This is a genomic window from Herbiconiux liukaitaii (assembly GCF_041927495.1).
Taxonomy (GTDB): Bacteria; Actinomycetota; Actinomycetes; order Actinomycetales; family Microbacteriaceae; genus Herbiconiux; species Herbiconiux liukaitaii.
The window spans coordinates 110,876-164,141 of the sequence record NZ_JBHFHG010000005.1 but is presented as its reverse complement, the minus strand read 5'-3'; the positions used below and the strand labels follow the sequence as shown (position 1 = coordinate 164,141).

Genomic DNA, 53,266 nt, shown 5'->3' with positions numbered 1-53,266 from the left:
GGGCCCGATCGAGAGGATCGGGCCCGGCGCCAGGGGTGGTGCTACTTCAGGAGTTCTGCCTGGTCTTCCGGCGACATCTCGGCCGAGAGGAAGATGTCTCCCGGCAGGTCGTCGCGGCACTCGACCGGGTTGGGGGTGCCGGATACCGAGTCCTCGAACGCCGGAGCCTCGAAGGTGGTGGTGTCGGGCAGCACGCCGCCGGTGGCCTTGGCCACGGCGTACTGCACGGCCAGGCGCACGTTGTCGTTACCGGTGGCGACCGTCATCATCTTGAAGTCGGGGTTCGCCTCCTGGTTCTCCTGCCAGAAGCAGCCGAGCACGTTGCCATCGGAGGCCACGAGAGCCGGGATGGAGCGCCCGCTCTTGGTGAACTCGGGCAGCGCGCCCACGAGCGAGGGCCCGAAGTCGGAGACGATCACGTCGATCTGCGGGTTCTTGGCGATGGCGCTCGTGAGCACCTGCTGCGAGACGGCCGGGTCCCAGTTGGTGGGCTCGAAGGGGGTCTCGCCGATGAACTCGTACTCGCCGCCGTCGCCCAGCACCTCGGTCATGCCGGCGAGCTCGTCCTCGCCCTGGCTGTTGCCCTTGGGGCCGGAGAGGAAGAGGATCTTCGCGCCGTCGGGGAAGTTGGTCTTGATCCACTCGCCCCAGTTCTTGCCGTCGGTGGTGAAGTCGGCGCCGATCCAGGCGTCGTAGTCCACTCCGTCCTCGCCGCCCGGGTTCACGCGGTAGGGCACCGTCACGACGCCGGCCTGGTAGGCGCTGCGGAGCGCGGGCAGCATGGCCTCGCCCGCATCCGGGAACACGACGAGCGCGTTGACACCCTTGGCGACCATGCCCTGGATGTCGGCGATCGACTTCTGCGTGTCGCCCTGGCCGTCTGCGTACTCGTAGCCGGTGACGCTCGGGCACTTGGCCACCTCGTCCGCTCCCGCGGCCGTGGTGATCTTGCGCCAGCTGTTGCCGCCGAAGCCGTCGAGCAGGCCGAGCGTGATCTCGTTGGGGCCGCACCAGTCGGGAGCGCCCTCGACGGGTGCGCCGGTGGTCACGGTGTCGTTGGCCGACGGTGCGCCGCTGCTGCAGGCGGTCAACGCCAATGCTGCGACGCTCAGGACCGCTGCGGTCGTTGCGATGCGGTTGCGAATAGCCATCACTGGATTCCTCTCACTCTTGGCGGCGCCTCTGCCACCTCTGTTTTTCGACGGTGTCGAAGTCGGGTCTTCATCGTGTCGAGCAGGTACGGGGTCACGCAGGTACGGGGGTGGCTCTCTTCGAGGCGAACCGGGCGCGGATGCCTGCCCAGTTGATCGTGTAGAGCGCGACGCCCACGGCGAGCGCCGCCGCCTGGATGATCGAGCGCGCCCCGAACGGCACGCCGGCGGCGAGCACGAACTGGTCGAGCTGGGCCAGGAAGAGCGCGGCGATCACGGTGGCGAGGGGGAACCCGCGGCCACCGAGCAGCGACGTGCCTCCCAGCACCACGACCGCGACGGCGGGGATGAGGTACGAGTTGCCCTGGAAGGCCGTGGGCTGCGCGGTGATGCCCGCGAGCAGGATCCCGGCGAGGCAGTACAGCAGCTGGGCCCAGACGTAGGCGGTGGCCTGGTGGGTGCGCACACGGAGACCGGTGGCCCTCGCGGCCACGGGGTTCGCTCCGACGGCCTCGAAGCGGCGGCCGGCCACGGTCTTCTTCACGAGCAACGTCACGATCGCGAAGGCGATGAGGGCGAAGAACAGCGAGTTCGGGATGCCGAAGGTCAGCCCGCCCACGATGTCGCGGAGTGCCCGGGTGGTCGAGGTGGGGCTGCCGCCGGAGATGCCGAGCACCACGGCGAACAGCAGCGCGTTGGTGCCGAGGGTGGCGATGATGGCGTTGAGCTTGAGCAGGCCGATCAGCACACCGTTGAGCACTCCGGCGAGCGCCGCGATGCCGAAGGCGAGCGCGATGGCCGGGAAGAGCAGCGAGTCGTCGCCGTTCGGGATGCGGCTCACCACCACGATCGCGAGTGAGACCGCGCCGGGGATCGAGAGGTCGATGCCGCCCTGCTGCACCACGAGCATCTGACCGAGGCCCACGCAGGCGAGCACCGCGAAGAAGGGCAGCATGCCGAGGATCGCTCCCTGCGAGACGCTCGACGGGGCGGCCACCGCGCTCACGACGAACAGCACGATCACCGCCGCTCCCACGGTCACGAGCCCACGCGAGATGGTCAGGCGTGAACTCGTCAACCTGGGTCTCGTCCGCTCCGTTGCGCTCATCATCTCTCCGTGATCTCGATTACTCTTCATTGAACTCGTCGTTGAGCATAGCTTTACAGGGGCCGTGAGTGTTCACAACTACGCTCGGTAACTTTTGCATCAAGATCGCTGTCATACCGAGCATCTTGTACTCAGGGCGAGTGCTGATAGTACACACCTGTGTACGTTTACCGTGAACACAATGACGAGAGGGTCGACGATGACAGTACACACTTCCGCACGACGCGCACTGGTGGTCGGTTCCACCGGAATCGCCGGACAGGCGCTCAGCCGCCAGCTCCTGGAGGACGGATTCGAGGTCTACGGGGTCTCCCGCTCCCTCGCGACACCCGTCGAGGGTGTCGTGCCGATCGCCGCGAATCTGCTCGACGCCGACGGGCTCGCCGCGTCGCTCGCCGAGGTGCGCCCCGAGTACGTCTTCATCACCGCGTGGATGCGGCAGGACACCGAGGCGGAGAACATCGCCGTCAACAGCGCGATCGTGCGCAACACGCTCGCGGCGGCCGCAGCAGGCGGTGCCGTGAAGCACGTGGCGCTGCTGACCGGACTCAAGCACTACCTCGGCCCGTTCGACAACTACGCCACCGGCGTGATGGCCGACACGCCCTTCCGCGAGGAGTCGGAGCGCCTCGACTCGCCGAACTTCTACTACGCGCAGGAGGACGAGCTGTTCGCCGCCGCCGCCGAGCACGGCTTCGGCTGGAGCGTGCACCGCGCGCACACCGTCTTCGGCTTCGCCGTGGGCAACGCCATGAACATGGCGCTCACCCTCTCGGTCTACGCGAACCTCTGCAAGCGCACCGGCGAGCCCTTCCGCTTCCCGGGCTCCGAGACGCAGTGGAACGGCGTCACCGACGTCACGGATGCCGATCTGCTCGCCGAGCAGCTCGTGTGGGCGGCCACCGATCCGGCCGGCCGCGACCAGGCGTTCAACATCGCCAACGGCGACGTGTTCCGCTGGCGCTGGCTGTGGCCGCTCATCGCCGAGCACTTCGGTGTCGAGTGGAAGGGTTTCGAGGGCGCTCCCGCCCCGCTCGCCGACCGCATGGGCGACGCGGCCGAGCTGTGGACGAGCATCGCGGAGGAGAACGGGCTCGTCGAGAGCGACGTCAGCCGCCTCGCGAGCTGGTGGCACACCGACGGCGACCTCGGTCGCAACCTGGAGTGCTTCACGAGCATGGACAAGAGCCGTGAGGCCGGGTTCCTGAACTTCCGGTCCACCCCGTCGAGCTTCTTCGACAAGGTGGACCGCTACCGCGAAGCGCGCATCATCCCCTGAGTGGGGACTGATCTCTGAATCAGGCCTGCCCCAGCAGGGGGGCCGTCAGCTCGACGTGAGCCTTGATGACCCCCTGCTGGGCGTGTGCCGTCGCCACCGCGTCGGTCGCTTCGTCGATGCCGAACACCTGGGTGATGAGCGGAGAGAGGTCGATGCCGCTCTTCGCGAGGAAGCGCAGCGTCTCCGGCCACACGCCGGGTGAGCCGATGGAGCCCGAGAGCAGCAGCTCCTTCGACTGGATGAGGCCGAGCTGGGCCGGCGCCGAGCGCCCCACGTCGATGCCGATGAAGGCGACGCGTCCACGGAAGGCGGCGAGCTCGAGGGCGGTCGCCATCACCTCGGGTCGGCCGCTGCACTCGACCACCACGTCGGCTCCGCGGCCTCCGGAGATCCGCTGCAGCACCTCCACGATGTCGTCGGGGTGCACGGCCTCCGCAGCGCCCAGCTGCAGGGCCACGGTGCGGCGCTCCTCGGAGGGCTCGACCACCACGGTCGTGGCCCCGAGGGCGGCCGCGGCCGCGGTCACGGCCAGGCCGATGGGGCCCGCGCCGAGCACCACGAGCACGTCGCTCGCATCCACGTTGCCCACGCGCCGGAGTGCGTAGTAGGCCACACTGAAGGGCTCCACGAGGGCACCGGCGGCGAAGTCGAGCTCGTCGGGCAGGCGGTGCAGCCACGCGGGCTTGGCCACGAAGTACTCCGCCGCGGCTCCGGAGATGGAGAAGCCGAAGTGGTCGTCTCCGATCACGCACTCCCCCACCACGCGGTCGCCCACCGCGAAGTCGGTCACGGCCGAGCCGACGGCCGCCACCTGGCCGGACCACTCGTGGCCCGGGATGATCGGGTACTCGAACGGGATGATGTACCGGCCCTCGAGCAGCTCGATGTCGGAGTGGCACACTCCGACCCGGCGCGAGGCGATGAGCACCTCGTCCGCTGCGATCTGGGGGACCTCGAGCTCGCGCACCTGGGCGTCGTCGCTCTGCACGAACTGCAGTGCCTTCATGAATCCACTTCCTCGTGTGTTCGGTTTCTCTTCTTGACGTATTCGTCTCGTCGACGGATCCGGGGGTCAGACGGCCTGGATGAGGACCTTGACCTGGTCACCACGCGGCGACAGCAGCGTGTCGAATCCGGCCACGACGTCGCCCATGGTGATCTGCGAGGTCACGACCTTCTCGACCGGGTACCGCCCGCGGGCGATGAGGTCGATGATGCGGGGCCAGTCGGTCACGGGGTAGCACCACGTGCCGGCGAGGGTGATGTCGTGCTCCGAGAGCACCATCGGGTCGATCGACGCGGCCTTCGTGTGCAGGCCGGTCTGGGCGATGTGGCCCGCCGAGCGCACCGAGGCGATGGCGGCCTGGAGGGCGCGCTCGTTGCCGGAGCACTCCACCACGGCGTCGACGCCCACGCCACCCGTCGCATCCTTGAGGTAGGCGGGCACGTCGATGCTCGTCGGGTCGAGCACCTCGCCCACGTCGAGGCCACGGGCCAGCTCGGCGCGGAACGGGTTCACCTCGGAGATGAACACGTTCGCGCCGATGGAGGAGGAGTAGAGGGCGGCGAGGGCGCCGATCGGGCCCGCACCGGTGATGAGCACGGTGTCGCCCGGGCGCACCTTCGCGGTGTCGACACCGTACGCGGCGACCGCGCCGGGCTCCACGAGGGCGCCCTGCAGGTCGGTCATCGAGTCGGGCAGCACACTCACGTGGCTGGCCGGAACGACGGCGAGCTCGGCGATGCCGCCCCACGCGTAGCTCAGGCCGATGCAGGCCATGCGCTGGCACAGGTGGTTGAGGCCGCGGCGGCAGAAGTAGCACTCGCCGCACGAGAGCAGGGGCATCACCGAGACGCGGTCGCCCACCTTGACCGAGCGCACTCCGGCGCCGATCTCCAGGACCTCTGCCGAGAACTCGTGGCCGAGGATCTGCGGTGCCGTGGACCCGTTGAGGGGGTGCGGCGTCGAAGGGATGACGATCGGGCCCATGGCGTACTCATGCAGGTCGGTGCCGCAGACTCCGCACCAGAAGGGGCGAAGGAGCACCTCTCCCGGGCCGGGGCCGGTCGGATCGGCGATCTCCTCGACCCTGATGTCGTGTGCGGCGTGGAAGACGGCTGCTCTCATCCCGATGTGCTCCTTTGCATGACTCCGAAAAGTTCATCATCACTGTACACAGTGATGCGCTGCGACGGGGAATCCGCTGGCTTTTGCCGGGTGGAGACTGCATTCTGTTCAGTGAGACTCTTTTCAGTTCCAATCGATCACGAGGAGCAGACAATGTCGTTCGTTCTAGAGGGCGTCCACCACGTGGGCATCACGGTGCGGGATCTCGAGCGTTCGCGCGAGTGGTACACGCGCATGTTCGATCTCACCCCCGGGCCGATCAACCACGGTGAGGGGCCCGAGCTCGCCCAGGGTGTGCAGGTGCCTGCGGCCCGGCTGAGCTTCTCGATGCTCGAGGTCGGGTCGACCCGGATCGAGTTCCTCGAGTACCAGGAGCCCGTGGGTGAGGACTTCGATCGGCGCAACTGCGACGTGGGGGCCGCGCACGTGTGCTTCCAGGTCGACGACATCGACGCCGCCGTGAGCGACCTCCGCTCGAAGGGCGCCGTGTTCAGCAGCGACCCCATCGAGATCGGCGAGGGGCCGCTCGCGGGGTCGCGCTGGGCCTACTTCCGCGACCCTGACGGCGTGCAGCTCGAGATCTGGCAGTCACCGCGCTAGTCGCGTCTGCCAGCCATGCTCGGCACTTTGTATGACAAAAATTTCGACGCTCGTGTAGGGTTACTTCACATCTCGACCGGTCCACCGGCCGCCCAGCGGAATCACCGGGGCGGAGCGGGAGAAGAGGGGGCATCATGACCGAGGACATCGGACCTCGCCTCCGGGCTGCGCGCGTCGCCGAGGGCCTGAGCCTGCGGAGCGTGGCGAGCGCACTCGGGCTCTCCCCGAGCCTCATCTCGCAGGTCGAGACCGGCAAGACCCAGCCCTCCGTCAGCACCCTGTACGCGATCGCGAGCCACCTGGGGCTCTCGTTCGACGACCTGATGTCGGCGCGCGCCGGGGCCCGATCGGGAGCCGGTGCTGGAGTTGGTGCTGGTGCTGGTGCCTCCGGCGCGTCCGGTCTCGGTCTCGCCGATGCGGCCCGCCCGGCCGCCGATCGCGCACCCCGTTCGCTCTCGGAGCACCGGGCGGCGAGCGGCGACCTCGTGCAGCGCGGCATCGACAACCCCGTGCTGGAGATCGAGAACGGCGTGCGCTGGGAGCGCCTCGCCTCGAGCCACGACGGCTTCGTCGATCCCATGATCGTCACCTACCGCCCGGGAGCCTCGAGCTCGATCGAGGGCCGCATGACCCAGCACCGCGGCGTGGAGTACGCCTACCTGCTCTCCGGCGAGCTCACGGTGCAGGTCGACTTCGACACCTTCGTCTTCCGGGCGGGCGACTCCCTCATGCTCGACTCGGTGCGCCCCCACCTCTTCTCCAACCGCGGCGACGTGCCCGCGAAGGGCATCTGGTTCGTGGTCGGCCGCCGCCGCTTCCTCGAGCAGTCCCCGGGCCTCCTCCTGGAGTCCCCCCCGGCAGGCCGCCTCCACAGCGCCGTAGACGTCCTCCAGGCCATGGACCGCCTAGCCTGACCCCATGATGCCCAGCACCATGCGGATGGCCGTGATTCTGGCTCTGGCAGTTACTGCCTCAACATTGTCCGGATGCACGCCGCCTCCTGGGGACGCGGCCCCAGACCCCAGTCCGTCGATCTATCCCGTGGTCGAGCGCTCGCCCGATACATGGCAGCCCGCAGAGTTCACCCCAACACGCGAACGTGCCTGGTGGACGGCCGACGGTCAGCACCTCGTCGTCGCGCTGTCGGGGAGTCCGAACTGCTTCCCTCACCCCGTCGGCTACGAGGTCACAGCCCCGGACGAACTCGAGATCATCACAGAGTCCCCCAGCTCGGGTGGCTGCAATCTCGCAATGCTGAACGCGCAGTTCTCGACGGAGTCTCCGAGCACCCTCAGCCGGACGTCGCCCGTTCGAGTGTGGTCGGAGGGCGCGCTCCTGGGCGAAGTGCAGCCACTCCGCTGACACGCAGACCGACACCACCCACCCCCGGCCGGTATGCGGCTCCGGGTTCTGGAGACGAGCGAAGGGTGCCCCTGGAGGGACTCGAACCCCCAACCCTTTCCTTAGGACGGAACTGCTCTTCCATTGAGCTACAGAGGCTGACCGGGCAAGTTTAGCGGGTGGAGGGGACCGCGGGGCTCACGCCGCCGTGGCGAGGAAGGTCTCCCACTGCGGCTCGGCCTTCTCGGCGCCCTTGATGCTCCACCCCGACTGGTGGGGCATCCGGGGCGAGACGCGGAGCGACCAGCCCATCTCCTCCGGCGTGCGATCGCTCTTGATGTTGTTGCACCGCAGGCAGCACGCCACGAGGTTCTCCCACGTGTCCTTGCCGCCGCGCGAGCGGGGCTGCACGTGGTCGATGGTGGAGGCAGCTCCCCCGCAGTAACCGCAGCGCTGCCCGTCGCGCCGCAGCACTCCGCGACGCGAGACCGGCATCATGCGGTTCATGGGCACACGCACGTAGCGCGTGAGCAGGATGACGGCCGGGCGCTCGAAGGCGCTCGAGATTCCGATGACGGGATGCTCGTCATCGCTCGCCAGCACTCGCGCCTTGCCGTTCAGCACGAGCACGAGTGCTCTCTTGAACGAGACGACACCGAGCGGTTCAAATCCGGCGTTCAGGACCAGTGTTCGCATGCTCTCCCTTTCGAAGAGACCTGGACGGCTTCCAGGTGTTCGACATTGCGCACCGCCTCGGGATCTGGAGACGTCCGGACACAAAAAAAGGCGCCGTCATGATGACAGCGCCTTGCATGCGGAAACGGGTATCCGGTTCCGACTGAGTCCGTTCGAGTGCCGAGGCACGCGCAGGTGGAGACGATCCGTGGTGCGGACGCTCCTGCCGACGCTCATCTGGCTCTCCATGATCTCGGGGACGATCAGAGCTTCAGGCTACGACAGAAACGGCGTGCCACACACCGGTGGCACGCCGTTTCATGGCCTGGTAACGAACTGTTTACACGATCCGTACGAAGTAGTAGCTGCCCCACAGCGGGCGGTGCTCGACGTACCGACCCCAGTCGGGCGAGTCGATGGTGCCGCCGGCGCCGTCGTAGATGCCGATGTGACCGATGGGCCAGACGATGAGGTCGCCGGCCTGCGCATCCTCGGGAGCGATCGGGATGCCCATGGCCGCCTGGTTGCTCACGGTGCGCGGCAGGTAGATGCCGAAAGCGCCGAAGACGTACTGGGTGAGACCATCGCAACCGAAGCTCGTGTCGGGGCTCGCACCGCTGCCGTAGGGCACGACGCCCACGAACTGCTTGGCGAACTCCACGACGGCCTCGCCGCTGTAGGGGCCGGAGGGCGGGTTGACGGTGAAGGCACCACCGGTGGATGCTCCGGCCTTGGCCGAGGCGGACGCGGATGCTGCGGCAGCAGCGGCGGCCTCCGTGGCGGCGACGGCGGCGGCCGCGGCTTCGCGGCTCGCGGCCAGCTCGGCCGAGGTGGGGGCCGTGTAGTTGTCGCGGCTCACGGCGAGCGCGGCGGAGGCGTCGGGCACCACGAGGCTCTGCGAGCCGCTCAGGTCGGCCTCGGCCGTCGCCACGGTGCTGTCGAAGGCTCCGCCGCCACCGAAGGCGTAGGCGGGCAGGGCCATGGTGGCCACGAGAGCCGCCGCGAAGGTCATGACGACCGTGCTCACGACGCCCTTCTTGGTGGGGCGGGCGAACCTCGGACGGGACCGCGGTGCACGACTCGGTGCACGGTTCTCGACCTTGGGCGCCACGGCCACCCGGGCAGGCGGGGCCACGGGTGCACGACGGACGAGCACTCCCGATGACGACGCCGACTCGGCCGCACGCAGTTCGCGACGGGTCAGAGCGGGTGCTGTCTGTGAGGGTGTCTCGGGTCTATTCGGGTTTTCGGGGTTCCGCTCCGACTGGGGCGAGTCTCCATTAAGGGCCAAAATATGTTCCTCCGGCACCTCTCGCAGCTAGGGCAACTGCTCCCGTCCACACCGAGTTGCGTGTGTGTTCTGGGGCCGAGAGACGGGAAAGCGAGGTGTCTCGGCCTGAGTCCGCACCCATTAGGGGGGCAGCGGACTCGTTAGACACTACGGGAGCCCCGGCGGATTGTCACCTCGGCAGAGCCGTTCTTTAACAATTCCGTAACGACCCGGCGATGGATTCTGCTCAGATCCCAACAAATATGTGGCTTGCGACCTCATTGGGCAGTTCGAGGCCCTCCTCGAAACCTTCGACCTCTACCAGAACGTAGGAGCCGACCGCGGTGAAGGCCGCCGAGTTGCCCGGCACCACTCCCGCGAGCTTGAGCTGCAGCAGCAGCTCGGGGTCGACCTGCGCGGGCTCGCCGAGCCGCCGGATGATCTTCGTCTGCGGGCCCACGGCACCGTGCACGAGGGTCACGATGTTCACGACCCCCTTGGTGAAGGGCATGGTCGCCTCGTCACCGAGCACGTCGAGACCCGGGATCGGATTGCCGTACGGCGACTCCGTGGGGTGGTCGAGCAGCTCGAGGATGCGGAGCTCGACCTGCTCGCTCATCACATGCTCCCAGCGGCATGCCTCGTCGTGCACGAGCTCCCAGTCGAGCCCGATCACGTCGCTCAGCAGTCGCTCGGCGAGACGGTGCTTGCGCATGACCGAGATGGCCTTGCGGCGCCCCACCTCGGTGAGCTCGAGGTGCCTGTCCAGCGAGACCACCACGAGTCCGTCGCGCTCCATGCGACCGACGGTCTGCGACACGGTGGGGCCCGAGTGACCGAGACGCTCCGAGATGCGCGCACGCAGCGGGTTGATGTTCTCTTCTTCGAGTTCGAGAATCGTCCGCAGATACATCTCTGTGGTGTCGATCAAATCAGTCACGGCATACTCCTAGGCCCTTGAGGCGTACCTAACCCAGCCTAGTGCGACGCCTCGACACCGCGGCCGTTCCCGCGTCGATACTATGGACGGCATGGCTGAGATCTCGATTCCCACCGACCGCCTCCCCGTCGACGGGCGGTTCGGCTGCGGGCCCTCCAAGGTGCGCCCCGGCCAGCTCGAGGACCTCGTGACCCGAGGCGCCTCCCTCCTCGGCACCAGCCACCGCCAGGCCCCCGTCAAGAACCTCGTGGGGTCGGTGCGCGACGGACTGTCCTCGCTCTTCTCGCTCCCCGAGGGCTACGAGGTCGTGCTCGGCAACGGCGGATCGACCGCGTTCTGGGATGCGGCGTCGTTCGGGCTCATCGAGAAGCGCGCCGAGAACCTCTCGTTCGGCGAGTTCGGCTCGAAGTTCGCCGCCGCCGCCGGAGCCCCCTGGCTCGAGGCACCGCACGTCATCAAGGCCGAGGGCGGATCCCTCGGGCAGATCGAGGTCGTCGAGGGCGTCGACGTCTACGCCTGGCCGCACAACGAGACGAGCACGGGCGTCATGGCCCCCGTGCAGCGTGTGCACGGCGACGAGGGCGCCCTCACCGTGATCGACGCCACGAGCGCCGCGGGCGGCATCGACTTCGACGCCGCCGAGACCGACGTCTACTATTTCGCCCCGCAGAAGAACTTCGCCTCCGACGGCGGCCTCTGGTTCGCCCTCATGTCGCCGGCCGCGATCGAGCGGATCGAGCGCATCGCGGCCTCGGACCGCTACATCCCCGAGTTCCTGAGCCTCAAGAACGCCGTCGACAACTCGCGTCTCAACCAGACGCTCAACACCCCGGCCATCGCCACGCTCGTGCTGCTCGAGAACCAGGTCTCCTGGATCAACGAGAACGGCGGCCTCGCCTGGGCGTCTGCCCGCACGGCGGAGTCGTCGTCGTCGCTCTACACCTGGGCCGAGAGCGTCTCGTACGCGCAGCCGTTCGTGACGAACCCGGAGCACCGCTCGCAGGTCGTCGTCACGATCGACTTCGACGAGTCGATCGACGCCGCCGCCGTGGCGAAGACGCTCCGCGCCAACGGCATCGTCGACACCGAGCCCTACCGCAAGCTCGGCCGCAACCAGCTGCGCGTGGCCACCTTCGTGGCCATCGAGCCCTCCGACGTGAAGCAGCTCATCTCGTCGATCGAGTTCGTGGTGGAGAACCTGGGCTCCTAGCCGCGGGGAGCCGCGGGCAACCGCGGGTCGGGCCTCGGCGAGACGCCGCCGGGCCCGGCCTCGATCAGTCGCGCGGCTCGGCCTCGTCGGCTTCGGCCGCGGCCACCAGCACGTCGTCGTCGGTGATGTGGTCGTCGATGTCGATCACGTCGTCGAGCTCATCCTCGTCGTCGAGCACGTCGTCATCCGACTCGTCGTCGTCGAGCTCGTCCTCGTCGGACAGCTCGTCGTCCGACAGCTCGTCGTCGTCCTCGTCAGCCAGGTCGTCGTCATCCGACTCGTCGTCCGGATGCGCTGCCGTCGCGGCGGCGAGCTCCTGGGCGAGTTCGTACTCGGCGAGGCGCTCCGACCACGGCACCCAGTCGGGAGCCACCATCGAGGTCTCCCCCGGCAGCAGCTCGACCTCGAGCACGGTGGGTGCCGACTCCTCGTCGACTCGCGCGAGCGTGACGGTCCAGCGCCAGTCGGGATAGCCGGGCAGCAGCGACGCGAAGAAGAGGCTGAGCACGTGGTCGGCCTCGGCGAACGACCCCACGAGGTCGCCCACGGTGCCGGCGGGGGCGATGCCCACGAGGGCCTCGCGCGCCAGCTCCTGGCTGCCGAGAAGCACCTCGTCGGTCTGCGCCTCTTCAGGCTGCAGCACCTCGTCACCGAGCGGCGTCGAGTCGACCTCGGCCCCGACCTCGGGCTCGGAGCCCTCCTCCGCCACTACGCGTCCAGCTCGTCTGCGACCTTGCGCAGCAGAGCGGCGATCTTGCGACTGTGCGCGTTGTCGGGGTACCGGCCGCGCTTGAGGTTGCCCCCGATGGAGTCGAGCACCTTCACGAGGTCCTCCACGATCACGGCCATGTCGTCGGCGGGCTTGCGCGCCATCTTGGCGAGGCTCGGGGGTGCTTCGAGCACCCGCACCGAGAGGGCCTGCGCACCGCGCTTGCCGTCGGCGATGCCGAACTCGAGCTTGGCTCCCGCCTTCACCGTGGTGCCTGCGGGCAGGGCGGACGCGTGCAGGAAGACCTCTTGGCCGTCATCGGAGCTGATGAAGCCGAAGCCCTTCTCCTCGTCGTAGAACTTGACCTTGCCGGTGGGCATCGCGAATCTCCTCGTGTAATCGGCCCGAATACCGCTTCGGACCACTGTCCAGCCTACCCGTGCCCGTATCCTTGTCGATGTGAGTGACGCCGACAAGACAGCCAGCAGCCGTGCAGAACGGTCGCTCGCCTTCATGATCGCAGCGGTCCTCGGCCTCTCGATCCTCTCGTTCATCGCCCTGATCGTGGGCACGGCCGTGGGGGTGCGTGACTTCGGCGAGGGCCTCTGGCCCGTCATCATCTTCCTGCCGCTCGTGGGCCTCCCCCTCGGGCTGCTGCTCATGATCGTGCTCCTCATCATCAACATGAGACGCCGCCTCCGCGATGCGCGCGGGAGTCGGTGAGCGATCCACTCACGCTCGCGCGCTCCCTCAGCGCCCGAAGCGACGACCAGCTGATCGCGCTCCTCGCAGCGCGCCCCATCGCCGCGCGCGAGGTGCGTGACTTCTTCGACCTCGCCGACGTGCTGCTCGAGCCGGACTCCGTGCGGGCGGCCCTCAAGTGCCTGGACCGCGACGAGATCGCGCGCCTCGCCGCCGGCGAGCGGGAGACGGGCCGGGTGCCCACCGAGCTCGCGCTCCTCGATCCCGACGGCACGCCGTTCGCCGTCGTGAGCGAGGTGGCGAGGGCGACCGTGGCGGCCGATCCCCTTCCCGCGCCCCCCGCCAAGCAGCACTCGTCGTTGCGAGCGGCCCTCGCCGCGACCCCCGTCGGCGAGCGCGCCTTCACCGCCATCTCCGCCGTGGCCGAGCTCGTGCAGCAGCTGCGCCTCGCTCCCGTGCGCACCCTCGCCCGCGGCGGGGTGCCCGCCGCCGAGAGCAAGCGGCTCTCCGCGCTCCTCGGTCTCGAGCCCGAGTTCGTGGCCCCGCTCGTCGACGTGGCGCGCGCGGCGGGCCTGATCGCCCTCGACGGCGACCTCCTGCTCTCCACCACGGCCGCCGACGACTGGAACCTGCTCGACAACCGCGCCCGCTGGACCGGTCTCGTGACGGGATGGCTCGAGAGCCTCGACCGTCCGTTCCGCTCGATGTTCGAGACCGCCGTCACGGGCGGCCCGTGGCCGAGCGGCGACACCCTGCAGCAGGCGTTCGCCGAGCGGTACCCCGCGGCCGACGAGGCCATGCGCGCCGAGCTCGCGCACGTCGACGATCTGGCGCTGCTGCTCGGGGCCGCTCCGAGCGGGCTCACGGCCGAGCTGCCAGAAGAGGTCGACCGGGTCTACCTCCAGCACGACCTCTCGATCATCGCCCCCGGCCCCCTCCGCCCCGGCGTCGACGCGCGCTTGCGCGCGGTCGCCGACATCGAGAACCGCGGTCTCGCGAGCAGCTACCGCATCACGTCGCAGACCATCGACCGCGCCCTCTCCTCGGGCGAGACGGCCGAGGGCCTCCGCGCGTTCCTCACCGAGATCTCGCTCACGGGAGTGCCCCAGGCCCTCGACTACCTCCTCGGCGAGGGCGAGCGCAGGCACGGCCTCATCCGGGTCGCCCCCGCCTTCGAGGCCAGCACACCCATCGGCAGGGGCTCGGTCACGGGCACTCGCGTGCTCTCCTCCGACTCCCGACTGCTCGGCACCATCGCCGTCGACCAGGCCCTCTCGTCGCTGGGCCTCCGCCGGGAGGCCGACGGAACGCTCTCCAGCCGCATCGACCCCTCGACGGTCTACTGGCTGCTCGTCGACGCCCGCTACCCCGTGCTCGCGCAGGACGGCGCCGGCGAGGTGCTCGTGATGCGGCGAGCCCGCATCCTCTCCACCCGTCCGCGCCCCGACACCGGCACGGGTCTCGCCCCGGATCCGGATGCCCCCGCCGCCCCCGCGCTCAGCCAGGAGCTCCGCCACCTGCTCCCCCGCCTCCGCAGCGCCACGGGAGGCGGCCAGCCCTCGCTCGACGACGACGCGGCCTGGATCTCGCGCCAGCTCGACCGCGCGGTGCGCGGCCGCATCTCGGTCGACATCGAGCTGCGCCTCGCCGACGGCTCCACCTCGGGCATGCGGGTGACCCCCCAGAGCCTCGCGAACGGCCGTCTGCGCTGCGTCGACGTGCGGGCCGGCGTGGAGCGCACGGTGCCGGTAGCGAACATCACTCGCGTCACGACGGTGTGACCCGCTGCCCCACGTAGACTCGAGAGCTATGCCAGACGGCCCTCTCATCGTCCAAAGCGACCGCACCGTACTGCTCGAAGTCGCTCACCCCGCAGCCGACACCGCACGCCACGAGCTCGCGGTGTTCGCCGAGTTGGAGCGCGCGCCCGAGCACGTGCACACCTATCGCATCACCCGGCTCGGCTTGTGGAACGCCCGGGCCGCCGGGCACTCGGCCGACGAGATCCTCGCCACCCTCGAACGGCACTCCAAGTTCGCGGTGCCGCAGTCGGTCTCGCTCGAGATCGTCGAGACCATCGCCCGCTACGGCAAGCTCGTGATCGAGCGCCGTCCCGAGGGTGAGCTCACCCTGCGCTCCACGGATGCTGCGGTGCTCACCGAGATCACGCGCGCCAAGAAGATCGCCCCCCTGCTCACCGTGCGCCGCGACGACGGCAGCTGGGAGATCGAGGCCTGGGCGCGAGGTCAGCTCAAGCAGGAGCTCATCAAGCTGGGCTGGCCGGCCGACGACCTGGCCGGCTTCACGCCCGGCACCCCGCACGACATCGAGCTCGATGAGACCCTCTGGCAGCTCCGCGGGTACCAGCGCGACGCCATCGACAACTTCGCCGAGCACGGCTCCGGCGTGGTGGTGCTCCCCTGCGGAGCGGGCAAGACGCTCGTGGGCGCCGGTGCGATGGCGGCGGTCAAGACCAACACGCTCATCCTCGTCACCAACACCGTCTCGGCCCGCCAGTGGCGTGCAGAGCTACTCAAGCGCACGAGCCTCACCGAGGAGGAGATCGGCGAGTACTCCGGGCTCGTCAAGGAGGTCAAGCCGGTCACGATCGCGACCTACCAGATCCTCACCTCCAAGCGCAGCGGCAAGTACGCGCACCTCGAGCTGCTCGACGCCCTCGACTGGGGCCTCGTGGTCTACGACGAGGTGCACCTGCTGCCCGCCCCCGTGTTCAAGCTCACCGCCGACCTGCAGGCGCGCCGCAGGCTCGGTCTCACGGCCACGCTCGTGCGGGAGGACGGCCGGGAGTCCGACGTGTTCAGCCTCATCGGCCCCAAGCGCTTCGACGCCCCGTGGAAGGAGATCGAGGCGCAGGGCTACATCTCTCCCGCCAACTGCTACGAGGTGCGGGTCGACCTGCCCTTCGACGAGCGGATGATCTACGCCGCGGCCGCCGACGACGAGCGCTACCGCCTGGCCGCGACGGCACCGGCCAAGCTCGACGCCACCAAGCGGCTGATCGAGCAGCACAGCGGCGAGCGCATCCTCGTGATCGGTCAGTACCTCGACCAGCTCGAGGAGCTCTCGCGCTCGCTCGGTGCGCCCCAGATCACGGGCGCCACACCGGTGCCCGAGCGCGAGCGGCTGTTCCAGGCGTTCCGCGACGGCGAGGAGAAGATCCTCGTGGTCTCGAAGGTCGCCAACTTCTCGATCGATCTCCCCGAGGCGAGTGTCGCCATCCAGGTCTCCGGATCGTTCGGCTCGCGCCAGGAGGAGGCCCAGCGTCTCGGCCGACTGCTGCGCCCCAAGGAGTCCGGCCTCCCCGCGAGCTTCTACACGCTCGTGGCCCGTGACACCGTGGATCAGGAGTTCGCCCAGAACCGGCAGCGCTTCCTCGCCGAGCAGGGCTACGCGTACACGATCGTGGATGCGGAGCAGCCGGTCGCGTAGACCGGCCGCTCCACCACGGCGCTACTCCGGAAGGGCGGCGGCCGACTCGTTGCGGTCGCCCGCGATGCCGCGTGCGAGCGTGCTGTTCCTGAAGAAGTCGGGCCGCAGCTTGGCCTGGATGAGCATCACGACGATCCCGGTCACGATGATGACCATGCCGAGGATGAACACCAGACCGACGCCGTTGATGTTCGATCCGCTCCCGTAGTCGGGGTTCGCGCTCTCGACGATCGTGGTGAAGAACAGCACCGTGAGGATGAGACCGCCCACGAGCGGCGAGAAGAACTGGAAGAAGAAGTTGCGCCCGCTCGAGAACCACTGCTTGCGGAAGTACCACACGCACGCGAACGCCGTGAGCCCGTAGTAGAAGCAGATGAGCATGCCGAGGGTCGTGATGGTGTCCCACAGCACGTCCTCCGAGATGAAGCGCATGACCGTGTAGAACACCGAGGCCACGATGCTCGAGACGATCGTGGCGTAGCCCGGCGTGAAGAACCGCGGGTGCACCTTCGAGAACTTCGGCGAGAGCGCTCCGTAGTGGCCCATGGCCAGCAGCGTGCGGGCGGGTGACACGAAGGTCGACTGCAGCGAGGCCGCCGACGACGAGAGCACGGCGATCGACACGAGGATGGCGAGCGGCCCGAGGATGGGCCCGGCCAGCGAGAAGAACACGTTGCCCTGGATGTCGGGGTTGCCGAGACCGAACTCCCCGTCGCCCACTCCCGCGTAGTTGATGAGGGCGACGGCGAGGAAGAGGTAGAGCACCACGATGATCACCACGGTCGCCGTGGCGGCCTTGCCCGGAGTGGAACTGGATCCCTTGGTCTCCTCGCTCATCGTGAGCGTCACGTCCCAGCCCCAGAAGATGAAGATCGAGAGCGACAGCCCCGCCGCGAAGGCGCTGAACGACCCCACGGCGAAGGGGTTGAACCAGTCGAGCGAGACGGGCAGGGCGTCGAACGCGTCACCGGCCCCCACGTGCACGAAGGCCACGATGCCGAACACCACCATGACGATCAGCTGGAAGCCCACGAGCACGTACTGGAGCTTCTGGGTGGTCTGCATGTCGCGGTACGAGATGAGCGTGGCGCCGAGCATGAACGCCAGACAGGTCACCACGTTGATGAACGGGTTCGTGGTGAGATCGGCGATGTCGGGGTTCGAGAAGATCTGCGACAGCATGAGGTAGAAGAAGTCCACGGCGATGCCCGCGAGGTTCGACAGCACCACGATTGTGGCGGCGATGAGCCCCCAGCCCGCCATCCAGCCGATCCACGGGCCGAAGGCTCGGGTGGCCCAGGTGAACGAGGTGCCGGAGTCGGGCATGCGGCTGTTGAGCTCGCGGTAGCCGAAGGCCACGAGCAGCATCGGGATGAAGCCCACCAGGAAGATCGCGGGAACGTGCGTGCCCACCTCGGCCACGGTGGGGCCGAGCGCGCCCGTGAGCGTGTACGCGGGGGCGATGCACGAGATGCCGATCACGATGGCGCCCACGAGCCCCACCGTGCCGGCGCCGAGCCCCTTCTTCGAGAGGGCGGCGGTGGCGGCGGTGGGCGGCGACGACGGATCGGTCTCGGGGGCGGTCATGACGGGTCTCCGTCCACGGTCGCGGAGTCGCGGGGCACGACCACGAGGGGCACGGGCAGTTCGCGGAGCATCTTCGCCGCCGTCGAACCGAGGAAGAGGCGTCGGGGCTGGGCGAGCCTGCTCGATCCGACGAGCACGATCTCGGCCGCATCCCACTCGATCGTGGTCACTGCGTCGTCGATCGCGCTGCCGGTCGCCACCTCGGAGGTGACGGTGAGGTCGGCGGGCAGCTGCGACGCGGCGTGCGCGAGCACCTCCTCAGCGTGATCGCGCGCGCGAGCGAGCGCCTCCGGCCGGTCGGTGCCCGTCGGCTCGTCGAGGGCCACGAGCGAGATCAGCCTGAGCGGCACGCCGCCGCCCCTCGCGAGCCGGATCCCCTCCGCCAGCAGGGCATCGGCGCCCGCGCGCGTGCCGACGGCGCACGTGATCCGGGTCACGGATGCCTCACCGAGGTCGCGCGCGCCGGACGGGGCGAGCGCCACGGGCACGGGAGCCGCGTGCAGCAGCGAGTTGGCGGCGCTGCTGAGGGCGAACCGGCCGAGCAGACCGCCGCGGGCCGCGCCCACCACCACGAGGTGGGCGCCGAGGGTGTCGATGGCGTCGAGCAGTCCGTCGGCGAGCGACTCGGCGTAGACGAGGTGCGAGGTCGCCCGCACGTCGGCCGGCACACGGGCGAGGGCGCCCTCGAGCCAGCCGTCGGCGGTGTCGCGCAGGAACTTCTCGTAGCCCGGGTCGGCGGGCACGATCGTGGGACGCTCCTCGTTCGCGAGCACGAGCACCACGTCGAGGCGGGCGCCGTCGGTGCGGGCCAGCCGCACGCCCAGAGCGAGGGCGTCGTGCCCGGCGGGGGTGTCGGTGTAGCCGACGATGTATCTCATCGGACCATAGTGGCGTACCCGACCACCCGACTGGCTCCCAGGTTTCATCCAGCGAACCCGCAGAGAATATCTCCATGACCGGCCCTCGCATCCTGATCGTCGACGACGAACCCAACATCCGCGACCTCCTCACCACGAGCCTGCGCTTCGCCGGCTTCGCGGTCCGCGCCGTGAGCAACGGCGCCCAGACCATCTCCGCCGTGCTGGAGGAGGAGCCCGACCTCATCATCCTTGACGTGATGCTGCCCGACATGAACGGGTTCGGCGTCACCAAGAGGCTGCGTGCGGCCGGCTACACGGCCCCCATCCTCTTCCTCACGGCGAAGGACGACACGGAGGACAAGATCACGGGCCTCACCGTCGGTGGCGACGACTACGTCACGAAGCCCTTCAGCCTCGACGAGATCGTGGCCCGCATCAAGGCCATCCTGCGCCGCACCATGCAGGCGGACGAAGACGCGATCATCCGCGCCGGCGAGCTCACCATGGATCAGGACACGCACGAGGTCTTCGTGGCCGACACCGCCATCGAGCTCTCCCCCACCGAGTTCAAGCTGCTGCGCTACCTCATGCTCAACCCCAACCGCGTGCTGTCGAAGGCCCAGATCCTCGACCACGTGTGGGAGTACGACTTCAACGGCGACGCCGGCATCGTGGAGAGCTACATCTCGTACCTGCGCCGCAAGCTCGACGCGCACACCGAGGAGTCCCTCATCCAGACCAAGCGCGGCTTCGGCTACATGCTCAAGGTGAGCAAGGTCTAGGCCTGGGTTGAGCTCTCTGCGAGGCCCGGCCCAGCGGCGCGGGGTAGCCTTGCTCTCGCCATGCTGAACGCCATCCTGAAGCAGTGGAGCTCCATTTCCCTGCGCTCGAAGATCACCGGAGTCACGGTGCTGATGCTGACCTTCGGGCTGGTCGTCTCCGGGGTGGGCACCATGATCGTGCTGCGCACCTACCTGCTGCAGCAGGTCGACACGCAGCTCGACTCCGGTGACCGCGATCCGTCGCCGTTCCTCGGCCCCTCCGCCACGCAGGAGCAGTTCGACGTGGCCGACATCACCTCGGCGCCCACCGACTACTTCGTGGGGCTCGTCGACTCCTCGGGCAACCTGCTCGCCAGCAACTGGGGCGAGAGCGATGCCGACGAGCAGCCCAACGTCAAGGTCACGCTCGAGCAGGCGAACGAGCTCGACGGCAAGGTCTTCAGCATCGATTCGCTCGACGGGCGCATGGAGTGGCACGCGGTCGCCGCGCAGGTCTACCTCTTCGGAGGCACGGAGCAGGGCAACGTCGTCATCGCCAAGTCGCTCTTCGAGACCGAGCGCACCACGGCCACCTACCTCTCGATCTTCCTCGCCTTCGGTGTGGGTGTCGTCATCCTCGGCGCCATGCTCACGAGGCTGCTCGTCACCTCGACCTTCGGTCCGCTGCGCGAGGTGGAGCGGACGGCCGCGGCCATCGCCGACGGAGGCGACTTCAGCCAGCGCATGTCGGATGCGACACCCAACACCGAGGTGGGCAGGCTCAACCGCTCGCTCAACACCATGCTTTCGCGCATCGACCGCGCCTTCGCCGACCGCGCCAAGACGATCGACCAGATGCGCCGCTTCGTGGGAGACGCCTCGCACGAGCTGCGCACACCCCTCGTCTCGGTGCGCGGCTACGCCGAGCTGTACCGCATGGGTGCGCTGCAGACCCCGGAGGATGTGGCGCAGGCGATGGACCGCATCGAGAAGGAGGCGATCCGCATGGGCACCCTCGTGGAGGACCTGCTCGAGCTCGCGCGCCTCGACGAGACGAGGCCGCTGCAGCTCGAACCCGTCGACCTCGTGCCGCTCACCCTCGATGCGGCCATGGATGCACGCGCCGCGAGCCCGGGGCGCGTCGTCTCGGTGACCACGCCGTTCGATCCCTCCGCCGTCACCTTCGGGCCGGCCCTCGAGGCCGGGGGCAGCGGCAGCGGTTCGGGTGCCGGGTCCGGGTCCGGCCAGGGCGACGGATCGGCGGACGGCTCGGGATCGGGCGACCCGGATGCGGCCCCCGGTGCGCGCACGCCCTCCACGGCCACCCGCCCCATCGCCTTCGCGAACGCCACCCTCGCCAGGCTCCGCCGCAGGTCGCGCACCGGCACGGGCGCGGCGAAGGGCGACTCGCAGCCCGTGCTCCCCCTCGACGACGACACCGACGCGTCCGGCTCGGGCGTGGGGCTCACCATCGTGCCGATCACCCCGCCGGTGGTGCTCGCCGAGGAGAACAAGATCCGTCAGGTGCTCACCAACCTCATCGGCAACGCGCTCCGCTTCACCGACGCCGACTCCCCCATCGAGCTCGCCGTGCAGGTCGACGAGGAGCGCCAGGTGGCCACGATCGACATCGTCGACCACGGAGCCGGCATCCCCCCGCAGATCCGCGAGAAGATCTTCCAGCGCTTCTACCGCGCCGACTCCTCCCGCACCCGGGAGACCGGCGGCAGCGGTCTGGGCCTCGCGATCGTCTCGTCCATCGTGGCCGCGCACCACGGCCACGTCGAAGCGCTCGAGACTCCTGGCGGCGGAGCGACCTTCCGGGTGACGCTGCCGCTCCTCGCCCACGACGCCGTCATCCCGTCGCCCGTGCGCTGAGAGCCGCTCAGGCGGGCAGCTCGACCGTGAAGGTGGTGCCGACGCCGACCGTGCTGTCGATGTCGATGCGTCCGCCGTGCGCCGTGATGATGGCCTTGGTGATGGTCAACCCGAGCCCCACACCCTTGACCGCGTGCTGAGTGGCGGTGCTGGCACGGAAGAAGCGCTCCGAGAGCCTGTCGAGCTCGTCGGCGGGGATCCCGATGCCGGTGTCCGAGATCACGAGACGGATGACACCCGCGGCGGGGTCGCTCTCGAGCGTCACCGTCACCGATCCCTCCCGGGGTGTGAACTTCACCGCGTTCGAGAGGAGGTTGTCGAGTGCCTGGCCGATCCGCAGCGGATCGACCGTCGCGAGCACGTCATCGGGCGGTGTCACGACGGTCAGTGTCACGTGACCGTTGTCCGCTGACGGCCTCGCGGTGTCGGCCGCAGCGCGGACGAGTGCGGTGAGGTAGGTCGGCACGGGCTCGATGGTGAACCGGCCCGACCCGACCTGAGCGGTGAACAGGAGGTCGCCCACGAGCTGGAGCAGCCTCCGCGCATTGCGGTCGACGACGGCCAGGTACTTGAGCTGGAGGGGGGTCATGGGGTCGTCGAAATCGTCTTCGGGTCGGAGCAGCTCCACGTAGCCGAGGATCGACGACAGCGGCGTGCGGAGCTCGTGCGAGATCAGGCTCGTGAACTCGTCTTTGAGGCGCTGGAGCTCGGTGGCCTCGGTCTCGTCCGTGGCCACGAAGATGAAGCCGGCCGGGTCGCCGACCTCGTCGAACCGCTCGGTCATCACGACGTGCGCCGGGAAGGTCGATCCGTCCTTGCGTTCGAGCACCCACTCGCTCACCTCGGGTGCCTCCGGTCTGCCGCGGGGAGCCGACCCCTCCTCCTCGACGTGGGGGCGGATGTCGAGGATCCCGAGGTGCCCGATCGCCTCGGTGCTCGCGTACCCGAGCAGCGAGACCGCCCCGCGGTTCCAGACGTTCACCGTGCCGTCGAGATCGGTGCCGATGATGGCGTGCCCCGTGATGGACTCCCACACGCTGTCGCGGAGTCGAGCCGCGTCGAGGGTCTGCTGCTGCCGGCGGAGCGCCTCCTGGGTGGACTCCTCCAGCGAGGCCACGAGGCGGTCGTGCTCGCGGGCGAGCCGCTCCATGCGGAGCAGGCGGTCGTTCTGCACACGGGCGATCTGGTTGATGAGCACGGCGGCGATGGCGAAGATGGCTGGGGTGAAGACCAGGCGGGCCACGTCCGACGCCACGGCCACCGACGAGACCCCGACGAGGAACGGCACGGCCACGACCCCGAGCACGCCGGCGAAGGAGATGAACACGTAGCGGAACCCCGGCTGCGACGCGATCCACACCACGGGGAGGATCATGAGAGCCCCGAACGGCGAGACCTGACCGCCCGTCGCTGTCCTCAGCAGCGCGATCGCCACGAAGGTCACGAGCGGGATGAGGATCTCCCAGCGGGCGGACAGCGAGGTGCGAGGGAGGACGATCGCGAACCCGGCCGCCAGCACGACGATGGCGTCCGCGGCGAAGACCGGCCAGAACGCGGCCTCGAAGTCCAGCGGCGACAGGAGGAGGAGGTTCGCCAGCGCGAAGCCGCTGAGGGCCGCACCGTGTTTGAGGAGGGGAGGCCAGGATCCGAATGTCCCCGACGTGGCCCGCACGATCGAGGCCCTCATCGATCCGACGTGGTCCCGAGGTCGCGGAGGGATCGCACCAGCTCACGCACCTGGAACGGCTTCCTGATCAGCGCGTCGGCACCGGCGGCCGTCGCCTCCTCGCCGATGGTCACGGACCCGTCCGCGGTGATGATGAGGATGGTCAGATCGCGGAGGGCCGGATGCTCCCTCGCGAGCCTGGTGACCTCGAGCCCGGTCATCCCCGGCATGGAGATGTCCAGCACCGCGAGGTCGACCTGCGTGCTCTGCAGCACGGCCCAGGCGTCGGTGCCCGTGCCGACCGCGGCCACGACGGCGCCACCGGCCTTCTCGACCGCGATGGTCACGAGCTCGCGCAGATCCGCGTCGTCATCGGCTATCAGTACGTTCATGCTGCTCGCGCCCCCTCGAGTCCTTCACCGCTACCCGGTCGGGAAGATGGTGTCCATCGTGCGTGCGACCTGCCGGAAGGTGAACGGCTTCGGCAGCACCGCATCTGCGGCCGGATAGTCCTCCGCGTCGAGCACCGAGGTCACGACGAGCCGTGAGCCCGCCACCTCGGCCTTCATCGCCTCGACGAGCTGCCAGCCGTTCATTCCCGGGAGGAGCAGATCGACCACGGCGACGGTCGGCTCGATGCGTCGGTAGGAGTCCATGGCGGCCTCGGCCGAGCCGACGACCGAGACGGAGAAGCCCAATCGTTCCAGGTGCACCTGGAGAAGATGCGCCTGATCCTCGGAATCGTCGACGATCAGAGCGGAACGCCCCGCGTGGGGTGCCGGATGCTGTGGCACGACACCCTCTTCCTGCCCACGACGATCCGTTGACCCTCTCCGTGAAGAGTACATCCCACACGCCCGCAGGGCGCGTCGCGCCCGTCGCGCCGGGCGGGGACCGGCGCGGGAACGCGAGAACGCCGTGCCGGCCCCGAAGGGGCCGACACGGCGTTCTCGTGTTCGAACTAACTCAGAAGTCCATGCCACCCGTGGGGTCGCCGGCCGGAGCCGCGTTCTTCTCGGGCTTGTCGGCCACGACGACCTCGGTCGTCAGGAACAGACCGGCGATGGACGCCGCGTTCTGCAGAGCAGAGCGCGTGACCTTCGCGGGGTCGATGATGCCGGCGGCCAGCAGGTCGACGTACTCGCCGGTGGCGGCGTTGAGGCCCCACCCGTAGTCGAGCTCGCGCACCTTGGCGGCGACGACGCCCGGCTCCATGCCGGCGTTGAAGGCGATCTGCTTCAGGGGCGCCTCGATGGCGACCTTGACGATGTTCGCACCGGTGGCCTCGTCACCCTTGAGGTCGAGGTTGGCGAACGCGGTCTTGCCGGCCTGGATGAGGGCGACGCCACCACCGGCGACGATGCCCTCTTCGACGGCGGCCTTGGCGTTGCGCACGGCGTCTTCGATGCGGTGCTTGCGCTCCTTGAGCTCGACCTCCGTGGCGGCACCGGCCTTGATGACCGCGACACCTCCGGCGAGCTTGGCGAGGCGCTCCTGGAGCTTCTCGCGGTCGTAGTCGCTGTCGCTGTTCTCGATCTCGGCACGGATCTGAGCCACGCGACCGGCGATGGCCTCGGCGTCGCCGGCACCCTCGACGATGGTGGTCTCATCCTTCGTGATGACGACCTTGCGGGCCTGACCGAGCAGGTCGAGGGTCACGTTCTCGAGCTTGAGGCCGACCTCTTCCGAGATGACCTGGCCGCCGGTGAGGATCGCGATGTCCTGCAGCTGCGCCTTGCGGCGGTCGCCGAAGCCGGGGGCCTTGACGGCGACCGACTTGAAGATGCCGCGGATCTTGTTCACGACCAGGGTCGCGAGCGCCTCTCCGTCGACGTCCTCAGCGATGATGAGGAGCTGCTTGCCGGTCTGGATGACCTTGTCGACGATCGGCAGCAGGTCCTTGATGTTCGAGACCTTCGAGTTGACGATCAGGATGTAGGGGTCTTCGAAGACCGCTTCCTGGCGCTCGGGGTCGGTCACGAAGTACGCGGAGAGGTAGCCCTTGTCGAAGCGCATGCCCTCGGTGAGCTCGAGCTCGGTGCCGAAGGTGTTCGACTCCTCGACGGTGACGACGCCTTCCTTGCCCACCTTGTCGATGGCCTCGGCGATGATCGCGCCGATCTCGGGGTCGGCGGCAGAGATCGACGCGGTGGCGGCGATCTCTTCCTTGGTCTCGATCTCCTTGGCGTTCTTGATCAGCTCGGCGGAGACGGCGGCGACGGCCTTCTCGATGCCCTTCTTGAGCGAGATCGGGTCGGCGCCGGCGGCCACGTTGCGGAGGCCTTCCTTCACGAGCGCCTGGGCCAGCACGGTGGCGGTGGTGGTGCCGTCGCCCGCGACGTCGTCGGTCTTCTTGGCGACCTCCTTGACGAGCTCGGCGCCGATCTTCTCGTAGGGGTCGTCGAGCTCGATCTCCTTGGCGATGGACACGCCGTCGTTGGTGATCGTGGGAGCGCCCCACTTCTTCTCGAGCACGACGTTGCGGCCGCGCGGGCCGAGCGTGACCTTCACGGCGTCGGCGAGGATGTTCAGGCCGCGCTCGAGACCGCGGCGGGCCTCTTCGTCAAAAGCAATGATCTTTGCCATATGTGTTTCTCGTCCTCCCTGGACGTATTCAAAGATTCGGTGTTTAGCACTCGGTGTTCCTGAGTGCTAAGTCAATATTGGCACTCGGGATGCGCGAGTGCAAGTGAGGCACCGTCGCGTGAGGCGGAGAGCTACGCCGAGGGAGGGAGGAACGTCACACTGCCCTGCTCGTTGGGCACGAGCTCGACCCAGGTGTTGCCGGGAGCCAGCCGGAGGGTGGCGCCCAGATCGTCGGTGAGGCGGATCGGCGAGGTCGCGGCATCCTTCGACCAGGTGGCGTGCACCGTCTTGCCACCGGTGCTCACCCACGCCTCGCCCGAGGCCACCATCACGGCCTGGGGCACCTCGGCGTCGTAGTCGTAGACCTCGTCGACCCGCAGCGTCACGACGTTGACCGCCGAGAGCTGAGCGCCCTCGGAGTCGAGGTCGGGGGCGCCCTCCTGCGAGCGCAGCCACGTCGACGACGCCTCGTCCCAGCTCCAGCTCGGGTAGCGCTCGTCGGAGAAGACCAGCGAGACGCCCGCCGTGGGGTCGCCTTCGAGGGCGGCCGTCGACGACGGCACGTCGTAGGAGTAGGCGAACTGCTGCGAGGGGGCGGCGAGGTCGAGGTGCTCGGAGACGAGCTCCTGGGCCCGCACCACGACGTCGTGCGGGCTCTCCTTGCCGTCGATGCGGTAGAACGTGGCCTCGGTGTCGCTCTCGCCGTGGATGGCGTTGTACACCGGGGTGTCGCGCATCATGTCGACGAACTGCTCCTGGCCGCCGGAGAACGCGATGATGCCCCCGAGGGGAGAGACGATGTCGGGGTCCATCGGGCGGATGGACCGCACCGGGCCGATGAGCTCGGGCACATCCGACTGCCAGATGGCGACGTAGCGCGTGAGCCCGCCCTCGACGAGCTCCTCGAACACGATGTCGGTGCGCTCGAGGCCGAGCTGGGGCCTGGCCTCTTCGTGGTTGTCGACCTTCGCGGCGAGCGACGGCCCCGTGAGGGAACCCTCGGCCACGAGCGTCCCGCGGAGGGGAGCCGGCACGAGAGGTGCAGGCTCCACGTAGTCGGAGGAGAAGGCAGCTGTGGGTGTGACGGTGTTCTCGGGCACGGGCTCCGACTCGCTCGTGCAGCCGGCGAGGGCTGCGGCGAGAGCGACGACCACGCACCCTGCTGCGACGCGCACGGCATCCGATCGACGACTGACCACCAGGTCAGACTAGCGTCGAGCGGCGCGAGGCGAACCGAGCCGGTCGCGGCGCGTCACGCGAGGCGCACGGACTCGGCCTGCGGCCCCTTGGATCCCGTGCCGACCTCGAAGACGACCGCCTGGCCCTCTTCGAGCACCTTGTACCCCGCCATGTCGATCGCGGAGTAGTGGACGAAGACGTCCTGCCCGCCCCCGTCGACGGTGATGAAGCCGTAGCCCTTTTCAGCGTTGAACCACTTCACGGTTCCGTTCGCCATCGTTACTCCCAAGTGCTGTGTTTCTGCAGGAGCGGCACAGTTTGCCACGCCCGTTTTCAGATACTAATCACCGGGGAACGGGCTGCGCGGTGAATTCCCGACATCGTGATCGCAACTCAACACGACCGAAACACGCGCGAAATATTGGGCGACTCAGGCGACGGGCGCCTCGAGGCCGGGGCCCGCGTAGTCGGTGCCGATCACGGCCGTGAGGGCGGCGCCCGGGAAGCTCGAGGAGAGCTCTGTCGCTGCTCCTCCGAGCAGCTGCGCGAGGCCGAGGGCCGCGGCCTCGTTGGCCGGGTCCTCGTAGTAGACCGTGGTGGTGGCGAAGTCGGTCGTGCTCGCGTTGGCCTGCGTGGCCACGTTCCACCCGCCGGCTACAGCGGCCTCGCCCACGCGCCCCGCGAGACCGACGTTCTCCGTGCCGTTGAGGATGGTCACGGCGAGTGTGCCGTCGGTGATCGGGGCCACGGCCTCGGGGGTCGCGGTCTCCTCGGGCGCGGTCGTGGCGGCGGCGCTGTTGGAGTCGGTGAACTGGATATTGTCGTTCACGACGGCGAGGTACACGATGCCGCCGCCCACGAGGAGCACCGTGGCGAGCGCCGCCCAGGCGAGCACCATCCAACCGCGGCCTCGCTGCGCGGGGCCGCGGTGCGCACCCACGCGCTCTCGGTGGGCGGGCAGGCGGTCGAAGCTGTCCTCGGGGAATGACATGGCTGAAGCGGTGTCCTAGTCGTCGCGCGAGAGGAGGCGGGCGGACCGTGCGGCCAAGCGCGCGTCGCGCACCCGCTGGAGCCTCGTGATGAGCATCGGGTCGTGGGCGAGCGCGGCCGGGGAGTCGATCAGCGCGCCCAGCAGCTGATAGTAGCGGGCCGACGAGAGGTCGAACTCCTTGCGGATGGCCTGCTCCTTCGCGCCGGCGTGCCTCCACCAGCTGCGCTCGAAGCGGAGAATGCGCGCATCGCGGTCGCCGAGAGGGGACGAGGTCGCCACGGGCGCCTGGGTGCTGTCTGCAGTCGTCACGGAACGGTCCTCCTCTCGAACGTCAGCCACATCATATTGGCGGAGAGCTTGGGAGGAGCCGATAGCCACGCGAGGCACCGTCAGCCGGCCGTCGCCCGCCGGTACATGGAGAGGTGCGGGATGCCCGCCTCGAGGTACTCCTCGCCGAACGGCTCGAAGCCGACCTCCTGGTAGAGCTGGGCGATGTAGCTCTGCGCGTGCAGCATCATCGCCTCGTTCCCCCAGTCGTCGATCACGCGGGCGAGCAGGAGGCGGGCCAGCCCCCGGCCCCGGTGCTGCGGATGCACGACGACGCGCCCGATCACCCGGCGCGCGTCCGCGTGCTCCGGCTCGGCATCCTCGAGCACCCGGAGGTAGGCGGCGGTCACGCCCTCAGAGGCGATCCAGTAGTGCAGGGTGGCCGGTTCGGCGTCGCGCCAGTCGAGCTCGCTGTCGTCGACCTTCTGCTCCACGTAGAACACGTCGGTGCGCACCTTGATGAACGCGTAGAGCTCGTCGACCGAGAGTTCGCTCCAGCGCTTCCGGATGATGGTGGGAGCGGGCACCCGCCCGAGTTTATCTGGGAAGATGTAAGGTCCCCCAGCGCACGCAGGAGCAGTCATGAACTATCAGGTTTCCAAGTCGAACGATGAGTGGCGCGACGAGCTCTCGCCGGACGAGTTCGCGGTGCTCCGCCAGGCCGCCACCGAGCGCCCGTGGACGGGTGAGCTGCTCGACGAGAAGCGCGAGGGCACCTACAGCTGCCGCGCGTGCGGGCACGAGCTCTTCCGCAGCACCACCAAGTTCGACTCGCACTGCGGCTGGCCGAGCTTCTACGACGCCTCGGACTCGGATGCGGTCGAGCTCATCGAGGACCGCTCGCTCGGCATGCTGCGCACGGAGGTGCGCTGCGCGAACTGCGGCTCGCACCTCGGGCACCTCTTCGACGACGCCCCGCAGACCCCCACGGGCGACCGCTACTGCATGAACTCCGTCTCCCTCACCTTCGCGCCGGAGGGCGGCGCGTGAGCGGCGTCCACGCGGCCATGCTCGCCAGGCGCTCCTCGTCGAAGGTCACCGAGGTGAGCCCCACCCACGCCGAGATCGTGAGCGCGGTCGAGGCGGCCGGCCAGCTCGCCGACCACAGCGGCCTGCGCCCCTGGCGCGTCATCGAGATCCGAGGTGACTCCCGCGACCTCGTGGGCGACGCGTTCGCGAAGGCCGAGGGCAAGAAGGGGAGGGACGCGGAGAAGTACCGTCAGAAGGCGCGCCGCGCTCCCCTGCTGCTGGCGATCGTCGCCTCCCTCGGCTCCCGCAAGGTGCCGCGCTGGGAGCAGGAGGCCGTCGCCTCCGGAGTGGCCCACAACCTCACCCTGCTGCTGGACGACGCCGGCTGGGGTGTGTTCTGGCGCACGGGCGACCAGACTCGCTCGAAGGCCGTGCGCAAGGCCCACCGCCTCGACGAGAACGAGGAGCTGCTCGGCTGGCTCTACGTGGGAGGGCTCCCGGAGCGCGCCAGGCGCCCGCGGGCCAAGGGTCGCATCAAGGCGCACGAGCACCTCTCCAGTCTGTGACGCCGGCTCGCCGCCAGCTCGCGATCCTCGCCCTGGCGCTCGGCGGCTTCGGCATCGGCGTCACCGAGTTCGTCACGATGGGGCTGCTGCCCGACATCGCGGCCGACCTCCTGCCCGCCCAGTACGCCGCCGACGCAGCATCCGCCAACGCTCAAGCTGGCTGGCTGGTCTCGGCCTACGCGCTCGGCGTGGTGGTGGGTGCGCCCACCATCGCCGCTCTCGCCGCGAGGTGGCCGCGAAAGCGCCTGCTGCTCGCGCTCGTGGCCGTCTTCGTGGTGGGCAACCTGCTCTCCGCCGTGCTGCCCTCGTTCGAGCTCGTGCTGGCCGCGCGCTTCCTGAGCGCCCTGCCGCACGGCGCGTACTTCGGCATCGCCTCGCTCGTGGCGGCCTCGCTCATGGGCCCCGACCGCCGGGCCCGCGGTGTGGCCTTCGTGCTCGGCGGGCTGGCCATCGCCAACGTCGTGGGGGTGCCCTTCGGCACGTACCTCGGTCAGACCTTCGGCTGGCGGAGCGCCTACCTCCTGGTCGCCGTGATCTTCGTGGTCACCCTCGCCGCGATCGTCCTGACGGTGCCGTTCAGCCCCGGCGATCCCACCGCCACCCTGCGCAACGAGCTCTCGGCGTTCACCCGCCTGCAGGTGTGGCTCACCCTGCTGCTCGGATCGGTCGGCTTCGCGGGCATCTTCGCCGTCTACACCTACATCGCGCCCGTTGTCACGGATGTCGTGGGTCTCGGGGAGGGCTTCGTGCCATGGACGCTCGTGGCCTTCGGCGTCGGCATGACCGTGGGCACGTTCCTGAGCGGCTGGCTGACCGACAGATCGGTCAAGCTCTCGCTCGTGATCAGCCTCGTGGGTGTGGGGGTCTCGGTGCTGGCGTTCGCGCTCTTCGCGCACACCGCCCTCGGCCTCATCGTGTGCATCACGCTGATCGGCCTGTTCGCGGGCAGCTGCTCACCCGCCGTGCAGACCCGACTCATGGATGTCGCGCACGACGCCCAGTCGATCGCGGCCGCCCTCAACCACTCGGCGCTCAACATCGGCAACAGCCTGGGCGCGTTCCTCGGCGGACTCGTGATCGCCGCCGGCTTCGGCTACCTCTCCCCCGCGGTGGTGGGAGTAGCTCTCGCGGGGCTCGGCCTCGTGGTGCTCGCGCTCTCGTTCACCGTGGAGCGCCGCACGGCATCGGGCCGGCCACGGGACTCGAACCCGTAACCCCCGCTTTACAAGAGCGGTGCGCTACCAATTGCGCCAGGCCGGCTGGGTGGAACACCCCATTGTAGCCACGAGGTGGCCACGAGCCGGGCAGGCCCCGAGGCAGCGCTCGCGAGCGGTCAGCCCGCGGGCGTCGGGGTGGGCGTGGGGGTCGACGTGGAGGTGTCGTAGGCCTCGCCGGCCACCTGCACCACGAACGCCGCGAAGGCATCCGCGTCGGTGAGCGAACCGGTGTACTTCTCGCCGTTCACGAGCACGGTGGGGGTGCCCGTCACGGGCTCGTCGTCTGCAGCACCCGGCAGCGGGTCCTGCAGGGCACGCGACGTGGAGTCGGCCACGAAGCCGCGGAAGGAGGCGTCGTCGATGCAGGTCTCGATGTCGCTCTGCGCGGTGACTCCGGCCTCGGTCGCGAGCTCCTTGAGCGTGGCGTCGTCGAGACCCTCGGAGTTCTCCTCCGGCTGGTTCTCGAACAGCAGGCGGTTGAAGTCCCAGAACTGGTCGGGCGAGTAGTTCGCCACGCACGAGGCGGCGTTCGCGGCCCGGGTGGAGTAGCGCGTGCCGAGCGAGGAGCGGTCGAGGATGGAGAGCGGGTGCACCTCGACGGTCGCAGCGCCCGACTGCAGCCACTCGGTCATCTGCTCGTTGTTGGTGGCCTCGAACTGGCCGCAGTACGGGCACATGTAGTCGATGTAGGTGCGGATGTCGACGACGCCGGAGTCGGGGTCGGTGACCGTGGGCTGCGGCGCCTCGCCCGCAGCGAGCGCGGGAGTCGTGGTGGCCGTCAGGCCCTCGCCGATCTGGATGCCGTCGCTCGCCATGTTGAGCGGTCCGGGGCCCTCGGGGCGGAGCGTTGAGGTGATCACGAGGGTCACACCCACGATGATCGCGATCACCACGACGCTCAGTGAGCTGATGAGGATGACGCGATTGCGCACGTCCTTCTTGCGCTGTTCCTCGCGGAGCTGCTTGGCCTTCTGCTGGGCGGCCTCACGTCGCTCGTTCTTCGACTGGCGTGAATCTCCGGCTCCGCTGATGCTCATGCGTGTAGTACTCCGTGGGTCGTGGGGGATGACTCCAGGATAGTAGGCACGCACTCTGGGAGTTGACCGCGCACACCCTGCGAACAGGGCGACATGTCATACTGAGAGGTGGACCGTCGACGGCGTCGGTCCGGATTCAATCCATCACAACGGATCGTCCGGCACGTACCTGCCGGTGAAGGAGACATTCAATCATGGCATCTGTCACATTCGACAAGGCGTCCCGCATCTACCCGGGCGCCACGCGCGCCTCGGTCGACAAGCTCGACCTCGAGGTCGCCGATGGCGAGTTCCTTGTGCTCGTCGGCCCCTCCGGCTGCGGCAAGTCCACCTCCCTGCGCATGCTCGCGGGCCTCGAAGAGGTCAACGAGGGCCGCATCCTGATCGGCGACCGCGATGTCACCGACATCCCCCCGAAGGATCGCGACATCGCGATGGTCTTCCAGAACTACGCTCTCTACCCCCACATGACCGTGGCGGAGAACATGGGCTTCGCCCTCAAGATCGCCGGCGTCGGCAAGGACGAGCGCGCCACCCGCGTGCTTGAGGCCGCCAAGCTGCTCGACCTCGAGCCCTACCTCGCGCGCAAGCCCAAGGCGCTCTCCGGTGGTCAGCGTCAGCGCGTCGCCATGGGCCGCGCCATCGTGCGCCAGCCGCAGGTGTTCCTCATGGACGAGCCGCTGTCGAACCTCGACGCCAAGCTCCGCGTGCAGACCCGCACCCAGATCGCGTCGCTCCAGCGCCGCCTCGGCGTCACCACGGTCTACGTCACCCACGACCAGACCGAGGCGCTCACCATGGGCGACCGCATCGCCGTGCTGAAGGACGGTCTGCTGCAGCAGGTCGGCACTCCGCGCGACCTGTACGAGAAGCCCAACAACGTGTTCGTCGCCGGCTTCATCGGCTCCCCCGCCATGAACCTCTTCCACGCCGACCTGGCCGACGGCGGCGTGCGCTTCGGCACCTCCGTGGTGCCCGTCGACCGCGCGACCCTCGCGAGCACCAAGGCCACGAGCGCCACCATCGGCGTGCGCCCCGAGGACATCGTGCTCTCCTCCACCCCCGGCGAGGGCCTCGAGGTGACGGTCGACCTGATCGAGGAGCTCGGCGCCGACGGCTACCTCTACGGCCACTCGGAGATCGACGGCAAGCGCACCGACATCGTCACGCGCGTCGACGGCCGCTCGCACCCGTTCGTGGGCGACAAGGTGTACCTCACCGCCGCCCCGAACCACGTGCACCTCTTCGACCTCGAGACCGGCGAGCGTCTGAACAACGCCCCCGTCGGCGCGTAGTCCTTGGCGCTCTCCCTCTCGATCACCTCCGCCACGGCGGATCCGGCCCTGCTGGATCTGCCGTGGCACCTCCCCTTGGACGAGTGGCCCGACGAGTACATCGCGGCGCTGCCCAAGGGCATCTCCCGGCACCTCGTGCGCTTCGCCCATCTCTCCGGCCACATCATCGCCATCAAGGAGACGACGGATGAGATGGCCAAGCGCGAGTACGAGATGCTGCGCAACCTGCAGAAGCTCGACATCCCGTGCGTCGATCCGCTCGCCGTCATCACCAACCGCACGGGTGACGACGGCGAAGAGCTGCGCTCGGTGCTCGTCACCAGGCACCTGAAGTTCTCGCTCCCCTACCGGGCGCTGTTCTCTCAGATGCTGCGGCCCGACACCGCCACACGGCTCGTCGACGCACTCGCCCTGCTGCTCGTGCGCCTGCACATCGCGGGCTTCTTCTGGGGCGACGTCTCGCTCTCGAACACCCTCTTCCGCCGGGATGCCGGTGCCTTCGCCGCCTACCTCGTGGATGCCGAGACGGGTCAGCTCTACGATGGCCTCTCGAACGGGCAGCGCGAGAACGACCTCGAGATCGCGCGCGTCAACATCGCGGGCGAGCTCATGGACCTCGAGGCCGGCGGCCGGGTGGATGAGGATCTCGATCCGATCACCCTGTCGAACGGCATCGTGGCGGCGTACCGCTCGCTCTGGAAGGAGCTCACGGGCTCGGAGTCGTTCAGCTCGTCGGAGCGCTGGCGCATCAACGAGCGCGTCGACCGCCTCAACGACCTCGGTTTCGACATCGAGGAGCTCGCCATCAAGACGACCGAGGGCGGCACCACGGTGCGCATCCAGCCCAAGGTCGTGGATGCCGGCCACCACCAGCGCCGACTGCTGCGGCTCACGGGGCTCGACGCCCAGGAGAACCAGGCGCGCCGACTGCTCAACGATCTCGACTCCTACACCGCGCGCTTCGGCCGCAAGGAGTACGACGAGGAGATGGTGGCGCACGAGTGGCTCGCGAAGGTCTTCGAGCCCGTCATCCGCGCCATCCCGCGAGATCTTCGGGGCAAGCTCGAGCCGGCCGAGATCTTCCACCAGCTGCTCGAGCACCGCTGGTTCATGAGCCAGAAGCAGAACCGCGACGTGCCGCTGGCCGAGGCGCTCACCGACTACGTCGACACCGTGCTGAGGCACCGACGCGACGAGGCGACCGTGATCGACCCGCCCACCGGCGCCTTCACGCTGCCGATCCCGACCGTCGCGGGCGACGACGACACCGACTGGCGTCTGACGGTCTAGCGCCGCCTAGGCCTCCGTCGGTGCCTGAGCCTCGGCGGCGGCCTGGGTCTCTGCGGCGGCCTGGGCGTCTGCGGCCTTCGCGGTCTGGGCGCGCTCGTAGTGAGCCGCCTTGGCCGCGGCCTTCGCCGCCTTCTTGTCGCCGCGCTGGCGAGCGATCTCGTAGAGGGTGACCGAGGCCGCGATGCCCGCGTTGAGCGACTCGGTGCCCGACGAGATGGGGATCGAGACGATCGCGTCGCAGGTCTCGGTGACGAGGCGCGAGAGACCCTTGCCCTCGTTGCCCACCACGACCACGATCGGACCGTCGGCGAAATCGAGCCCGGGGAGGTCGGTGTCGCCTCCACCGTCGAGCCCCACCACGAAGACGCCGGCGGCCTTGAACGACTTGAGGGTCTGCGTGAGGTTGGAGGCCATGGCCACGGGAGTGGTGGCCGCAGCTCCCGCCGAGGTCTTCCACGCCGAGGCGGTGACGCCCACGGAACGACGCTGCGGCACGATCACGCCCTGACCGCCGAACGCGGCCGTCGAGCGGATGATGGCGCCGAGGTTGCGCGGATCCGTGATGCCGTCGAGGGCCACGAAGAGCGGCTTCTGGCCGCGGCGCAACACCTCGTCGAGCAGGGTCTCCGGGTGGGCGTACTCGTAGGGCGGCACCTTGAGGGCGAGGCCCTGGTGCACGGCGTCGTGGCCGGAGAGGCGGTCGAGCTCGGGCCGCATGACCTCCATGATGGGGATGCCGCGCTTTGTGGCGAGCGACAGCGCCTCCTTGACGCGCTCGTCGACCTCCACACGGAACGCCACGTAGAGCGCCGTGGCCGGGATCTTCGCGCGGAGCGCCTCGACCACGGAGTTGCGGCCCGTCACGATCTCGGCGTCGTCGGCCTTCTTGACGCGGCGGGCGGGGGCCTGGCGGGCCGAGCCCTGCTCGGGCGACCGCTCGTTCGACGACCGGGCGCCGGGGCGCCCTCGGCCACCGGCCGCGGCGAAGCGCTCGCGCGCCGCCTTGGCCTTGCCCGCGGGGTGGTAGGGGCGGTCCTCCGCCTTGGGCGTGGGCTTCTTGCCCTCGAGGGCCTGCCTGCCCTGGCCGCCGGAGCCGACGGCCTTGGCGCCCTTCGTTCCTCTGCGGACAGCGCCGGCCCGTGAGGGGCGACCCGTTGTGTTCTTAGCCATCGAGACTCCAGTGCGCGCCGGTGGGCGTGTCTTCTATCGATATTCCGGCCTGTCCGAGTTCGTCCCGGATGCGGTCCGCGGTGGTGAAGTCGCGGTCCTTGCGTGCCGTCTCCCGGTCGGAGACGAGGCTTTCGACCAGCGTAGCGAGTGCTCGCTCGGCCGAGTCGTCGGTGTTCGACGCCCATTCGGGCGCGAGGGGGTTGATGCCGAGCACATCCGTCATGGCGAGGACCTCGCCGAGCAGGGTGGCGGTGAGCGCGAAGTCCTCGTCGTCGAGGGCAGCATTGCCGCGGCGCACGGTCTCGTGGATGACCGCGAGGGCCTGGGGCACACTCAGGTCGTCGTCCATCGCCTCGGCGAACTCGGTGGGCACCGCGAGCTCCGCGGTACCGGCGAAACGGGTGCCGGCCAGTCGGCGCTCGGCGCGCTCGAGGAAGCCCTCGATGCGCGAGACAGCCGCCTCGGCCTCCTCGAGCGCTCCGTCGTGGTACTCGAGCGTGGAGCGGTAGTGCGCGGCTCCGAGGTAGTAGCGCAGCACCACCGGGCGGGCGGAGGCGATGAGCTCGGCGGCGAAGATGGAGTTGCCGAGCGACTTCGACATCTTCTGGCCGGTCACCGAGACGAGGCCGTTGTGCAGCCAGTAGTTGGCGAACGGATCGCCGGCGGCGTGCGACTGGGCGAGCTCGTTCTCGTGGTGCGGGAAGCGCAGGTCGAGGCCGCCGCCGTGGATGTCGAACTGCGGGCCGAGGTACTTCGTGGACATGGCCGAGCACTCTATGTGCCACCCTGGGCGGCCGGCGCCCCACGGGCTCTGCCAGGCGGCGGTGGCCGGCTCGCCCTCCTTGTGCCCCTTCCACAGGGCGAAGTCGCGCACGTCGCGCTTGCCACGCGAGTCGGAGTCGGCCGCGGGCGCCATGTCGTCGAGATCCTGGTGGGTCAGCTCGCCGTAGGAGGGCCAGGAGGCGGTGTCGAAGTAGACGTCGCCCGTGCCGTCGTCGGTGGCGTAGGCGTGACCGGCCTCGATGAGGCGGGAGATGATGGCCTGCATCTCGGGGATGGAGGCGGTGGCCCGCGGCTCGTAGGTGGGCGGCAGCACACCGATGGCGTTGTAGGCCGCCGTGAACTCGAGCTCCACGCGGTAGGCCAGGGCCCACCACTCCTCCGCGCTCCCCGCCTTCGCGCTCTCGGCCGCGTTGACGAGGATCTTGTCGTCGATGTCGGTGACGTTGCGCACGAAGGTCACGGCGAATCCGGTGTGCGCGAGCCAGCGCCGCAGCAGGTCGTAGACGAGGGCCGAGCGCAGGTGGCCGATGTGCGGGGAGGACTGCACGGTGGGGCCGCACACGTAGATGCCCACCCGGCCGTCGACGAGAGGAGTGAAGTCGAGGAGGGCGCGGGCCTTCGAGTCGTGGAGGCGGAGTGTCACCGGAGTAGTTTACGGGGCCAGGACGAGGGCCGTGGCGATGGCCGAGAGGCCCTCCCCGCGACCGGCGAAGCCCAGACCGTCCGTCGTGGTGGCCGAGACCGTGACCGGGGCACCCAGCAGGGAGGTGAGGAGCGACTCCGCCTCGGCCTTGCGGGGAGCGAAACGGGGGCGGTTGCCCACGAGCTGCACGGCCACGTTCACAATCGAGAAGCCGGCGTCGGTGAGGATGTCGAGGGTGCGGCGCAGGAAGACGTCTCCGTGCGCTCCCGCGAGGGCCGGGTCGTCGGTGCCGAAGCGCGTGCCGAGGTCGCCCTGCCCCGACGCCGAGAGCAGGGCGTCGCAGATGGCGTGCACCACAACGTCGCCGTCGCTGTGCCCGTCGAGGCCGCGCTCGCCCGGCCAGTGCAGACCGGCGAGCCACAGCTCGGAGGCGGTGGAATTCGCCGATACCGCGGGCGCCTCGTCGGCGAAGGCGTGGGCGTCGACCCCGAGGCCGGTGCGGATGCGGGTCATGCTGCTCCTGCTGTCTCGGGAGGCACCGGCGAGCTCGTCGGCGCGTTCGAGGTCGTGGGGGGTGGTGATCTTGAAGGAACGCGCGTCGCCCGCCACGACGGTGACCGCACGGCCGAGGGACTGCACGAGGGCCGCATCGTCGGTCACGTCCTCCGTGGCGGAGGCGTAGGCCTCGGCGAGGAGAGCCAGCGGAAAGCCCTGTGGGGTCTGCACGGCGGTGAGCCGCGAACGGTCGACCGTCTCGAGCACCCGACCCCCGCCGTCGACGCCCTTGATGGTGTCGGTCACGGGCATGCCGGGGATGACACCGGCGGCCGACGCCCGCACCTCGGCGATCACCCGCTCGAACACCTCCACCGGGGTGAAGGGCCGCGCGGCGTCGTGCACGAGCACCACGTCGACCGAGGAGCCCAGAGCGGCGAGGCCGGCCTGCACCGACTGCTGCCTGGTGTCACCTCCGGCGACGACCGTGCACGGCAGCCCGAAGGGGTCGACCTGCCGATGGGCATCGGAGGCCAGACCGGCGGGAGCGACCACCACGAGCTCGACGGGTTCGGATATTCCGCACACGGAATCCATCGCCCACGACAGGATGCTGCGCCCGGCGACCTCCACGAACGCCTTGGGGCGAGCGAGCCCCAACCGGGTGCCCGATCCAGCCGCGACGACGACGACCCCGACGGTGGGGGCGAGCGACGACACGAACGGTGCTGCTAGGAGGCCAGCACCTCGTCGAGGACCACGGAGGCCTTCTCCTCGTCGGTCTTCTCGGCGAGAGCGAGCTCGGAGATGAGGATCTGACGCGCCTTCGCGAGCATGCGCTTCTCGCCTGCCGACAGGCCGCGGTCCTGATCGCGGCGCCACAGGTCGCGCACGACCTCGCTCACCTTGATGACATCGCCGGAGGCGAGCTTCTCGAGGTTCGCCTTGTACCGACGGGACCAGTTGGTGGGCTCCTCGGTGAACGGCGCGCGCAGCACCTCGAACACCTTGTCGAGGCCCTCACGGCCGATCACGTCGCGGACACCCACGAGATCGACGTTGTCGGCAGGGACCTCGATGGTGAGATCGCCCTGCGTGACACGGAGTTTGAGGTAGATCTTCTCTTCGCCCTTGATGACCCGGGTCTTCACTTCGGAGATCGTCGCCGCTCCGTGGTGGGGGTAAACGACTGTCTCGCCAACCTCAAAAAGCATGAATGGATGTCCTTCCGTGACCTCTAGGATACCACAGGGGGTATGTGGTAAGGCTGACCTAACCAGACCCTCGAGGCGCGCCCGTTGTAGGCTGAAGCCAAAGCGTCGACGACTCTGGAGGGTCTTGTGAGAGCTCGGTTCGCGGCATCCGTTCTAGTTGGTGCCCTGCTCGTGTTCGGCACCGCGGGGTGCGCGTTCGTGACCCCTCAAGCCACCACGGAGATCGTCGAGGCGTCTGATGGGGTGAACGCCGACACCGGCGACGTCGCCATCCGCAACGCCATCGTCATCAGCGAGGACGGCACGCTCGGCAGCCTGCTGGTCTCGTTCGTCAACAACGGCTCGTCCGCGACCCGCGTGACCGTGCAGTACGAAGACGGCGAGAGCGGCGAGCGCGTCACCCAGACCGTCTCGGTCGAGGGCGGCGGGGCCATCACGAGCTTCGGCGACTCGGATCGGGAGGACATCCTGCTCTCGAACATCTCGGAGCCCGGCAGCCTCGTGCCCATCTACTTCCAGGCCGGCGATGCCGAGGGTGTGCAGGTGCTCGTGCCCGTGCTCAACACCTCGCTGCCGGAGTACACCGGGCTCGCGCCGACGGTCACGCCGACTCCGACGCCGACCCCCACGCCCACTCCGACCCCCACGGTCGAGCCCACCCCGGCTCCCACGGAGGGCGCCCCGGCCGAGGGCACCGAAGGCACCGACCCGGCCGAGTAGCCCTCTCGGCTACCCCTCGAAGCGGTAGCCGAGACCCCGCACGGTCACGAGCAGCACGGGCTCGGAGGGCACCGACTCGATCTTCGAGCGGATGCGCTTGATGTGCACGTCGAGCGTCTTGGTGTCGCCGAAGTAGTCGGATCCCCAGACCCGGTCGATCAGCTGACCGCGCGTCAGCACGCGACCGGCGTTGCGCAGGAGCAGCTCGAGCAGCTCGAACTCCTTGAGCGGCATCGCCACCTCCTTGCCGCCGACCGACACGGTGTGCCGCTCGACGTCCATCGACACGGGGCCGGCCGACAGCAGCGGCTCGGCGGCGTCGATGGCCTCCACCTGGCGGCGGAGCACGGCGCGGATGCGCGCGAGCAGCTCCCTGGTGGAGTACGGCTTGGTGACGTAGTCGTCGGCGCCGAGCTCGAGCCCCACCACGATGTCGATCTCGGAGTCCTTGGCGGTGAGCATGATGATGGGCACCTGCGAGCGGGTGCGGATCTCGCGGCACACCTCGGTGCCGGGGATGCCGGGGATCATGAGGTCGAGCAGGATGATGTCGACTCCCCCGCGCTCGAACTCGCTGAGGGCACTCGGCCCGTCGGGTGCCACGGTCACGCCGTAGCCCTCGCGCCGCAGCAGGTAGCTGAGCGGCTCGCTGAGCGCGGCCTCGTCTTCGACCAGAAGGATGTGGGTCATCGTTGTCTTTCTCCTCGCGACGCGGCCGATTCGGCCGTGGCTTCGGGTAACCGGATGGTGAAGGTGGAGCCCTGCCCGATCTGGGACCAGGCACGGATGTCGCCGCCGTGGTTCTGCACCACGTGCTTGACGATGCTGAGACCGAGGCCCGTTCCGCCGGTGTTGCGCGAGCGCGCCTGATCCACCCGGAAGAACCGCTCGAAGACCCGACGCAGATCGGCCTCGGGGATGCCGATGCCCTGGTCAGTGACCACGAGCTCGACCACGCCGTCGGCGTGGTGCACACCCACGCCGATCCGCGAGCCGTCGGGCGAGTACTGCACGGCGTTGGCGATGAGGTTATTGAGGGCGAGGGTGAGCAGCGTCTCGTCGCCCATGACCTTGACCTTCTTCGACCCGCCGACCGCGATCGTCATGCCGCGCGCATCTGCCACCACGTGGTTCTGGTCCACGGCGGCCGAGACGATCGCGCTGATGTCGACGACCTTAGCCGTGGCGAGCACGTCGGTGGACTGCAGTCGCGAGAGCTCGATGATCTCGCGCGTGATCTGGGTGAGCCTCAGGGCCTCTGTACCCATGCGCTTCGCGAAGCGGCGCACCTGCTCCGGGTCGTCCGAGGCCGGCTCGAGGGCCTCGGCGAGCAGCGAGATCGCACCGATGGGCGTCTTGAGCTCGTGGCTGATGTTCGCGATGAAGTCGCGGCGCATCTCCTCGAGCCGGTAGGCCTCCGTGCGGTCCTCCGCGAGCACGAGCAGGTAGCGGGCACCCAGCCGGGCGACCTGCACGTCGAGGTGGATGAGCGCGTCGCCGAACGGACCGCGGGCGAGGGTGACCTCTCTGCTCCGCGATTCCCCCGTGGTGCGCACCTCGGCCACCATGGCGAGCATCTCCTCGTGCACGAGCAGGCCATTGGAGACGAGTCCGTAGGTATAGGCGATCTCGGAGGCCTTGACCACGTTGTTCGAGGGGTCGAGCACGAGCCCCGCGAAGTCGAGGGCGTCGACCATGTGCCCGATGCCGTCCGGCACTCCGCTCGCCGCGACGGCGACGGCGTCGTTTCCCCGCCGTTCAGCCAGGTGGAGCACGATCACGAAACCTGCGCCGACGAAGAGGCCGAGTGCCAGAGACAACAGCACCAACCAGCCTGTTTCCATACGCACTAGACTAATGAGTCGCCGAGCCCCGGGTTTCCTTCCCGGCCGCGCGAGGCTCCCGCTTCGTCGAGTGTTCAACTGCGCGGCACCCGTCGTTAACCTGGCCCGGCGAGTATGGCCGTACCGAAGAAAGGACCCTGCACGCATGCGTGAGGTATTCCAGCAAGAGCTGCGTGAGGTACAGGAGCGTCTCGTCGAGATCTCCGAGCTCGTCACAGTCGCTATCACCAACGCCACCACGGCATTCAACGAGTCCAACGTGACCCTGGCCGAGACGGTCATCGCGGAGGACCCCAAGATCGACTCGCTCGCCGCGAGCCTCGACGAGCTGGCCATCAACATCCTGGCCCTGCAGCAGCCGGTCGCACGCGACCTGCGCATCGTCGTGACGGCGCTCCGCGTGAGCGCCTCGCTCGAGCGGATGGGCGACATCGCGGAGCACATCGCCCAGCTGGCGCGCTACCGCTACCCCGACAAGGTCGTGAAGAAGAGCCTGCGAGCGACCTTCTCCGAGATGGGCCGGCTCGACGTGGAGATCGCGAAGAAGCTCACGGTGCTCCTCAAGACGGAGGACGTGGCCCTGGCCGACGAGATCCGCAACGACGACGACCAGATCGACGAGCTGCACGTGAGCGTCTTCGACGCCGTGCTGGGCGCGCACTGGAAGGGCGAGGCGGTCGACACGGTCGACGTCACGCTCGCCAGCCGTTACCACGAGCGCTTCGCCGACCACGCGGTCTCGATCGCCAAGAAGGTGCAGTACCTGGCAACGGGCGAGTGGCCGGGCGGCACCTCCAACCCGTAACCGCGCGTTCACCTTCGAAGCCCCCGGCTGCTGCAGAGCACCGGGGGCTTCGTCGTGCGCGGCACCCCTCACATCACGATGATGGCGCGGCCGGTGATCTCACCGCGGTCGAGCAGTGCGAACGCCTCCCCCGCCTCCTCGAGCGGGACGCGGCGGGTCACGGCGTCGCTCACGAGCTCGAAGGTCTCAGAGCGGCCCAGCGCCTCGAAGGCCACGTGAACTCCCTTGCCTCCCGTGGCCTCGCGCACCACGGCGAGCGCATCCTCGGTGCGGGAGTTGACGACCACGTCGGCCCCGAGCTCGCGGGCGGCGGCGAGTGGGGGTGGTCTCCACGCTGAGCGGGAGACCCGTGCCGTTCCAGATCGCGGCCCTCATCGACTCCGTTGTCGACTCGGCCACGGTGCTACTTCTTGCCCTGCGCGGCCACGGCGGCCGCTCCGGCGGCGGCGGCCTCCGGGTCGAGGTACTCGGCGGGGCCGGTCGGCACGAACGAGGCGTCGAGCCGGTAGACGAGCGGGATGCCGGTGGGGATGTTGAGCTCGGCGATGTCGTCGTCGGAGATGCCGTCGAGGTGCTTCACGAGCGCGCGCAGCGAGTTGCCGTGGGCCGTGACGAGCACGCTCTTGCCGAGGGCGAGATCCGCCGTGATGTCCGACTCCCAGTAGGGCAGCATGCGGTCGATGACGTCTTTGAGGCACTCGGTGCGGGGCACGTCGTCGCCGAGGTCGGCATAGCGGGGGTCGCCCACCTGCGAGTACTGGTCGTCGTCGGCGATGGGGGGCGGCGGCACGTCGAACGAGCGGCGCCAGGTCTGGAACTGCTCAGGACCGTACTCGGCGAGGGTCTGCGCCTTGTCCTTGCCCTGCAGGGCGCCGTAGTGGCGCTCGTTGAGGCGCCACGAGCGCTTGACGTCGATCCAGGAGCGGCCGGCCTCGGCGAGCGCGAGCTCCGCCGTGCGGATGGCTCGGGTGAGGCGCGACGTGTACAGCACGTCGGGGAGGATTCCGGAGGCCGCCAGCAGCTCACCCGCACGGGTGGCTTCGCCGACGCCCCGCTCGGAGAGATCGACGTCGACCCACCCGGTGAACAGGTTCTTCTGGTTCCAGTCACTGTTTCCGTGGCGCAGCAGGATGAGGGTGTAAGGCTCTGTGGGCATGGCTCCATACTATGGGGAGCATGCCGATCGGTGCCGTGACCCGTGGGACGACGAACACCAACCGGCTGCGTCGGGTGGACCGGTTCATCACGACCCTCCCCGTGCTCAGCCGCACCGCGGATCCGCTCGTGGTCGACCTCGGCTACGGGGCCAGCGGCGTGACCGCCTTCGAGCTGCAGGCACGCCTCGCGGCCGTGCGGCCCGACGTCGAGGTGCGCGGGCTCGAGATCGCGCCGGAGCGCGTGGCCACCGCCACCGCCCAGCTCGAGGAGGTGCGCGAGGGGCGCTCGACGTTCGCGCCGGATGCGCGGGTCGACTTCGCGCTCGGCGGCTTCGAGGTGCCGTTGCCCGCCGGCCGGAGGGCGGCCGTCATCCGCGCCTTCAACGTGCTGCGGCAGTACGACGAGTCGGAGGTGGCGGGAGCGTGGGACCTCATGGTCTCGCGCCTGCAGCCGGAGGGCGTGCTCGTGGAGGGCACGTGCAACGAGGTGGGGCGCGTGGGCAGCTGGGTGGCGCTCGGCCACGACGGGCCGCGCACGTTCACGATCTCACTGCGGCTGGCGGGGCTCGAGCACCCCTCGATCGTGGCCGAGCGACTGCCGAAGGCGCTCATCCACCGCAACGTGCCCGGCGAACGGGTGCATCGCCTGCTCGTCGATCTCGATCGCTTCTGGCAGCACAACGCCGCCCTGGCGACCTACGGGCCGGTGCAGCGCTGGCTCGCCACCGTCGCCGCTCTCGCCGACGCGGGCTGGCCCGTGCAGACACCCAAGCGCCGGCAGCGGCTCGGCGAGCTCACCCTGCCGTGGTCGGCGGTGGAGCCCGCCTGATCCGCCGCTCGGGCACTCCCCTACTTGATGGGGAGCTCGACCTCCTGGTCGCCGACCCGCACGGTGAGGGGCTCGGTGGTGGTCACGAAGTCGGGGGTCCAGAACACCGAGGTGTGCGGCACGAAGTCCATGGTGCAGATCTGGTCGTCGGCCTGCGGCACGGTCGTGATCTCGACCGTGTTGCCCTCCCCGGCGGGGTCGACCACGATGATCTGCGAGCCGATCACGGGGCACGTGGAGCTGCCGGAGATGGCGATGCCGATCTGGGCGCCCTCGTGCAGCCAGAACGCCTGCAGCGCGGAGTCCTCGCCGGCCTCGCTCTCGGTGACGATCTGCTCCTCGTCGGGCAGACCGGAGAAGTTCTCGGTGGGGCCGGTGACCGTGCAGCCGGCCAGCGCGAAGGCGAAGGCGAGGGTGGTGACCGTGAGGGGAACGAGCTTTCGCATCTTCATGGCACTACGGTACCCAATCCTCGGCCTCGCCGATGCCATCCGGCCGCTTCCACGGCGAGGAATCCGACTACGCGCCGAGGGCGAGCGCGATCTGCGCGCCGAGGGCCACGTTGCCGCGGTAGACCTCCACGTTGACGTCGAGGCTCACACCACCGGTGGTGCGCTGCACGTAGTCGAGCAGGAACGGCGTGGTGTCGTTGCCGGAGATGCCCGCGGCGTCGGCTGCGGCGAGGGCCTCGGCGAGCACGGAGTCGTGCACGGCGGGGTCGAGCTGCTTGTCGGCGGCCACCGGATTCGCAACCAGAAGGGTCGACGCGATCTTGAGGGCGTCGCGCGCTGCGACGATGCGGGCGATCTCCTCGGGGCCGTCGACCGAGTACTCGATGTCGTAGCCGGAGTCGGAGATGTAGAAGCCGGGGTAGTCGGTGGTGCGGTAGCCCACCACGGCGAGGTTGAGCGTCTCGAGGCGCTCGAGGGTGAGCGGGATGTCGAGGATCGACTTGACTCCCGCGCTCACGACCACGAGCGGCAGGGTGGCGAGGGTGCCGAGGTCGGCCGACTCGTCGAACGTGGTCTCGGCGCCGCGGTGCACGCCGCCGAGGCCGCCGGTGGAGAAGACGCGCACGCCGGCGAGGGCGGCGAGGTAGGCGGTGGCGGCCACCGTGGTGCCGCCGTTCCACTTCTTGGCCGAGACGACGGGTACATCGCGCAGGCTGACCTTGGCCACCGCGTCGTCGTTCGAGAGGCGCACGATCTCGTCGGTGCTGAGGCCGACTGTGGGAACGCCGTCGACGAGACCGATCGTGGCGGGAACCACGCCCGCGGCGCGCACGGTCTCCTCGGCCTCGAGCGCGACCTCCACGTTGCGCGGGCGCGGCAGGCCGTGCGTGAAGATGGTCGACTCGAGCGCGAGCACGGGGCGACCCTCGGCCACGGCGGTGCGGACCTCGGGCGAGATGGCGAGGAATTCTGTGGACACGGTGTCTCCTGTTCGAAAGCTTCCCCTGAAGCCTACGAGGCGCGCGTTGATCGCAACAAGCCCACAATCGCGCCGATTGATAGGCTCACGCTATGGAATTCTCGCTGCGGCAGGTGGAGGCCTTCTGCGCCGTCGCCTCGACCCTGCACTTCGGGCGTGCCGCGGAGTCGCTCTTCGTGTCGCAGTCGGTCGTGAGCCAGGAGGTGCGCCGCCTCGAGCAGCGCCTCGACCTGTCGCTGTTCGACCGCTCCACCCGCTCGGTGGCTCTCACGGCCGCGGGTGCCGCCCTTCTGCCGGCCGCGCGCGGGCTCCTCGCCGGGGCCTCGGAGTTCGGTCGCGCCGCCGCAGCGGCAGGGCGCGCGCACTCCGGCCGGGTGGGCGTGGCGGCGAGCCCGAGCGCCATGAACGAGATCGTGCCCCGGCTGCTGCGGGTGGCCGAGGACGAGCTCGCCGGAGTGGCGATCGACGACCTCGCCGTCGAGACGGGCGACGTGGTGCACACCCTCGCCGCCGAGGAGGCCGACATCGGCATCGGCAGGTTCCTCGAGCCGGGCGAGCGACTCGTCATCGAGACCATCCGCCGCGAACCGCTGCTGGTGGCCCTCAGCACCCAGCACCGGTTGGCCGGATCCGCCTCCCTCGCGCTCGAGCAGCTCGGCGACCTGCCGCTGCTGCTGTGGCCCCGCGAGCGGAGCCCCGAGTACTACGACTTCCTGCTCGCCGCGTGCGCTGCGGAGGGGCTCGATCCGTTCGTGGTGGTGAGCCAGCCGCGCATCATCGGCAGCCGCTCGTACCTCATCGCGGAGAACCGCGCCTTCGGGCTCATCCCCGAGTCGTCGGCCGCGGTGACGGCGCCCGGGATCGAGGCGATCCCCGTGGCCTCCGGGGTGACCCTGCCGCTCGAGCTGGCCTGGCGGCGCGGTGAGTCGCGCGCCGACGTGCTGCGCGTGCTCGAGGTCGTGCGCCGACTCGGCCGGCAGTCCGCATCCGCTCTCTGACATCCCCTCGAAAGGCAGCACCATGTTCATCAAGATCTGCGGGCTGAGCACCGCCGACACCGTGCGCACGGCGGTCGACGCCGGGGCCGACGCCGTGGGCTTCGTGTTCGCCGCGGGCAGCCCGCGCACCGTCACCGCCGAGCAGGCCGCCCGCCTCGCCGAGGCGGTACCCGACGCCGTCGAGACCGTCGGCGTCTTCCGCGACCAGCCCCTCCGCGAGGTCGTCGCGATGGCTCGCGCGGCGGGCCTCGGCACCGTGCAGCTGCACGGATCGGAGCCCGACGAGCACCTCGAGGCACTCGCCGACGAGGGGCTGCGGGTCATCCGCGCGCTCTCAGCCGCAGACTACGCGCGCTCCTCGGTCGAGCGCCGGCGCCTCCTCGACTCGCACCGGCTCATCATCGACGCCGCGGAGCCCGGGGCCGGCGTGACCTTCGGCGAGGCCGAGCTCACCGAACGGCCCGAGGGATTCTGGCTGCTCGCCGGCGGTCTGACGCCGGAGAACGCCGGGCGCCTGGTGGGTGTCTTCCGGCCATCCGGCCTCGACGTGTCGAGCGGGGTCGAGAGCAGCAGAGGGGTGAAGGATCCCCGGCTCATCGAGGCGTTCATCGCCTCGGCACGCGCCGCCTCCTGAGCATCACACCGTGATGTCGGGCAGCGCCCGTCTGGCCTCGTCGAGGGGCATGCCGCTCGCCGCGAGCAGGTCCAGCACGAGCGGCCGGATCGACACCACCACCGAGGCCTCGGAGTAGGGCTCACCGGGGATGAGGCTCCGCGGATCGAGCCTGATGGCGATGAGCACGAGGCTCTGCCGCACCACAGGTCGCAGCTCCGGGTGGTCGATGCTCTGCGCGAGCATCGACGAGGCGCTCTGGATGCCCGCGAGCAGCTCGGCGAGTTCCGGGCGCGCCCGGTCGCCCGGCAGCACGCTCACCCGGCGGCTCACCACACGCAGGTTGCGGGTGGCGTGGTCCATGTGCAGCTGCATCACCTGCAGAGCCGCGAGCTCGGCGCGGTGGCGGCGGAGGAACGGCGAGATGCGCGCGACCGCCGCCGCGGAGTCGAGCGAGGCCCTCCACTGCTCGATGAGGCCCTGGGTGTCCCTCGCGCGACCGAGCACCATCTCGGCCGTCGCGCGGTCGCCGATGCGCAGCACCGTGGTGAGGGAGGAGACGATGGCGGTGAACGCACTGAAGAACTTGAGCGCCTCGCGCCTCGCCGCCCTCCGCGGGTCGCGAGGGAGCAGGGCCGTGCAGGCGATCGCCACGGCGCCGCCCACCAGGGCGTCGACGGTGCGGGTGAACGGCCCGCCCTCCGGCAGCGGCATGAGCGCCACGAGCGAGCCCTGCACGGCGGCGAGGATGGGCAGGCCAGGCACCGGTGAGAGCAGCCGTGTCACCAGGAGCGCCGCGAGCACGGTGACGGCGAACTGCCAGAGCCCTTGACCGGTGGCGAGCAGGATGAGCTCGCTCACCGTGATGCCGACGGTGACCGCGATGGCGAGCTCGAGCACCCGCCTGGGCCGGGCGTCGAGCACGAGGCCGAGGCTCGAGAGAGTGACCATGACCGCAGCAATCGGGTACTGGTGACCGATCAGGTATGGGCGACGGAGTAGGCGACCGTGGCCGCGACCACGAGCTGCAGGATGGCGGGCAGACTCGACGCCACCCGGTCGAGGGAGACGCGAGCGCCCGCCACGGCGCGTTGGGAGCGCGACGCCTCGCTCAGCGCGTCTTCCGGGCGCCGAGTCGCGGGAGCCGGGGCACGCGGCCCACCGCCGCACCGGCGTCGGGCGAGACGATCTCGTCGGCGCTCGCGGCTATCTCGCCGTCGGCCGAGCGCACCCGGAGCTCGGCGGCGGGATCGAGCTGCCGCTTGACCACGGCGAGCGCGATGGGCCCCCACTCGTGATGCAGCGCCACCGTCGTGAGCGTGCCGGAGGTCTCCTCGGCACCGGCCACCGCCACCTCGTCGCCTGCCGCGGGCAGTGAGCCGTCGGAGCCGTCGAGGTGCAGCAGCACGAGCCGGCGGGGCGGGTGGCCGAGGTTGTGCACCTTGGCGACCGTCTCCTGACCGCGGTAGCAGCCCTTCGAGAGGTGCACGGCCGAGCGCATCCAGTCGAGCTCGTGCGGAATGCTCTTCTCGTCGACCTCGGTGCTGAGGCGCGGGCGCCACGCGGCCACACGCAGCGCCTCGGCCGCGAGGAGCCCGGCGATCTGCAGGTCGCCACGCAGCACGGCGGTCACGAGACCGCCGAACTCGGAGCGCGGCACGAGCGTCTCGCGCCACCACCAGTCGGCGCCGGGGTGCTCGTCGGTCTGGGCGTACTGCACACCACCCGTCACGACCTCCGGCCAGGGGTCGCGCCAGGTGAGGAGGCGCGTGCCGCCCTCGGCATCCGGCGCGGTGGCGGCCACCTCGGCGAGAGCGGGGGCCGCTTCGCCGTCGGGCCCCGCCGCGAGCCAGCCCACCGTGGCGAACTCGGCGGAGCGGTCGGCGATCTCGACCCGCAGCATGAAGCGCATGCGCTGCAGCCAGGCCTCGAGCGCTTCGGTCTCGCCGGAGTCGACGAGCAGCCACGCCGTCTCGCCGTCGTCGAGCACCCTGATGGCGTGCTCGATGCGGCCGTTGGCCGACAGCAGCAGGGTCTCGGCCGACTCGAACGGGGCGAGCCCGCGGATGCTCTGGCTCGTCACCGAGTCGAGCCAGCTCAGCCTGTCCGGGCCCGTGACCGAGATGACACCACGATCGGAGAGGTCGACGATCACGGGCGGGGCCCCGGCATCGCGTGCCCCCGAGCCCGCACCGGCTGCACTGTCTGCACCGAGACCGGCGGATCGCGCCGCATCGAGCATCCGCTGCTCACCGAGCGGGTTGCCGTAGTGCGCGGCCACGCCGGAGTCGGCGCCGGAGCCGGCCACCGCGCCCGGGAGCGAGAGCAGGGCCGAGGTGGTGAAGGGAGCGGGGAGTGGTGGCACAGGTGCCTCCGGTCGGGTCGAGGCGTCGTTCACGGCGCTCAGTCGGTCTTGGCGAGGCGCGCCGAGGCGTGCGTGCGCAGGTCTTGGCCGAGGGCCGCGATGTCCCACGCCCACAGCAGGTGGTTGTCGACGAGCCCGTAGATGCGGGTCGCCGCGGTGTACTCCTTGGCGGTGCGGCTGCGCACCACGGCATCTGTGGCGAGGTCGATGCGCGGGCCCTTGACCTGGCCGAGGTAGAGCTCGCTCACGCCCGTGGGGTGCACGATCGAGACCTCGATGTCGAAGCCCTCGGCCGAGTTGCGCAGCGTCTCGACCGACTGGGCGGTGTTGAACGGCCGCGCGCCGACTCCGGGGAGCATGCCGGGGCCGACATCCCCTTCGATGTGCAGGCGGCTGAGGCGCCAGTAGCCGGTCTCGGCGGTGAGGGGGGTGGGTGTGCCACCGGTCGCCGCGTCGCCGGCGCCTGCGCCGGTCTCGTTCTCGGTCTCTGTCTCTGTCTCTGTGCCCGCTTCGGAGGGAGCGGCGTCGATGCCGGGTATCTTCTCGGCGGCGTCTGCATCGCCGAGGAGCCACGTGTACGAGCTGTAGTTGAGGTAGGGCAGTCCGTCGTGGCTGAAGCTCACGCGCTGGCCGAACTCACGCGACACCCGCTCGGCGGAATCGCCCTCGCCGATCGTGTAGTCGAGCACTCCCGTGCCCTCCCACACGCCGATGAGCCAGGAGAGGGGCACGAGTTCAGCGGGGAGGCCCGTGGGGATCTCGATCATGAGCGCGGCTCGAGGCAGCGGATCAGCGCTGGCCGCGGAACAGCTTGTAGATGACCATTCCGGAGACCCAGGCGATTGCGAGAGACGCAAGCCCGAGGAGGCCGATGAACAGGAGTTCGAGCGCGACGTAGGACATGACTAGATCTTAGTGCTTGCCGCGAAGGCGAGGGGCCCGAGCACCACCGTGGCCACGGCCAGGATGAGCACGGCGCCGCCGAGGCTCGCCGACACCCTGTCCACGAATCCCTTGCGCACGGGCACGATGAGCTGGATGCCGAAGGTCACCACGAGCGCTGCGCCGAGCACCACGGGGAGGAGCACGAGATAGCTGGCGGCCGACGCCAGCACGCCCACGGCGACGACCCCGATGATCGTGAGGATCCAGACCGGGACTACGCTTCTCATGAGCAGACTCATACCCGCCATTCTGCCCGACTAGTATGTACCGCAGGCGTTCTCTGGAGGATCTTACGTGGCGCAGTTGTTGATCCTGACCTCTGCGGTCGACCGAGAGGTGTTGCCCGCACTCTCTCTGCTGAGCCACCGCACGCGTCAGATCCCTGCTGAACCCGCGCAGCTCGTGAACACTCCGAACAGCGATCTCATCTTCGTCGATGCCCGTCACGACCTCGCCTCGGCGCGGTCGCTGTGCAAGATCCTCAGCACCACGGGCATCGGGGTGCCCGTCGTGCTCATCCTCACCGAGGGCGGTCTCACGGCCGTGAGCGCCGAGTGGGGCGCCGCCGACGTGGTGCTCGAGACGGCGGGGCCCGCCGAGGTCGACACGCGCATCCGCCTCGCCATCGGGCGGCAGGTGCAGGATCAGTCGACGTCGAAGATCCAGGCCTCCGGCGTGGTGATCGATGAGGCGAGCTACTCGGCGCGTGTGCACGGCCGACCGCTCGACCTCACCTTCAAGGAGTTCGAGCTGCTGCGCTTCTTCGCTATGCACCCCTCCCGCGTGTTCACGCGCGAGCAGCTGCTGAGCGAGGTGTGGGGCTACGACTACTTCGGCGGCACCCGCACGGTCGACGTGCACGTGAGGCGGCTCCGCGCCAAGCTCGGCGACCTCGAATCCCTGATCGGCACCGTGCGCAACGTGGGGTACCGCTTCAACTTCTTCGAGGACGACAATGAGCGGCTCGCTCACACTCTCGGTCAGTAGTCCCGACGAGGCGCGCGAGCCCTTCCTCCGACTCGTCGCCCGAGCGGAGCTCGTCGACGGCCAGCACCCCTTCAACGACCAGGCGCTCGTCGACATCGGCAAGGGCGCCCGATCGCTGCTGCTCGCCGAGCGCCGCGTGGCCGGGGGCGGGGTCACCGTGGTGGGGGCCGCCATCGTGGGGCAGGGCGAGCTCGAGTTCGTGATCGACCCGGAGTGGCGCGGTGAGGGCCTCGGCCGTCAGCTGCTCGAGATCGTGCTGCGCAACCCGCCCGCCGCGGCCGCTCCTGCCGCCGGGGGCTCGGGTGCCGGCGTCGGTGCGGCAGCGGACGGTGCTCGGATGCTGGCCTGGGCGCATGGCGACCACCCCGCGAGCCGCCGACTCGCCGCGACGCACCGGTTCGCCGCCGTGCGCACCCTGCTGCAGCTGCGCCGGGAGCTCGGCGAGGCGGGCACCGCTGCTCCGGCCGACGCCGCGGAAGCGGGTCTGGCGCTCCCCGAGGGCTACCGTCTCGACACCTTCCGCGGGGGCGACGACATCGACGACTGGGTCGAGCTCAACGCCCGCGTCTTCGCCGACCACGACGAGCAGGGCGGCCTCACCGCCGACGACCTGCGCTTCCGGCTGTCGGAGTCGTGGTTCGACCCCGACGACTTCCTGCTGCTGCGCGCGACGGACGGGCACCTGGTCGGGTACAACTGGCTCAAGATCGAGCCCTCCGACCCGCGGGTGGGCGAGATCTACGTGATCGGCGTCGAGGAAGGCCACGCCGGCAAGGGCCTCGGCCGCATCCTCATGAACCACGGGCTTGCCCGACTGCGCGAGCGGGGGTGCACGCAGGCCGCGCTCTACGTCGACGGCGACAACGAGCGCGCCGTGGCGCTCTACCGCTCCCTCGGCTTCACCGATCACACGATCGACGTGCAGTACGAGCACCGCCCCGGCCCGCTGCGGCGGTGACCGCCTCCACGATCGAACTCGTCCTCGCCGACGCCGCCCGCTCCGGATTCGAACTCGACCCATCACAGCTGCGGGTCCTCAACCGCCTCGCCGAGCTGGCGGCCGCCGCATCCGCCGATCCGCCCGCGACAGGGCACGGGGAGTTCACCGACCGGCCGCGGGGCGTCTACGTGTGGGGTCCGGTGGGGCGGGGCAAGACGTGGCTGCTGGATGCGGTCACCCGCACGCTGCCCCCCGACCGCGTGCGCCGGGTGCACTCGCACCGCTTCTTCGACGAGCTGCACCGTCGCCTGCACGCCCACCGCAGCCATCCCGTGCCCGTGCCCGTGCTCGACGCGGAGGAGCCACAGGAGCCGCCGCAGGTGCCGAGCCGGCCGCACCGGCCGCTCGAGCGCGAGGTCTTCGAGCAGGCGGTCGAGGACGTGGTGGGCACCGCGGGGCTGCTGGTCTTCGACGAGCTGCAGATCAACGATCCGGGTGACGCCGCCCTCATGACGAGGCTGCTCGAGCTGCTCGACGAGCGGGGCATCGCCCTCG

56 protein-coding genes, 2 tRNA genes and 1 pseudogene (1 of these 59 only partly in view) are annotated in these 53,266 nt (G+C 69.5%); 22 read left to right on the top strand and 37 right to left on the bottom strand.

Features of this window, described 5'->3' with window-relative positions:
• Positions 1-41: 41 nt before the first annotated feature.
• Together ACEXQC_RS12445 and ACEXQC_RS12440 are read right to left on the bottom strand one after the other, a co-directional pair.
• On the bottom strand, positions 42-1,151 hold the full coding sequence (locus tag ACEXQC_RS12445; protein WP_374822531.1) for a substrate-binding domain-containing protein: 1,110 nt from the start codon (positions 1,149-1,151) through the stop codon (positions 42-44).
• A gap of 94 nt (positions 1,152-1,245) precedes the next feature.
• Complete coding sequence (locus ACEXQC_RS12440) at positions 1,246-2,229, bottom strand: ABC transporter permease (protein WP_374822528.1); 984 nt, start codon at positions 2,227-2,229, stop codon at positions 1,246-1,248.
• Between the two features lie 229 nt (positions 2,230-2,458).
• Here ACEXQC_RS12440 and ACEXQC_RS12435 point away from each other — a divergent pair, with 229 nt between their 5' ends.
• Positions 2,459-3,538 carry an SDR family oxidoreductase gene (locus ACEXQC_RS12435; protein WP_374822525.1) on the top strand — a complete coding sequence of 360 codons (1,080 nt, stop codon included), beginning with the start codon at positions 2,459-2,461 and terminating at the stop codon, positions 3,536-3,538.
• A 19-nt stretch (positions 3,539-3,557) separates the two neighbouring features.
• On the opposite strand, the gene ACEXQC_RS12430 is transcribed toward ACEXQC_RS12435, so the two are convergent.
• A complete protein-coding gene (locus tag ACEXQC_RS12430; protein ID WP_374822523.1) occupies positions 3,558-4,544 on the bottom strand; it encodes a zinc-dependent alcohol dehydrogenase in 987 nt (328 codons plus the stop codon).
• Positions 4,545-4,610: 66 nt separating this feature from the next.
• Complete coding sequence (locus ACEXQC_RS12425) at positions 4,611-5,666, bottom strand: 2,3-butanediol dehydrogenase (protein ID WP_374822520.1); 1,056 nt, start codon at positions 5,664-5,666, stop codon at positions 4,611-4,613.
• A gap of 153 nt (positions 5,667-5,819) precedes the next feature.
• Between ACEXQC_RS12425 and ACEXQC_RS12420 the strand changes: the two genes are divergently transcribed.
• Entirely contained in the window at positions 5,820-6,266 is a 447-nt protein-coding gene (locus ACEXQC_RS12420) for a VOC family protein (protein WP_374822518.1), read from the top strand.
• A 134-nt stretch (positions 6,267-6,400) separates the two neighbouring features.
• Positions 6,401-7,180, top strand: coding sequence for a helix-turn-helix domain-containing protein (locus ACEXQC_RS12415; protein ID WP_374822515.1), 780 nt, complete (start codon positions 6,401-6,403; stop codon positions 7,178-7,180).
• A gap of 514 nt (positions 7,181-7,694) precedes the next feature.
• On the opposite strand, the gene ACEXQC_RS12410 is transcribed toward ACEXQC_RS12415, so the two are convergent.
• The 4 genes from ACEXQC_RS12410 to ACEXQC_RS12395 all read right to left on the bottom strand — a co-directional run bounded on the left by ACEXQC_RS12410 (position 7,695) and on the right by ACEXQC_RS12395 (position 10,492).
• A tRNA-Arg gene (locus ACEXQC_RS12410) sits at positions 7,695-7,766 on the bottom strand.
• Between the two features lie 39 nt (positions 7,767-7,805).
• Positions 7,806-8,303: an HNH endonuclease gene (locus ACEXQC_RS12405; RefSeq protein ID WP_374822512.1), complete on the bottom strand. Its 498-nt coding sequence runs from the start codon at positions 8,301-8,303 to the stop codon at positions 7,806-7,808.
• A 319-nt stretch (positions 8,304-8,622) separates the two neighbouring features.
• Positions 8,623-9,309, bottom strand: a complete 687-nt coding sequence (locus tag ACEXQC_RS12400) for a C40 family peptidase (protein WP_374822510.1) — start codon at positions 9,307-9,309, stop codon at positions 8,623-8,625.
• A gap of 490 nt (positions 9,310-9,799) precedes the next feature.
• Complete coding sequence (locus ACEXQC_RS12395; protein ID WP_374822508.1) at positions 9,800-10,492, bottom strand: iron-dependent transcriptional repressor DtxR; 693 nt, start codon at positions 10,490-10,492, stop codon at positions 9,800-9,802.
• A 91-nt stretch (positions 10,493-10,583) separates the two neighbouring features.
• Between ACEXQC_RS12395 and serC the strand changes: the two genes are divergently transcribed.
• Positions 10,584-11,702 carry a phosphoserine transaminase gene (serC, locus tag ACEXQC_RS12390; protein WP_374822505.1) on the top strand — a complete coding sequence of 373 codons (1,119 nt, stop codon included), beginning with the start codon at positions 10,584-10,586 and terminating at the stop codon, positions 11,700-11,702.
• A gap of 64 nt (positions 11,703-11,766) precedes the next feature.
• On the opposite strand, the gene ACEXQC_RS12385 is transcribed toward serC, so the two are convergent.
• Positions 11,767-12,411 (bottom strand): DUF3027 domain-containing protein, encoded by a 645-nt coding sequence (locus ACEXQC_RS12385; protein WP_374822502.1) that lies wholly within the window; start codon positions 12,409-12,411, stop codon positions 11,767-11,769.
• Complete coding sequence (locus tag ACEXQC_RS12380; protein ID WP_374822499.1) at positions 12,411-12,791, bottom strand: cold-shock protein; 381 nt, start codon at positions 12,789-12,791, stop codon at positions 12,411-12,413. Before ACEXQC_RS12380 ends, ACEXQC_RS12385 begins: the two co-directional genes overlap by 1 nt.
• A 79-nt stretch (positions 12,792-12,870) precedes the next feature.
• Here ACEXQC_RS12380 and ACEXQC_RS12375 point away from each other — a divergent pair, with 79 nt between their 5' ends.
• Genes ACEXQC_RS12375 through ACEXQC_RS12365 form a run of 3 tightly spaced genes read left to right on the top strand, consistent with a single transcriptional unit; the run spans position 12,871 to position 16,563 of the window.
• Positions 12,871-13,134 (top strand): hypothetical protein, encoded by a 264-nt coding sequence (locus tag ACEXQC_RS12375; RefSeq protein ID WP_374822496.1) that lies wholly within the window; start codon positions 12,871-12,873, stop codon positions 13,132-13,134.
• Positions 13,131-14,894: a helicase-associated domain-containing protein gene (locus tag ACEXQC_RS12370; protein ID WP_374822492.1), complete on the top strand. Its 1,764-nt coding sequence runs from the start codon at positions 13,131-13,133 to the stop codon at positions 14,892-14,894. The genes ACEXQC_RS12375 and ACEXQC_RS12370 overlap by 4 nt, the downstream gene beginning before the upstream one ends.
• 28 nt (positions 14,895-14,922) lie before the next feature.
• Entirely contained in the window at positions 14,923-16,563 is a 1,641-nt protein-coding gene (locus ACEXQC_RS12365; RefSeq protein ID WP_374822489.1) for a DNA repair helicase XPB, read from the top strand.
• Positions 16,564-16,584: 21 nt separating this feature from the next.
• Here the strand turns inward: ACEXQC_RS12365 and ACEXQC_RS12360 are convergent, their stop codons facing one another.
• Positions 16,585-18,150, bottom strand: coding sequence for an APC family permease (locus tag ACEXQC_RS12360; protein WP_374822487.1), 1,566 nt, complete (start codon positions 18,148-18,150; stop codon positions 16,585-16,587).
• Entirely contained in the window at positions 18,147-19,028 is an 882-nt protein-coding gene (locus tag ACEXQC_RS12355; RefSeq protein ID WP_374822484.1) for a universal stress protein, read from the bottom strand. The genes ACEXQC_RS12360 and ACEXQC_RS12355 overlap by 4 nt, the downstream gene beginning before the upstream one ends.
• Positions 19,029-19,102: 74 nt before the next feature.
• Between ACEXQC_RS12355 and ACEXQC_RS12350 the strand changes: the two genes are divergently transcribed.
• A complete protein-coding gene (locus tag ACEXQC_RS12350; protein ID WP_374822481.1) occupies positions 19,103-19,792 on the top strand; it encodes a response regulator transcription factor in 690 nt (229 codons plus the stop codon).
• A 60-nt stretch (positions 19,793-19,852) separates the two neighbouring features.
• The gene (locus ACEXQC_RS12345) at positions 19,853-21,649 is read left to right on the top strand and encodes a sensor histidine kinase (RefSeq protein ID WP_374822479.1); all 1,797 of its coding nucleotides are present in this window, start codon (positions 19,853-19,855) and stop codon (positions 21,647-21,649) included.
• 7 nt (positions 21,650-21,656) lie between these two features.
• Here ACEXQC_RS12345 and ACEXQC_RS12340 read toward each other — a convergent pair whose 3' ends face one another.
• From ACEXQC_RS12340 to ACEXQC_RS12300, 9 genes are all read right to left on the bottom strand, one after another.
• Positions 21,657-23,336 (bottom strand): sensor histidine kinase, encoded by a 1,680-nt coding sequence (locus ACEXQC_RS12340; protein ID WP_374822476.1) that lies wholly within the window; start codon positions 23,334-23,336, stop codon positions 21,657-21,659.
• On the bottom strand, positions 23,333-23,707 hold the full coding sequence (locus ACEXQC_RS12335) for a response regulator (RefSeq protein WP_374822473.1): 375 nt from the start codon (positions 23,705-23,707) through the stop codon (positions 23,333-23,335). Before ACEXQC_RS12335 ends, ACEXQC_RS12340 begins: the two co-directional genes overlap by 4 nt.
• A 30-nt stretch (positions 23,708-23,737) precedes the next feature.
• Complete coding sequence (locus tag ACEXQC_RS12330) at positions 23,738-24,109, bottom strand: response regulator (protein WP_374822470.1); 372 nt, start codon at positions 24,107-24,109, stop codon at positions 23,738-23,740.
• A gap of 172 nt (positions 24,110-24,281) precedes the next feature.
• Complete coding sequence (gene groL, locus ACEXQC_RS12325) at positions 24,282-25,901, bottom strand: chaperonin GroEL (protein ID WP_374822467.1); 1,620 nt, start codon at positions 25,899-25,901, stop codon at positions 24,282-24,284.
• 131 nt (positions 25,902-26,032) lie between these two features.
• Positions 26,033-27,100, bottom strand: coding sequence for a DUF3048 domain-containing protein (locus ACEXQC_RS12320; RefSeq protein WP_374822465.1), 1,068 nt, complete (start codon positions 27,098-27,100; stop codon positions 26,033-26,035).
• 53 nt (positions 27,101-27,153) lie between these two features.
• Positions 27,154-27,357: a cold-shock protein gene (locus ACEXQC_RS12315; protein ID WP_374822462.1), complete on the bottom strand. Its 204-nt coding sequence runs from the start codon at positions 27,355-27,357 to the stop codon at positions 27,154-27,156.
• Positions 27,358-27,510: 153 nt separating this feature from the next.
• Complete coding sequence (locus tag ACEXQC_RS12310) at positions 27,511-28,071, bottom strand: LytR C-terminal domain-containing protein (protein ID WP_374822459.1); 561 nt, start codon at positions 28,069-28,071, stop codon at positions 27,511-27,513.
• 15 nt (positions 28,072-28,086) lie between these two features.
• Positions 28,087-28,380: a DUF3263 domain-containing protein gene (locus ACEXQC_RS12305; RefSeq protein WP_374822458.1), complete on the bottom strand. Its 294-nt coding sequence runs from the start codon at positions 28,378-28,380 to the stop codon at positions 28,087-28,089.
• A gap of 80 nt (positions 28,381-28,460) precedes the next feature.
• On the bottom strand, positions 28,461-28,925 hold the full coding sequence (locus ACEXQC_RS12300; protein WP_374822455.1) for a GNAT family N-acetyltransferase: 465 nt from the start codon (positions 28,923-28,925) through the stop codon (positions 28,461-28,463).
• Positions 28,926-28,980: 55 nt separating this feature from the next.
• Between ACEXQC_RS12300 and msrB the strand changes: the two genes are divergently transcribed.
• Genes msrB through ACEXQC_RS12285 form a run of 3 tightly spaced genes read left to right on the top strand, consistent with a single transcriptional unit; the run spans position 28,981 to position 31,147 of the window.
• Positions 28,981-29,388 (top strand): peptide-methionine (R)-S-oxide reductase MsrB, encoded by a 408-nt coding sequence (gene msrB / locus ACEXQC_RS12295; protein WP_374822452.1) that lies wholly within the window; start codon positions 28,981-28,983, stop codon positions 29,386-29,388.
• A gap of 17 nt (positions 29,389-29,405) precedes the next feature.
• The gene (locus tag ACEXQC_RS12290; RefSeq protein WP_374822551.1) at positions 29,406-29,933 is read left to right on the top strand and encodes a nitroreductase family protein; all 528 of its coding nucleotides are present in this window, start codon (positions 29,406-29,408) and stop codon (positions 29,931-29,933) included.
• Positions 29,930-31,147: an MFS transporter gene (locus ACEXQC_RS12285; RefSeq protein ID WP_374822449.1), complete on the top strand. Its 1,218-nt coding sequence runs from the start codon at positions 29,930-29,932 to the stop codon at positions 31,145-31,147. Before ACEXQC_RS12290 ends, ACEXQC_RS12285 begins: the two co-directional genes overlap by 4 nt.
• Here the strand turns inward: ACEXQC_RS12285 and ACEXQC_RS12280 are convergent.
• Both ACEXQC_RS12280 and ACEXQC_RS12275 read right to left on the bottom strand, forming a co-directional pair.
• Positions 31,121-31,193 (bottom strand) — tRNA-Thr (locus ACEXQC_RS12280). The genes ACEXQC_RS12285 and ACEXQC_RS12280 overlap by 27 nt on opposite strands.
• Positions 31,194-31,266: 73 nt before the next feature.
• Complete coding sequence (locus ACEXQC_RS12275) at positions 31,267-32,187, bottom strand: DsbA family protein (protein WP_374822446.1); 921 nt, start codon at positions 32,185-32,187, stop codon at positions 31,267-31,269.
• Positions 32,188-32,381: 194 nt separating this feature from the next.
• Here ACEXQC_RS12275 and ACEXQC_RS12270 point away from each other — a divergent pair, with 194 nt between their 5' ends.
• Both ACEXQC_RS12270 and ACEXQC_RS12265 read left to right on the top strand, forming a co-directional pair.
• Positions 32,382-33,482, top strand: a complete 1,101-nt coding sequence (locus ACEXQC_RS12270; protein WP_374822443.1) for an ABC transporter ATP-binding protein — start codon at positions 32,382-32,384, stop codon at positions 33,480-33,482.
• A 3-nt stretch (positions 33,483-33,485) separates the two neighbouring features.
• Positions 33,486-34,772, top strand: coding sequence for a DUF4032 domain-containing protein (locus ACEXQC_RS12265; protein ID WP_374822440.1), 1,287 nt, complete (start codon positions 33,486-33,488; stop codon positions 34,770-34,772).
• A 6-nt stretch (positions 34,773-34,778) separates the two neighbouring features.
• Here ACEXQC_RS12265 and rlmB read toward each other — a convergent pair whose 3' ends face one another.
• Genes rlmB through ACEXQC_RS12245 form a run of 4 tightly spaced genes read right to left on the bottom strand, consistent with a single transcriptional unit; the run spans position 34,779 to position 39,077 of the window.
• A complete protein-coding gene (gene rlmB / locus ACEXQC_RS12260; RefSeq protein ID WP_374822437.1) occupies positions 34,779-35,942 on the bottom strand; it encodes a 23S rRNA (guanosine(2251)-2'-O)-methyltransferase RlmB in 1,164 nt (387 codons plus the stop codon).
• Positions 35,935-37,368, bottom strand: a complete 1,434-nt coding sequence (cysS, locus tag ACEXQC_RS12255) for a cysteine--tRNA ligase (protein ID WP_374822434.1) — start codon at positions 37,366-37,368, stop codon at positions 35,935-35,937. The genes rlmB and cysS overlap by 8 nt, the downstream gene beginning before the upstream one ends.
• A 9-nt stretch (positions 37,369-37,377) precedes the next feature.
• Positions 37,378-38,583: a 2-C-methyl-D-erythritol 4-phosphate cytidylyltransferase gene (ispD, locus tag ACEXQC_RS12250; RefSeq protein ID WP_374822431.1), complete on the bottom strand. Its 1,206-nt coding sequence runs from the start codon at positions 38,581-38,583 to the stop codon at positions 37,378-37,380.
• 11 nt (positions 38,584-38,594) lie between these two features.
• Complete coding sequence (locus ACEXQC_RS12245) at positions 38,595-39,077, bottom strand: CarD family transcriptional regulator (protein ID WP_374822428.1); 483 nt, start codon at positions 39,075-39,077, stop codon at positions 38,595-38,597.
• Positions 39,078-39,203: 126 nt separating this feature from the next.
• Here ACEXQC_RS12245 and ACEXQC_RS12240 point away from each other — a divergent pair, with 126 nt between their 5' ends.
• The gene (locus tag ACEXQC_RS12240) at positions 39,204-39,797 is read left to right on the top strand and encodes a hypothetical protein (protein WP_374822425.1); all 594 of its coding nucleotides are present in this window, start codon (positions 39,204-39,206) and stop codon (positions 39,795-39,797) included.
• A gap of 9 nt (positions 39,798-39,806) precedes the next feature.
• Here the strand turns inward: ACEXQC_RS12240 and ACEXQC_RS12235 are convergent, their stop codons facing one another.
• Positions 39,807-40,487, bottom strand: coding sequence for a winged helix-turn-helix domain-containing protein (locus ACEXQC_RS12235; protein WP_374822422.1), 681 nt, complete (start codon positions 40,485-40,487; stop codon positions 39,807-39,809).
• Positions 40,484-41,623, bottom strand: coding sequence for a sensor histidine kinase (locus ACEXQC_RS12230; protein WP_374822548.1), 1,140 nt, complete (start codon positions 41,621-41,623; stop codon positions 40,484-40,486). Before ACEXQC_RS12230 ends, ACEXQC_RS12235 begins: the two co-directional genes overlap by 4 nt.
• A 163-nt stretch (positions 41,624-41,786) precedes the next feature.
• Between ACEXQC_RS12230 and phoU the strand changes: the two genes are divergently transcribed.
• Positions 41,787-42,446 carry a phosphate signaling complex protein PhoU gene (gene phoU / locus ACEXQC_RS12225; protein WP_374822419.1) on the top strand — a complete coding sequence of 220 codons (660 nt, stop codon included), beginning with the start codon at positions 41,787-41,789 and terminating at the stop codon, positions 42,444-42,446.
• A 68-nt stretch (positions 42,447-42,514) separates the two neighbouring features.
• Here the strand turns inward: phoU and ACEXQC_RS12220 are convergent.
• Together ACEXQC_RS12220 and ACEXQC_RS12215 are read right to left on the bottom strand one after the other, a co-directional pair.
• Positions 42,515-42,751, bottom strand: a pseudogene (locus ACEXQC_RS12220) (zinc-binding dehydrogenase); the annotation flags it as partial.
• 98 nt (positions 42,752-42,849) lie between these two features.
• Entirely contained in the window at positions 42,850-43,602 is a 753-nt protein-coding gene (locus ACEXQC_RS12215; protein ID WP_374822417.1) for a phosphoglyceromutase, read from the bottom strand.
• Positions 43,603-43,613: 11 nt separating this feature from the next.
• Between ACEXQC_RS12215 and ACEXQC_RS12210 the strand changes: the two genes are divergently transcribed.
• Entirely contained in the window at positions 43,614-44,432 is an 819-nt protein-coding gene (locus ACEXQC_RS12210; protein WP_374822414.1) for a class I SAM-dependent methyltransferase, read from the top strand.
• A 20-nt stretch (positions 44,433-44,452) separates the two neighbouring features.
• Here the strand turns inward: ACEXQC_RS12210 and ACEXQC_RS12205 are convergent, their stop codons facing one another.
• On the bottom strand, positions 44,453-44,884 hold the full coding sequence (locus tag ACEXQC_RS12205; RefSeq protein ID WP_374822412.1) for a hypothetical protein: 432 nt from the start codon (positions 44,882-44,884) through the stop codon (positions 44,453-44,455).
• 67 nt (positions 44,885-44,951) lie between these two features.
• Entirely contained in the window at positions 44,952-45,863 is a 912-nt protein-coding gene (locus tag ACEXQC_RS12200) for a pseudouridine-5'-phosphate glycosidase (protein ID WP_374822409.1), read from the bottom strand.
• A gap of 92 nt (positions 45,864-45,955) precedes the next feature.
• On the opposite strand from ACEXQC_RS12200, the gene ACEXQC_RS12195 reads away from it, so the two are divergent.
• Together ACEXQC_RS12195 and ACEXQC_RS12190 are read left to right on the top strand one after the other, a co-directional pair.
• The gene (locus ACEXQC_RS12195; RefSeq protein ID WP_374822406.1) at positions 45,956-46,861 is read left to right on the top strand and encodes a LysR family transcriptional regulator; all 906 of its coding nucleotides are present in this window, start codon (positions 45,956-45,958) and stop codon (positions 46,859-46,861) included.
• Between the two features lie 22 nt (positions 46,862-46,883).
• Positions 46,884-47,495, top strand: coding sequence for a phosphoribosylanthranilate isomerase (locus ACEXQC_RS12190; protein WP_374822403.1), 612 nt, complete (start codon positions 46,884-46,886; stop codon positions 47,493-47,495).
• 3 nt (positions 47,496-47,498) lie between these two features.
• On the opposite strand, the gene ACEXQC_RS12185 is transcribed toward ACEXQC_RS12190, so the two are convergent.
• The 4 genes from ACEXQC_RS12185 to ACEXQC_RS12170 all read right to left on the bottom strand — a co-directional run bounded on the left by ACEXQC_RS12185 (position 47,499) and on the right by ACEXQC_RS12170 (position 51,011).
• Complete coding sequence (locus ACEXQC_RS12185) at positions 47,499-48,425, bottom strand: FUSC family protein (protein ID WP_374822400.1); 927 nt, start codon at positions 48,423-48,425, stop codon at positions 47,499-47,501.
• 160 nt (positions 48,426-48,585) lie between these two features.
• Entirely contained in the window at positions 48,586-49,839 is a 1,254-nt protein-coding gene (gene ygfZ, locus ACEXQC_RS12180; protein WP_374822397.1) for a CAF17-like 4Fe-4S cluster assembly/insertion protein YgfZ, read from the bottom strand.
• A gap of 38 nt (positions 49,840-49,877) precedes the next feature.
• Positions 49,878-50,606, bottom strand: a complete 729-nt coding sequence (locus ACEXQC_RS12175; RefSeq protein WP_374822394.1) for a nitrobindin family protein — start codon at positions 50,604-50,606, stop codon at positions 49,878-49,880.
• Positions 50,607-50,744: 138 nt separating this feature from the next.
• Entirely contained in the window at positions 50,745-51,011 is a 267-nt protein-coding gene (locus ACEXQC_RS12170) for a hypothetical protein (protein ID WP_374822391.1), read from the bottom strand.
• A 67-nt stretch (positions 51,012-51,078) separates the two neighbouring features.
• Here ACEXQC_RS12170 and ACEXQC_RS12165 point away from each other — a divergent pair, with 67 nt between their 5' ends.
• The 3 genes in view from ACEXQC_RS12165 to zapE are tightly spaced (each overlapping or abutting the next) and all read left to right on the top strand, a layout consistent with a single transcriptional unit that may run on beyond the window.
• On the top strand, positions 51,079-51,771 hold the full coding sequence (locus ACEXQC_RS12165) for a response regulator transcription factor (RefSeq protein ID WP_374822389.1): 693 nt from the start codon (positions 51,079-51,081) through the stop codon (positions 51,769-51,771).
• The gene (gene mshD / locus ACEXQC_RS12160) at positions 51,740-52,729 is read left to right on the top strand and encodes a mycothiol synthase (protein WP_374822386.1); all 990 of its coding nucleotides are present in this window, start codon (positions 51,740-51,742) and stop codon (positions 52,727-52,729) included. Before ACEXQC_RS12165 ends, mshD begins: the two co-directional genes overlap by 32 nt.
• Positions 52,726-53,266, top strand: partial view of a cell division protein ZapE gene (gene zapE / locus ACEXQC_RS12155; protein WP_374822383.1) — the 5' portion only. It continues 599 nt past the right edge of the window; only the first 541 of its 1,140 coding nucleotides appear in the window; the start codon lies at positions 52,726-52,728; its stop codon lies off the right edge, out of view. The genes mshD and zapE overlap by 4 nt, the downstream gene beginning before the upstream one ends.

Bases quoted from the DNA above. Each gene is read 5' to 3' on its own strand.
- ACEXQC_RS12175 (WP_374822394.1), bottom strand. From the start codon at position 50,606: ATGATCGAGATCCCCACGGGCCTCCCCGCTGAACTCGTGCCCCTCTCC.
- ACEXQC_RS12420 (WP_374822518.1), top strand. From the start codon at position 5,820: ATGTCGTTCGTTCTAGAGGGCGTCCACCACGTGGGCATCACGGTGCGG.
- ACEXQC_RS12345 (WP_374822479.1), top strand. From the start codon at position 19,853: ATGCTGAACGCCATCCTGAAGCAGTGGAGCTCCATTTCCCTGCGCTCG.
- ACEXQC_RS12315 (WP_374822462.1), bottom strand. From the start codon at position 27,357: ATGGCGAACGGAACCGTGAAGTGGTTCAACGCTGAAAAGGGCTACGGC.
- ACEXQC_RS12215 (WP_374822417.1), bottom strand. From the start codon at position 43,602: ATGCCCACAGAGCCTTACACCCTCATCCTGCTGCGCCACGGAAACAGT.
- phoU (WP_374822419.1), top strand. From the start codon at position 41,787: ATGCGTGAGGTATTCCAGCAAGAGCTGCGTGAGGTACAGGAGCGTCTC.
- mshD (WP_374822386.1), top strand. From the start codon at position 51,740: ATGAGCGGCTCGCTCACACTCTCGGTCAGTAGTCCCGACGAGGCGCGC.
- ACEXQC_RS12235 (WP_374822422.1), bottom strand. From the start codon at position 40,487: ATGACCCACATCCTTCTGGTCGAAGACGAGGCCGCGCTCAGCGAGCCG.
- ACEXQC_RS12190 (WP_374822403.1), top strand. From the start codon at position 46,884: ATGTTCATCAAGATCTGCGGGCTGAGCACCGCCGACACCGTGCGCACG.
- groL (WP_374822467.1), bottom strand. From the start codon at position 25,901: ATGGCAAAGATCATTGCTTTTGACGAAGAGGCCCGCCGCGGTCTCGAG.
- ACEXQC_RS12360 (WP_374822487.1), bottom strand. From the start codon at position 18,150: ATGACCGCCCCCGAGACCGATCCGTCGTCGCCGCCCACCGCCGCCACC.
- ACEXQC_RS12430 (WP_374822523.1), bottom strand. From the start codon at position 4,544: ATGAAGGCACTGCAGTTCGTGCAGAGCGACGACGCCCAGGTGCGCGAG.
- ACEXQC_RS12435 (WP_374822525.1), top strand. From the start codon at position 2,459: ATGACAGTACACACTTCCGCACGACGCGCACTGGTGGTCGGTTCCACC.
- ACEXQC_RS12445 (WP_374822531.1), bottom strand. From the start codon at position 1,151: ATGGCTATTCGCAACCGCATCGCAACGACCGCAGCGGTCCTGAGCGTC.
- ACEXQC_RS12195 (WP_374822406.1), top strand. From the start codon at position 45,956: ATGGAATTCTCGCTGCGGCAGGTGGAGGCCTTCTGCGCCGTCGCCTCG.
- rlmB (WP_374822437.1), bottom strand. From the start codon at position 35,942: ATGGCTAAGAACACAACGGGTCGCCCCTCACGGGCCGGCGCTGTCCGC.
- ACEXQC_RS12310 (WP_374822459.1), bottom strand. From the start codon at position 28,071: ATGTCATTCCCCGAGGACAGCTTCGACCGCCTGCCCGCCCACCGAGAG.
- ACEXQC_RS12290 (WP_374822551.1), top strand. From the start codon at position 29,406: ATGCTCGCCAGGCGCTCCTCGTCGAAGGTCACCGAGGTGAGCCCCACC.
- ACEXQC_RS12380 (WP_374822499.1), bottom strand. From the start codon at position 12,791: ATGCCCACCGGCAAGGTCAAGTTCTACGACGAGGAGAAGGGCTTCGGC.
- ACEXQC_RS12365 (WP_374822489.1), top strand. From the start codon at position 14,923: ATGCCAGACGGCCCTCTCATCGTCCAAAGCGACCGCACCGTACTGCTC.
- serC (WP_374822505.1), top strand. From the start codon at position 10,584: ATGGCTGAGATCTCGATTCCCACCGACCGCCTCCCCGTCGACGGGCGG.
- ACEXQC_RS12350 (WP_374822481.1), top strand. From the start codon at position 19,103: ATGACCGGCCCTCGCATCCTGATCGTCGACGACGAACCCAACATCCGC.
- ACEXQC_RS12185 (WP_374822400.1), bottom strand. From the start codon at position 48,425: ATGGTCACTCTCTCGAGCCTCGGCCTCGTGCTCGACGCCCGGCCCAGG.
- ACEXQC_RS12275 (WP_374822446.1), bottom strand. From the start codon at position 32,187: ATGAGCATCAGCGGAGCCGGAGATTCACGCCAGTCGAAGAACGAGCGA.
- ACEXQC_RS12245 (WP_374822428.1), bottom strand. From the start codon at position 39,077: ATGCTTTTTGAGGTTGGCGAGACAGTCGTTTACCCCCACCACGGAGCG.
- ACEXQC_RS12270 (WP_374822443.1), top strand. From the start codon at position 32,382: ATGGCATCTGTCACATTCGACAAGGCGTCCCGCATCTACCCGGGCGCC.
- ACEXQC_RS12210 (WP_374822414.1), top strand. From the start codon at position 43,614: ATGGGGAGCATGCCGATCGGTGCCGTGACCCGTGGGACGACGAACACC.
- ACEXQC_RS12415 (WP_374822515.1), top strand. From the start codon at position 6,401: ATGACCGAGGACATCGGACCTCGCCTCCGGGCTGCGCGCGTCGCCGAG.
- ACEXQC_RS12425 (WP_374822520.1), bottom strand. From the start codon at position 5,666: ATGAGAGCAGCCGTCTTCCACGCCGCACACGACATCAGGGTCGAGGAG.
- ACEXQC_RS12340 (WP_374822476.1), bottom strand. From the start codon at position 23,336: ATGAGGGCCTCGATCGTGCGGGCCACGTCGGGGACATTCGGATCCTGG.
- msrB (WP_374822452.1), top strand. From the start codon at position 28,981: ATGAACTATCAGGTTTCCAAGTCGAACGATGAGTGGCGCGACGAGCTC.
- ACEXQC_RS12170 (WP_374822391.1), bottom strand. From the start codon at position 51,011: ATGAGAAGCGTAGTCCCGGTCTGGATCCTCACGATCATCGGGGTCGTC.
- ACEXQC_RS12205 (WP_374822412.1), bottom strand. From the start codon at position 44,884: ATGAAGATGCGAAAGCTCGTTCCCCTCACGGTCACCACCCTCGCCTTC.
- ACEXQC_RS12405 (WP_374822512.1), bottom strand. From the start codon at position 8,303: ATGCGAACACTGGTCCTGAACGCCGGATTTGAACCGCTCGGTGTCGTC.
- ACEXQC_RS12355 (WP_374822484.1), bottom strand. From the start codon at position 19,028: ATGAGATACATCGTCGGCTACACCGACACCCCCGCCGGGCACGACGCC.
- ACEXQC_RS12335 (WP_374822473.1), bottom strand. From the start codon at position 23,707: ATGAACGTACTGATAGCCGATGACGACGCGGATCTGCGCGAGCTCGTG.